This is a genomic window from Ruegeria sp. R8_1, from assembly GCF_017743815.1.
In the GTDB taxonomy this organism is placed as follows: Bacteria; Pseudomonadota; Alphaproteobacteria; order Rhodobacterales; family Rhodobacteraceae; genus Ruegeria; species Ruegeria lacuscaerulensis_A.
The window spans coordinates 110,076-166,257 of sequence record NZ_JAGHRL010000004.1 but is presented as its reverse complement, the minus strand read 5'-3'; the positions used below and the strand labels follow the sequence as shown (position 1 = coordinate 166,257).

Here is a 56,182-nt window from a genome sequence, read left to right as displayed (position 1 = left end):
AGGTATTTCGCTTTTCTGGACGATGACGAAACGGCCTCTCCTACTTGGTTGGCGCGCATGCTTGATGTGATTGAAACACCCGAGACGGTTGCTGTGCAGGGCGCAGTCCAGCCCAAATACCGGAAACAACCGCCAGATTGGGTGGACGCATTAGGGCTGTTTCAAATGGGGCCTTATGAACATCGGGCTCAGTTACCTTCTGCTGCAACGAACAACTCGATCGCGGATGCTGCGGTCATTCGGGCGCATGGCCTGCGGTTCGACATGCGCTTCAACACGACCGGAGGCGAGGATGAAGAGTTCTTTTCGCGGTTAAAGCAAACGGGCGGCACGATCCGAGCTGCAGCCGATGCACTGGTTTGGGATGATGTCCCGGAAAACAGGACCACCATGCGTTGGCTAAGCCGACGTTGGTTCCGCAAGGGCAATACATTGGGGCGCATCGCGTTGATCCGGCGTCAGGGGGTGGTTCTACGGATGGTCAAAGGCGTCGGGGCCATCGGGTGGGGGGCAGCCTTGTGCCTGTGTTTGGGTTTCGGCTCCAGAGCAAGGATGTACCGGGGTGTTCTTGAAGTCTGTCGTGGTGCGGGAATGCTGGCGGCGATGGCGCGATTAACCTTTTCCGAATATAGCGCGGCGGCCGTTCAGGTCGATCGCATAGGGGGGCGTTGACATGCAGCAGGCAAACCCGGTGTTTTCGGTGGTTATTCCCGCACGCAACATGGAACGTTTCATCGAAGAAACGTTTCAAAGCCTTGTTGGCCAGACCTTCGCAGATTTCGAGGTTCTTTGTATTGACGACGGCTCGTCCGACGGAACACGTGGCATCATCGAAGAGTTTGCCGGTCGCGACCCGCGTTTCATTCCCGTTGTCGGGCCGGCCAAGGGTGTCAGCGCCGCACGAAACTTGGGTCTAAGTCTGGCGCGTGGTGTCTACGTGTTATTCCTGGATGCGGATGATCTGCTGCACGCTGATGGGCTGCTGTTTTACAAGGACGCTCTCGAAGGTTCTGACGCAATCGGTGCGCTGGCGGGCGTCCAGCGTATTAATGTCGATGGTGAACATCTGCGCGGTGCCGATAACAGGACGCTGGTACCGGACGGAGAACAACTGCCTGCCTTGTTGAAAAAGAACTTCGTCGTAAACGGAGGCGCGCTTGCCCTGCGCACCGAGGTTGCACGGCTGTCCGGAGGATATGACGAAGACCTGACCGCCGGGGAAGATTGGGAATTCTGGTGCCGTGTCTTGCTGCATGGCCAATTCAGCGTGATCCGAGGCCCGGCTTTGTTGTATTACCGTCAGGTCGCAAACGGGGCGAATTTCAAAACGCGCAGTTCGCTGTTTGTGCAGCAGGTGCCGTGCGTCAAGAAGATTGCGGTTAATCCTGAGATGCAAAAAGAATTCGGTGCGCGTCTGCGGTTTCTTTTACGTGCGCGGCACATAGATGCGTTTTGGTCGGGTGTCCGAAATCAGTACCTGTATGGGCGCAAACCCGTCGCCTTGTTCGAAGGCTTGTGTGGCGTGATCATGTACCCGGACAGCTTGTTTCGCCCGAAATTGATCTGGCGCTTCGTTCGCAGTTTGGATCGAAGGGTGTAAGATAGGCGAATGATCAGAAGGGGGCAAATGATCAATGGCTTTGTCTCGGCGTATGTTTTTGTTGCAAAGCACCTGTTTGGCAGGGCTTTTGTCGATTGGTGTCGCGCCGGTTCATGCTCAGGCGCGACAGCATGTGACAGAAGATAGTGTTGGATTTATTGGCGCAAGTATTATCCAGCTCACTCTTGTTGATACCAAATTGGCAGCACCTGAATCTGTTGAAGTGGCCGCTACTGACCGAGTCGTATGGTCGCCGGACCCAACAAAGGATTTCGGTTCGGTCGGGAAGCTGAATGGTCGTTCAGGGAACTTCTCGGGGAATGAGAGTGCGACCATGCCTCAACTTTTCACAAGTTGGGCCAAAGTCGAGAAGGGCAGCCGCTTGGGCGGGTTTCGTCTGGGCAAAGAAGACCATCAAAAGCACGCTTTGGCTGATGAGGCTGATCAGTGGCAAGTGACCGTCGACGGTACAGCCGTGCAGGTGAAAGCGCTGTACCGCAAATCGACACCTGTTCAGACGATGGCAGTCGCAAACGGACGTTTCGAAAGCACGAAAAGGCATGTTGTAACCTTCGAACTGGATCAAGACATTCCCGACGGTGCGGTCGTTGCCATCAAGGGGCCGTCTGTAAAAAGGATCGAACAGCGCCGAGAAAAAAACCCATTCAGCGAAGCGATCCACGTTTGTCATGCCGGATATCCTCTGACCGGGCCAAAGAAGGCATATGTCGGTGCGTGGTGGGGGCAGGACCAGAACGGCCGGGCCGGAAACACGGATGGCGCAGTATCGGAGGACACGGTTTGGCGCCTTACGTCCACCCAAGACGGGGCCGAAGCGATGTCAGGTCGTTTGCGACTTGTGAAACCTGGGGCCGAGCCGCATCGGAAAGACCTTAATTTCAATGGCTGCGATATCTACGAAGCAGATTTTTCTGACCTGAATCTCGAGGGAGATTTTCATCTTCATGTCGACGGGTTGGGTCGGTCCTTTCCCTTCCCTGTATCACTCGCACCTTACGACAAAGCCCTGCGACTGGCTGCCCGCTGGTACTATTACCAGAGATCCGGTTGTGAAATTGCGGAACCATTCGGCGAGGGGATATCGCGGCCGCGCGACGGTCACCCCGACGATGGGCTCAGAATATGGCAAACGGACGTGAAACTGGGCGTTACAAGTGAGGGCTACGGAAAAGCGCGTGTTTTTGAATTGCTGTCCGAGTATGTGCAGGGGGCAGGAGGTACCGACGCCGCGCCCGAACTGTCGACGATGTCGACCAATCCAAATGCATGGGGTGGATGGCATGATGCGGGTGACTGGGATCGCCGCGTGCAGCACATGGATGTGGTTTTTCACATGGCCGAACTTGTCGAGGCTCATGATCACTGCCGGACTCTGGACCTGAACCTGCCTGAAAGCGGCAAACCTTTCGCGCATCCGGCCGTGAAGGCCAAAAAGAACGCGCAGGATATCGGAGATGGTCAAACCGTCCTGCCTGATCTGATCCACGAGGCACTTTGGGGCGCGTCTTTGTGGCGTCGCACACAGCACGAGGATGGTGCGATCATAGGCGGCGTCGAGTATTCCAGAAGCGGGATATTTGGATCGGTTTCATGGAACCCGGTACAGAAAATCTATGCCTATGGACCCGAGGTCTGGGCCGCTTATCGGTTCGTCTTCGGCGCAGCCAAGCTGGGGCATGTGATCAAGAACACCTGCGCAGACCTGGTGCTGGGCGATGCGATCATTGCCGAAGCTCTGTTGGCGTGGAATTGGGCGGAACAGCAACCTGTGCCGGACATGAACGAAGCTGATGAGACGGCCGTTTTGTCGAAAAGCAGGGTCGCCGAGGCCCGTGTCGCTGCCGCGGCGGCTTTGTATCGGGCGACCGGTAACAAACAGGCGCGCGCTGCGTTTGAAGCTCATAACCCGTTTGCCCCGCAGGCTGATACGCCTGCGGACGGCGTTCGATTGGGTGTCTATCCCTACAGCAATACCGAATATATGAAAGCCGCCAAAGAAGGCAGGCCCGTAAACAGCAAGGTGTATTCCGCGATCGGTCGCTGGTTAAAATCGCGCGCTTTAAAAGGCGAAAGAATGGGGCGGGATTTCGGGTTGCACACGACGGCCACGTACCCTTGGGGCCGGGGTTGGATGCGATTTGGTCCCGGCTCGAACTGGAGAGCCGGACAGTTCGCCATGTACGGTGCGTTGGTAGAGGACGTGCCGCAGGATTTGCTGGACAAGGCTGCGGAAGGCATGTGGTTCGGGCTGGGCTGCAATCCCGCCAATGTCAGTTTTGTGCAAGGTATGGGGCATCGCGATTTTTCGGACCCTTTGATGACCGACCGGCGTGGAACGGCCACGATTCCCGGCCAGATCAGCTTTGGAGTAGCCGGAGGCAAGATGCACAAATGGGAGCAGAGAAAGACACAAGGGTCGATTTACCCTTCTCTCCAGGATGACTGGCCGATTTACAATCAGATCTTCGAAAGTCGCAGTATCGCCGTGACAGCGGAACATGACATGAAGGCGAACGCGATGGAATGGTTGGTCGCCTGTGCATTCGCAACGCGTCGACCCTCTGATGAGGCGTCGGGAAATGGTGACACTACAACCGAATAGGCGCAGGACTGCCACGAAATTCACAAAGCCGTCTGCTACTCTTTTACCGGCTTGCGGTGTTCGCTATGTGTAGCGGATCGCCAGTCAAGTGTCGTCGGTCTTCGGTGTCCACTTTGAACAATCGGGAGCACGTAAATGCCGTTTCTCCGCTCGGCCCTTGTGGCTTTGATCTTCTGTAGCTTGCCGTTCGTGTCTGCCGCGCAGTCTCAGGACAGTGGACCGGGGAATTTGCAGATTGAATTGAATGCTTTGCAGGATGTCGAACAGGGCTGTCGCATGAACTTCCTGGTCGAAAACAAAACCGGTATCGACATAGAAGACGCCAGTTTCGAAACGGTTATCTTCGACACATCCGGCAGTCTGATCACCCTGACGCTGTACCCGTTTCGCGAACTGCCCGTGGACCGCCCCCGGTTACGGCGATTTGACCTGCGCGACGTAAGCTGCGCGTCCATCGGCCAAGTGCTGATCAACGGTGCAAAGAAATGCTCGGTCGACGGCGCAGACAGTCCGATCTGCATTGACGCACTGAAGCTGAGTACCCGCACAGATGTGGAGCTTCTGGGATGAGCCCGATTGACGCGCTGCGCGAAATCCTGAACCTTGGCGGACCGGTCGTTGCGATCCTGATTGCCATGTCCGTCGTGACCCTAGCGGTGACGCTCTACAAGGTCTGGCAGTTCACCGTGTCAGGTGTTGGACGGCACCGGGTGTTGTCGCAGGCGCTGGCGGCCTGGGATGATGGCGACAAGCAGAGGGCGCGCGCGCGGCTGGCCAAAAGCCACAGTTATCTGGCCCCGTTGGTCGAAGTGGCGATGGATGCGCCGGATGCACCGGGTCTGGACCAACGTTTGGATGCCGAAGCTGGGCTGGCGCTGGCCGGGCTTGAACGCGGCTTTCGCCTGTTGGACACGGTGGCCCAGTTGGCGCCGCTGCTGGGTTTGTTCGGGACTGTTCTGGGTATGATCGAGGCGTTTCAAAGCCTGCAATCCGCTGGATCGTCTGTTGATCCGTCACTTTTGGCGGGCGGAATTTGGGTGGCTCTGATCACGACTGCTGTTGGGTTGGCCGTGGCTATGCCGACCTCAATGGTCCTGTCTTGGTTCGAAAGCCGGACGGCACGTGAAAGAGTATTCGCCGACAAGGCGCTGCGCACGATCCTTGTGCCTGGGCAAGCGATCCCGCTCGCCGATACTGACCAAACCATTGAAACTGCACCGGGACATGCGTAACAGGGCGCCCTTTGTCAGACGGCCGCTGTCGATGACACCGCTCATCGACGTGATCTTTCTGCTGCTGCTGTTTTTCATGCTCACGTCAACTTTTTCGAAATACGCCGAAATCGAGCTGAGTAACGCGACCGGTGGCGGCACCCCCTCTGATACCCCGACCGAACGGTTTTTTGTTCAACTCGGGCCCGAGACGCTGACTTTGAACGGTGCTGACATCACGTTTGATGATCTGACGGCGCAGGTCGAAACCGGTCAGATTCTGATCAGTTTGGGCGAGGCGACCAACTCGCAGCGGTTGGTGGACCTTTTGGTCCGGCTCAGGGGGCGCGAAGGTCTCAGCGTTTTGGTGCTGGAATGATCCGCTCAATTCGTCCTCGCCGCAAACGCGACTCGACGATCGCTCTGATCAACGTCGTCTTTCTGATGTTGATCTTCTTTCTGATCGCCGGAACGGTTGCGGTGCCGCTGGATCCGGAACTGCAGCTTGTGGATACGTCCGAATTGGATGGGCGCGAACCGCCCGATGCTTTGGTCATGCACAGTGACGGCAGCCTGAGTTTTCGCGGAACAGAGATTGAGCCCGAAGCCTATATGCAAGGCCGAGAGCCCGGACCGGTGCGGATCGTCCCCGATCGCGAGGCGCTGGGCGCGCGTCTGGTCGAAGTTACGGGGACATTGCGTCGTCTTGGGGCAACATCTGTATTCGTGGTGACCCAAAAGGCGTTGGAATGATCCGGGGGTCCATTTTCATCGCGGTTGTCGCCGTACTGGTGTCATTGCTTCTGCATTTCATGGGGCTTGCGTTTACGACGCCAAATCTGGTTCAGGATGCTGGCACTTCGGATGCGCAAGATACGGTTGAACTGGGCAACAGTTTCGAAGACCTTGCCGAACCCGCATCAGAACCGGAAGAGCCCGAACCCGAGCCAGAGCCGCCAGCCGAAGAAGAAGTTGTCGAAGAACTGCCAGAGGAACCTGAAGTGCCGGTCAGCGAGGCGCTTGTCGCCTCGGAAAACCCTCAGCAGACCTTCTCACCGGATGTTGGTGAGGCCGAAGTTGTGCAGCCCGTGGAAACCGAGCCGGTCGAACCGGATGTGGCTGAGACCGAAGATACATCTGAAGGCGAAGAAGCTGCGAGCGATGACATTGAAGAAACTCCGCCCGTGGAAACAGCAGAGGTGGTCGAGATACCCGAAGGCGATCCGGACGTTTTGCCCGAGGAACTTGAGGCCCCCACCGAAACGCCGCCCGTGACACCTGAGGTCGAAGAACTGGCAGCGCTTCCTGAACCCGAAGCTGAACCTGTGCCCGAAATTTCCGCCGTGCCGGTGGTTCCGCTAGAAGATGAGGCGGTCGATCCCGTCCTGCCCGAAGCAACCGCCGAGCCGGAAGAGACCGAGGCGGATTCGGAACTGGCTGTTCGGTCCTCGATCCGGCCACAACGGCCCGAGCGCGAGCCGACACCCCAACGGCAAGGCGCAAGTAATGGCGCGCGGGATTTCAGTGATCTGAGATTCCCTTCGCAAGAGATCGAGTCGCCCTTATCCACCTATCGGCGCAGTGGGGTGGATAATTTCACCCGAGGCAACAGTGGCACCCGGTCTGGTGGGCGGGGGCCCGGGAATTCGGACACCACCAACTATGCGGGCGAGGTTCTGGTCCATCTGAACCGCGCCCCGGTCGTCTTTGTCTCGGCGCGCGGCTTTGCGCAGGTTTTCTTCCGGATCAACCCTGACGGATCACTGGCCTTTGTCGATGTGGTGGACAGTTCCGGCTCGCCCGAAGTCGACCGCGCTGCCCGCGCGCAAGTTCGCGCCGCCGAGCCGTTCCCTCTGCCGCCCGGAGGAACCAGCCGCAGTTTGTCGTTCTTTTATACCAGTAACTGACCACCATCGGACATGCAGATCGTTTTATCTGCACTCAAAAATTTGGGTTTTGAATTTACCTTTATTTTCAATGCGACAGTCCGGCGCTTGGCCGTTTCAAGGCCCATCTTCACTTTTTTCGATCACACCTTTGTAATGTTTCTAGTGAATCCCCGAATGGTTCTTAGATAAACGCTAACTCCGCTGCGGCGGGATCAGCGATCAGTGCAAAGATGCAACAGACTCCATTGAGCTGACAAAAAAACGCAAGATACATATTGCGTAATTTCTGTAAATCTAAGAATGGAAGCTCAAGTCGCAATTGCGCGGCTGTCCTCCTCTCGAAATTTATGGAATCACACCATGAAAAAACTCCTCATCGCATCGACCGCGCTGATCGCAACCGCAAGCGTTGCTGCCGCGGAAGTTAAATTCAGCGGCTACGGTCGTTTTGGTATTGGCTACGAAGAAGATCGTTCTGCACAAACCACAACCACGACCGCCGGCGGCGCCGTCAACGTGAACAATCCTTCGACCGACAATACCATTCTGGTGTCGCGTTTCCGCCTGAACATCGACGCCAATGTCGAAACCGACAGCGGTGTCGAATTCCAGGGCCGCGTTCGTTTGCAGGCCGACGACGACTCGTCCACCGGTGAACAGAACGAAGCTGGTCTGAACGGCGCCCGTTTCTCGGTCATCTACGGCGGCTTGCGTGTTGACGCGGGCAACGTCTCGGGTTCGTTCGACAACCTGGATGACTATTTCGGCAACGAACCCGGCCTGGAAGAATTCCTTGGCCAGTACGTTGGCGTTAACTACTCGTTCCTCGAGTACAGCTCGACCGGTTCCGGTGCAAACGCGGTATTCTTCCGTTACACCGTCGGCGATTTCGCGTTCTCGGCCTCGTATGATCAGGACACTCAATTCTTGGGCGCGGGTCAGACTGACGATCGCGATCGCTGGGACGTAAGCGGTTCGTACACATTCAACAACATCACCGCGTCGCTGGCCTATGGTGAGACCGACGAAGGCGCTGGCGTTGAAAAAGAAAGCCTGGCCGTTCTGACCATCGGCGCAGAACTGGGCGATTTCTACGGCACCCTGTTCCTGGCAGACGACGACGTTGCTGACGATGCCGAAAACGGCACTGCCTATGGTCTGTCGGCAGCCTACAACGTTGGCGCAGCAACCACCCTGCAGTTCGTTTACGGTGACGGCAATGCGGATGACGACACGCGCAACATCGGTGTTGGCGCCATCTACGACCTGGGCAACGGTGCGACCCTGCGTGGCGCTGTTGGCGAGATCAAAGACGGTGACGAAGACGGCCGCATCCGCGCTGACTTTGGTGCTCAGTTCAACTTCTAAGTTGATCTGAACCATACAGACCACTGGGCGGGTCCTTGGATCCGCCCTTTGTCATTTCTTTTCAAAGAACAGAATGACCTCGCCCAAGCGCACGCCGTAACGCGAAACATAAGCGCGGTTCAGCAACCGGTCATCCGACAACAGCCACATCCAGTCGTCGAAGTTCACGCGCATTATGCCTTCTTTGATGGGCAGGTCTATTTTGTATTTCCAGTTGAACGTATCCCCACGCTCGACACCCGAGGCGGTGCCAAGCACGCCCGGAGCGGTTCCTGTCCACGTATCCTCACCTGTTTTGGTCAGAGTCCAGATCCGCTGTTCCGTGGCACCATCGTCATAAACAAAATCTTCGACAAGCGTCAGCGTTTTGCCGTCCCATGTGCCGTCTATATCCACAGTAAACCGTCGCGGGACATTGCCCAGAACGTCTTGGAACTGCCCATAGGCTACGGTTTCGCCCTCAAAGAACTCTTCCAGATTCAACTGCCGGTCTGACAGGAACGTCTTTGGAACGCGCGGCTTGGCCGAGCAGGATGCCAAAGCCACAATCCCCGCGATCGCCAGAGCTGAGACAGTAAGCTGCCGGATCGTCATTGCATCGGCCTCACGTCGCTGTCTGCATCATAGCCGTTCGCCCCGTTCAGATGCGCGGTCTTGACCTCGGGCGCAGGGCGCATCGTGGCAACCAGTTCGGCAACCTTTATTCCGAACTTGCGCATCTCGGACCGGTTCATGATCACACCGTTTTCGGTCAGATACATCCAATCGGTCACGTCCAGAGTATGCCCGCCTGAATCTTGCGGCAAAATGATCCGGTACTTCAACTTGACAGTAGACCCCGAGATCGTGCCTTGACCCTCGCCCACGATGTCATCTGCAGTGGCGGTAAATGTGTTGCCAGTGCCAAGTGTCAGATACCATTTGCGGGTCATCTGCTTGCCGTTGGAATAGGTGAAATACTCGGCCAGTGTACCGGTGTTTCCGTCCCATTCGCCAACCATGCGGGCAACAAAGCTGTTGGTCATCTTGCCGTTGGGTCCATAGATCAACCCCTCGGACAGGATTTCCCCGTTCAGGTTCTGTTTCATGTTAAAGGCAGGGCCTGTGCTTACGTAGTCCGCAGGCGCCTGTGAGCGAAAGCTCAGGAACCTCCGTTTTGCGATGATCACCAAAAGGATGGCGGCAAGAAGGATGGCAACAAGTGTCATTTGGAAGTGACCTCCGTTGGCAACGTCAGAACCATTCCGAACGCGCCGAGTTTCAGGATGCAGGGCAGCACTGCGTAGGCGAGGTTGAGCGTATTCAGAGCCTCGGCCGAGTTTGCTTGTCCCGGAGTGAATCCGCTGCGTTCGAGCAGCGGCAGAGTGAAAAAGGCGGCCAATGCAAGGCCCAGTTTGCCCGCAAATGACCAGATGCCAAATGCCGCGGATGCGTTCAGGCCAGCGCGCGTCAGTACGACCGAGAACATCGCTGGCAACACGACCATATCAGCGCCTAATGCGGCACCAGATGCGATACAGATCACCGCGAACCCAGTCAGGTTCCCCGCCGACAGAGTCGCGGCACCGATGAAGCCTGCGATCGAAAGGGGCATGGCAATGATCAGAGTCTGTTTCGGGCCAATTCGGTTGCTTAGGCGTGCCCAAAGCGGCACGCTTGCCCCGGCGCTGAGGAAAAACAGGATCAATAACGGCCCGGCCTTTCCAGGCAATTGCAGGCGATCTTCAACGAAGAACAAAAACAAGGTTGACGTGATGGCCACAGGCAAACTGTTCACCAGCGCCAAAGCCAACAGACGCAGCGCACCTGCCTGACCCAGCCCTGCAAAAGACAAACCGTCGCCGGTAATCGGGGTACGCAGCCATATAGGGTACGTCACCGCGCATGTCAGCACCGCTAACAGACCCAGGAATATGCCGAAAGCTGGATATCCCTGAGCGGCCGCTCCGAACGCCAGAAACAGAGCAGGGGCACTGGCTGCGACGACCACTCCTAACAATTGGCCACCCTCGCGCCATGCAGCCAGTGTCATCAGTTCTTTCGGATCTGTCTGTTTCGCAAGGGTGGCGCTGCGGCCATACAAAAGGATCGTGCCGAGGCTGTAGGCCGAAAACAGTAACACCAGAACAGAGACTAACGCTGGGATACTTGCGCCTTCGGGCAAGTTAAAGAGGACCGGAAAGCCAATGGCCAACCCCAGCGCAGCCATTGCTGCGAACACCAGCTGGGCCTTGGGCCAACGGTCGATGGCCCAGCCGATCAAAGGATCCTGCACCAAGTCGACCAACCGGATCACCAGCAGGACAGTACCGATTACACCCAGTCCGATACCAAGATTGACGGCGGCGAAACGCGGCAGATGAATATAAAGCGGGATACCCGCTGCCGCGAGCATCAGCGCATAGAGGCTGACCCGCGGATACAGCATTATTGTCCTCGCAACTTCTGCGAGAAGGCGGCCGAGCGCGTGTTTTCACCCAAGAAAACAGACATGAAACTGCGCTTGATGCCCGGATAGGACATCGTGCAGGTCTTGGCTCCATTCAGCCAGAAAGATACGCGATCTGGTCCATCTGATACGGCCAGGTATCGGTCGCCTTTCTTCACGGCCTTGAAGCAGGTTTCAAGCTGATCGCGCACTGGGGCCGGGCTGCCGATGCGCTCCATCTCATCCAGTGTCGAATTGATCAGCGCCTTTTTCGTCACGTTGCGGCGGTATTGAAGTTCAAGGGCAAAGTCCTGCCCCCAATCAAACGACGCGCCGCGCTGTGTGAACAGCTGCGCATTATACAGAGGCAGTCCCAAGTAACGGTAGGTTGCCGTGCCATGCAGTTGAGGGTTGTCCAGCGTGTTCAGGCCCGGTGAGGCTGCAAGCCCGCTGGGCGCCAGCAGCAACACCGAAATCAACGCCGCGCGGAAGCCACCCTTAGGCAGGGATGGCCGGGCCTTTTGCAAGAGTGTCATTTTCAGCTCCGAGGGTTTGCGGGGTGCCGTTCAGCTGCGCAACGACATGCATCGCGCTGGCAATCCCGTCTTCGTGAAAGCCGTGCCTGTTATAGGCGCCGGCAAACCAGGTTCGGTTCTGTCCCTGCATCTCGCGGATTTGCCCTTGTGCTTTCAGGGCTGCTTTGTCGAATACCGGGTGGGCAAATTCGACCTGATCATAGATTTTATCCGCAGGAATTTCTGATGAAGCATTCAGCGATACGAACAGCGGATCGCTGTCTGGAATGTTCTGCAGACGGTTCATCCAATAGGTTACGCCAACATTTCCGGCTTGCGACCGATAGGTCCAACTGGACCAGCAAGCGCGTCGGCGGGGCATCTGACGTTCGTCGCAATGCAGAATCGCTGTATTGGGCTGATACCGGATTGCGCCAAGTGCCGCGCGCTCGGCTTCGGTCGCGGCATCGCCCAGAATGGCCAGCGATTGATCGGAATGCGTGGCGAGGATAATCTCGTCAAACTGATCCGCGTGCCCTTGGCTGTGGACCGTAACACCCACATCGTCGCGTTTTACGTGATCAACCGGCGCGGCCAATCGGATATCACATCCGCGCGCGCGCAGCGCGGCATCGATGCGACGCACATATTCGATACTACCGCCTTTGACAGTATACCATTGATGCTGCTTCGCGCGTCCACTGGCCAGCAGAGCGTGGTTTCGGAAGAATTGCACCAGCGAGCGGGCCGGGAACTGATCCACGAACTCAACAGGGGTCGACCAGATCGCGCCACACATGGGCATCAGATAGTTGTGGCGGAACCAATGGCCCAGGCGTAGCTGATCCACCAACTCTCCGATCGTGGTGTCATCGTCTTGGGCGGCCTCTGGGGCCTCTTTTCCGAACCGCAGGATGTCGGCGATCATTTTGTAATAGGCGGGGCGGGCCAAGTTGCGTTTCTGCGCCGTCAGGGTGCGCAGGTTGTTCAGCCCGTATTCGATGCGGCCATTGTCAATGGTGGCGCCAAAGCTCATTTCCGACTTGATGACCGGAACGTTTAATTCGTCAAACAGCGCGGTCAGGTACGGATAAGTCACATAGTTGAAGACGATGAACCCGGTATCCACCGGTTGATCGCCGTTTTTTCCGGCCATAACCGTGCGCGCGTGACCGCCCAGCCGGGGTTCGGCCTCAAAGACGGTTACGTCGTTGTTTTCTGACAGGTAGTAAGCTGCGGAGAGACCCGAGATGCCTGCGCCAATAACTGCGATTTTTTTCCGGCCGCCCCGGGATTCGTCGAACATTCAAGCCTCGTTATGTAACGTATTACAATAAGATACGCAGAATAGGCGGGGGTGGATCAATCGGCTTAGGTGTTTTTCTTGAATGCACTATGTTGTGACCTCGGGTAACAAAAGACCTGGCGGATCTGCTTTTGATCCAGCGCCCCGTCGCGGTCGTAAAAGAAACACAACATATGAAACGGTCGCGGAATGAGCAGCTTTGACGGAAAAACCTATTGGATCATTGGTGCCAGCGAAGGTCTGGGGCGGGCTTTGGCCCAAGCGCTCAGCCGTCAGGGCGCTCATCTGATCTTGTCCGCGCGCAATGCCGACCGTCTGGCCGAGATGTGTGAGACTTTGCCCAACGCGCGCGCAATCCCTATGGATGTGACCGATCTGGATTCGGTTCGCGCCGCGGTGGCCGGGGCGGGCGCGGTGGATGGTCTGGTTTATAACGCCGGGGCCTATGATCCCATGCGCAGTGGCGATTGGGATACGGAAACCGCGCTGAGGATGGTCGATGTGAATTGTCTGGGGGCCATGCGCGTGTTGGGGGAAACCGTTCCCGGTTTCGTCAAGGCCGGACAGGGGGAGATCACGCTTATCGGGTCTCTGGCCGGATACCATGGATTGCCTGCTGCAATTGGCTATGGGGCCAGCAAAGCCGCGCTGGTGTCCCTGGCAGAGACGATGCGGCATGATTTGGCTGGAACTGGTGTGACTGTGCGGATCGTCAATCCGGGCTTCATCAAGACCCGCCTGACCGAGAAGAACAGCTTCAAGATGCCTATGCTGATGACGCCCGAGGATGCAGCAAATCGCGTGGCCAAAGCGATGGGGCGTCGCCGGTTCCGCACTGATTTTCCCGCGCCGTTTTCCTGGGTGATCCGACTGATTGATTACCTGCCGGATTGGCTGGTGTATCGCGGAAAATAGGCCCTAATTAGAGGTTTATCCAAATTGTCCGTGACAAAACCAGCCCGCTGACATGGTGCCGCCGTGGCCGTAAAACAGCCACAGCCGTTCGCCCTGTTCGGTCACAACCACCCAATAATCACGCACACCGCTGCGCCAGTTGGGGTCATCCAGCCACCATTCGGGTGCGATCCGTTCCGGCCCCGTCGCCTGCGCCAACTGCCAGTCGCGCCCGCGCCAACGAAAGGTCGTTGGAACATCCGGGGTTTCCGGTGCCATCACCGGCTCGGGCTGCCACATCTGCAAGGGGCGCGGGCGCGGTGGTGCAGGCCAATCGGACGCGGGCTCCGACCATGCAGCGGCCAGCACCTGTGCGGTTTTCTCGGGGATGTGCGAGGCCGCCGGGTGCCGCCTTGTGATCGCCTCCAACCCGACCCTTGCGCCCAGTTTGCCGATCAGATCTTCGACGGCGGTGTTGCCGTCCAACCGGTTGCGGGCGACGCGGCGGGCCTCGGCATGGCCGGCCATGGTCCGGACGTGGAGGGGTTCTGTTTGCACCGCCTCAAGCCGCAGCATGTCGATGCCATAGCCCGCGTCGATCTGGTCAATTTTCATCTCTAACAAAGGGCGTATGCGGTGTTTGTCATGGGTTGGGCGGGCCAGTCCGACCTCGATAACCTCGGCGGCCTGATCGGCGCGGTGGGCTTCCAACCGCAGAGTCCGCACCCCGCGCGCTTTCTCTTCTAGCTTGGTGCAGAGTGTCGGCAGAACGCGGTCGATGGCGGCCATCACATCCTCGGTCAGGCCGATCGGGTTGGGCAGGGTCATCCGCACCGCAAAGTGATGCGGCGGACGTGCGGGCGAGACCGACTCGGGCGCGCTGCCCATCGCCTGATCCAGTCGCAGCACCAGCCCCCGCCCAAATCGCCGCGCCAGCGACGCCCGCGGTTGCCCCAGCAGATCGCCGATCCGGCGCAGGCCCAGACGGTTCAACTGTGCGACCACCTGATCCTCAAGCCGCAGCGCCGCGATGGGCAGCGGGCTGAGCGCGCCATAGGATTGCCCCGGCGCCGCAATCCGCGCGCCGCCGCCCAAGGCGACCACCTGCGGCGCGACCCCGCCCTTGGTCCAGTGCCGCCGTTTGGTGGCGCGGGCGCGGGTGGCGCGGGCCTCTTGGCTGATGGCGTCGCCATTGCGGTCGGACGTGGCCTCTTGCCCCGCGTAGCGCGCCAGCGCCCAGGCCGCGCCCAGCGTGTCGGCGATGCCCATCTGTACGCTCAGCCCCATATCTGCGCAGTCGGTTTCGATCACGTTCAACAACGCTTCTTCCCCGCCGAACAGATGCGCGCACCCCGACAGATCCACGATCAATCCGTCTGGCGCTTCTTCGGCAACCCATGGGCTGAACTTGCCTACCCACCGACGCAGGGCGGTCAGAAACGCAGCCTCGGCCGGGGCGTTGCGGGGGCGTGTCACCAGATTGGCGCACATGGCATGGGCATCGCGCACTGGTTGGCCCACGCGCAACCCGGCGGTCTGCGCCGTGGCGTTCAGCGATGTGATCACCTGCATGTTCGACTGCTCGGTCACCACAGCCAAAGGCCCATCCTGCAGCCCCCGCGCAGCGCGGATCAGCCGTTCAGCCCCCAGACGGGGAAACCAGAGCGAGAGTATTCGGCGTTTTGGCATCGGCAGACATCAAAATGTTCCCATTTTGTTCTTATCGTAGAATCGTCCGCCGAGTCCATGCCTAGCCGCAGGTCAGGCGCCGAATGATCCCGGCCTCATCTACAAACACATTCAGCCGGTCGATGCGGTAATCCTGTGTGGCAATGCCGTCGGGCCCCAGAACGCGGGACCGTTCAGGCAATTGGGCCTGAATGGTCGAGACAGGTTGACCAATGGAATTGGCAAAGGGCTCGCCCAGACAAAACGCCAGATCAACCGGCGCAGGTTCGGGCGACAGGGGCGCGTCCTCGGGCGCGGGTGTCTGGGTGCAGGCGGCCAGCAGGGCCAGCGTGGGGATAAAACGGTACATTGGCGTTCCTCTTTCCGGCAATGTCGTTTCTGCAATATCAGATATTTAACAAACCTGTCACCAAAGCGCAGTTGAAAACCTCCTGCGATTGCCGCAGGGTCGGGGCAAAGAAGACAGGGAGACAAAGATATGCGTACCCGTGCCGCCGTCGCCGTTCAGGCGGGCAAACCTTTGGAAGTGATGGATGTGAACCTCGAAGGCCCCAAAGCGGGTGAGGTTCTGGTGGAAATCAAGGCCACCGGCATTTGCCACACCGATGAATTCACCCTGTCGGGTGCCGACCCCGAGGGGCTGTTCCCCGCGATTCTGGGCCATGAAGGCGCAGGCGTCGTGGTCGAGGTCGGCCCGGGCGTGACCAGCCTGAAGCCGGGCGATCACGTGATCCCGCTTTACACCCCCGAATGCCGCGAGTGTGAATATTGTCTGCATCCCAAGACCAACCTGTGTCAGGCGATCCGTGAAACGCAGGGACAGGGCCTGATGCCCGACGGCACCTCGCGCTTTTCGACTTTGGATGGTGATCCGATCCTGCACTACATGGGCTGCTCGACCTTCGCCAACCACACCGTTCTGCCCGAGATCGCGCTGGCCAAAGTGCGCCCGGACGCGCCCTTCGACAAGATTTGCTATATCGGCTGCGGCGTGACCACCGGCATCGGTGCGGTGATCAACACCGCCAAGGTGGAAATCGGCAGCCGCGCGATTGTGTTCGGTCTGGGTGGTATTGGCCTGAACGTGATCCAGGGCCTGCGTCTGGCCGGGGCCGATCAGATTGTCGGCGTTGACCTGAACCCGGCCAAGGTCGAGATGGCGACCAAGTTTGGCATGACCGATTTCGTGAATCCGAACGAGGTAGAAGGCGATCTGGTCCCCTATCTGGTCAACCTGACCAAGGGCGGCGGCGATTACACCTTTGACGCCACTGGCAATGTGGGCGTGATGCGCGCCGCGCTGGAATCGGCGCATAAGGGCTGGGGTGAGTCGATCATCATCGGCGTGGCACCTGCGGGGGCCGAAATCTCGACCCGTCCGTTCCAGCTGGTCACGGGCCGCTCGTGGCGCGGTACGGCCTTTGGCGGTGCGCGGGGCCGGACCGATGTGCCGAAAATTGTCGACTGGTACATGGAAGGCAAGATCGAGATCGACCCGATGATCACCCACACCATGGGTCTGGACGACATCAACCACGGTTTCGACCTGATGCATAAGGGCGAAAGCATCCGCTCGGTTGTTGTGTACTGATTACAATCGAAAAAAGTGTTGCGGGCGGGCTTTTGCCCGCCCATTTCATTATTAAATTCCCTCTAGTGAATAAGATCAGATATTGAGGGATTGATTTGAGCGCTAAGACTATGGATCGGTTAGCGATCCTGATTGATGCTGACAATGTACCAGCAAAACATGTGGCCGAGATATTTGAAGAGGTTGCAACGCTGGGTGAAGCAAGCCTGCGACGTATCTATGGGGATTTTTCGGGGGGCGCACCACAGGGGTGGGATGCGGCCTCATTGGCGGAATATGCCATTGTTCCGCATCAGCAATTTGCAAACACCAGCCGTAAGAACTCCAGCGATATTGCATTGGTTATTGACGCTATGGATATTCTCCATTCCGGAAGGTTCAGCGGATTTGTTCTCGTCTCTTCGGACAGCGATTTCACTCGTCTCGCCAGCCGGATTCGAGAGCAGGGTCTGGACGTGTTCGGCATAGGAGAGCGCAAAGCGCCCAAGGCGTTCGTGGCAGCTTGTAACAGGTTCATTTATATTGAGAACATTGAAAAGCCGGAGATAGGGGTTTCTCAACCCAAGAAAACTGAGAACACAAAGCCGAAGCATGAGTTGAACCACGCCTATCAGTTGATCCGAAACGTCGTGCTGAACACGAATGAGCCCGATGGCTGGGCCAGCCTCGCTTTTGTCGGGAGTCAATTGGGCAAGATTTATCCAGATTTCGACTCTCGTACCTACGGTCATAAAAGGCTGAGCGATCTTGTGCGGTCCATTGATCGCTTTGAAAAGAACGGCACAAATGGCGATCTCAAGATCAGGTGCAAAGAGCCTTGAAGGTAGAGTTTACTTCCCCGGCCGCGACGCTCCGGTATCTGACCTTGGCGAGCGGACTCGTAGAACCGGCGTGTTGACCGACGATGTATTCGCCCGGCTTTCGCGCCAGACCACATAGACTCCTGAGGCGATGATGATGCTGGCCCCGACTGCGACCCAGCCGTCTGGGCGTTCCCCAAAGAAGACCATGCCGAACAGGGTGGCCCAAATGATTTGGCTGTATTGGCTTGGGGCCACGACGCCTGCGGGTGCGGCGCGATAGGCTAGGATGATCAGGTGCTGTGCGATGACCGAAAATACCCCCACTAGCGCCATCATCGCCAGATGCAGCAGCGAGGGCGGCAAATATACGGCGGGTTGTGCCAGGCTCATGACGCCAATCGCCAGCAGCATCGGGTAAAGGATCAATACGGCGGAACGTTCCTCACTGCCGATCTTGCGCACCAGCACGGATGCAAAGGCGCTGCAGAATGCGGCCGTTAGCGCCGCCAGATGACCGAGCGTTATGTCTGTTGCGCCGGGGCGTAGCACGATCAGCACGCCGATCAGCCCCACACCGACAGCGGCCCACCGCTGCGCACGCACGACCTCGCCCAATATCGGGATCGACAGGACTGTGACGATCAGCGGAAAGGAAAACAGCAGCGAGTAGACCTCGGCCAATGGCAGGACCGAGAAGGCGTAGAAGGCGCAGGACATGCCCGTGACCATCAGGGCGGATCGCAGCAGTACCAACCATGGATGGCGCGGCAGAAAATTCCCGGTCGCCCGATCGGTCAGGATAGTGACGGCCATCGGAACAAAGGAAAACAGCGTTGCGAAAAAGATGATCTGCAGCACTGAATAGGTGCTGCCCAGCACTTTGATCAGGGCATCGTGGCTGGCAAAGACCGCAAAGCCTGCAAACGCATAGCCAAGGCCCTTGAGGGTTGTGTTTTGCGTGCTCATCACGAAGGTCTCGGCAATATGTCAGGTGGGTTGCCTGTTGCTTATCCCCATTTGACCGAGTCTGGTAGTCTCAATTTTACCGCTAACATCCGTTTTGCGTATTCTATCGCAGCATCGGTGGTGCATCTTTGGGTTGGCGCGCGGATTGCACACCGGCCTTCATCCCCACTCCGATCCGCCGGGCCAGTTCGACCCAAGGAGTCGCGGTTTCAGACGGCAGGGTCTGGGTAGCGACTTCTTCGAAGAGGTCCAGCCAATGGGCGAACATGTCGGGCTGCACGTCGGGCCGTTCAATATGGACCCGCTGCGGGTTGCCGTCATAGCTGCGCTCAAACAGGATGGCGTTGCGCCAGAAGGCGGCGATCTTGTCCTCATGCGCGGGCCAGTCGTGGACATGTGCGTTGAAGACCGGCCCCAGCACCGCATCCTGCCGGACGCGGGCGTAAAAGGCGGCGACCTGAGCGTTGATCTGATCCGGTGTCGCCGGAAAGCGTGGGGGCAGGGGTGGTCTGGTCATTTCGATCCTGCAATAGTCTCTATTTCTGGCCATAACTGATCCCGCTGCTACGCAACAGGCGTGGTTTTGTCGCGCGGCTCGGGCGTCAGCAGGTGCCGGATCAACGCCACCGGATGCGCCTTGAGGCTGAGACGGGTGGCCACGTAATCCTCGACCACCTGCTCGCCCAGCGTCATCTGCGGCAGATAGGCTTCGGGCTCGTCCAGCGCCTCGCCCTCCAGATCCTGCGAGAACAGCGGCAAGGGCTTCGCAGTAGCAATCGCCTTGGCCTGCCACAACGCCTCGCGCCTTGTCAGATCGCAGGCGGCAAAGGCATCGGCCTCAGCCAGCCGTTCGATTACCGAGGGGCCAAGCCCGGCACGACGCCATACGTCATCCACCTGATGGTAGCCATTGCCGCGCGCGGCGGTCAGCCAGCTGGCGTCTTCCTCGCTCAGGCCCTTGATCTGGCGGAACCCCAGCCGCAGAGCCAACCCGCCGTGACCGTCGGGTTCCATCACGTTGTCCCAGAAACTGGCATTGATACAGACGGGGCGCACCTGAACCCCGTGTTCACGCGCGTCGCGCACGATTTGCGCTGGGGCATAAAACCCCATGGGCTGCGAATTCAGCAGCGCGCAGGCGAAAATCCCCGGATGGTGGCATTTGATCCAGGCCGAGGCATAGACCAGCAGCGCAAAACTGGCGGCGTGGCTTTCGGGGAAGCCATAGGATCCGAACCCTTCGATCTGCGAAAAACAGCGCTCGGCAAAATCCTGTTCATAGCCGTTCCGCTCCATCCCGCGCAGGAATAAGGACCGGAATTCGCTGACATTACCATGTTTCTTGAACGTCGCCAGCGACCGCCGCAGCCGGTCCGCCTGTTCGGGGGTGAAGCCCGCGCCGACGATGGCGATCTGCATCGCCTGTTCCTGAAACAGCGGCACGCCCAGCGTTTTGCCCAGCACCTCACCCAGCGCGTCCGAGGGGAAGCTGACCTCCTCTTCGCCATTGCGGCGGCGGATGTAGGGGTGGACCATGTCGCCCTGAATGGGGCCGGGGCGGATGATGGCGACCTCGATCACCAGATCATAGAAATTGCGCGGCCGCATTCGGGGCAGAAAGTTCATTTGCGCGCGCGATTCCACCTGAAACACCCCGACCGAGTCTGCCTTGCAGAGCATGTCGTACACCGCCGGATCCTCGGGCGGCAGGGTGGCAAGGGTATAGCCGGTTTGGTGGTGCTGCGTGATCAGGTCGAACGCCTTGCGGATGCACGTCAGCATGCCAAGGCTGAGGACATCGACCTTGAGGATGCCCAGACTGTCGATATCGTCCTTGTCCCAGCAGATGACCGTACGGTCCTCCATCGTGGCGTTTTCGATGGGGACGAGTTCATCCAGCCGGCCCTCGGTGATGATGAACCCGCCGACGTGCTGCGAGAGGTGGCGAGGGAAGCCGTCTATTTCATACATCAACATTAGAGTCTGTTTTAAGCGGCGATCCTCGGGGTCAAGGCCGATTTCGCGCATCCGTTCGGCCTCCAACCCTTTGGCCGAGAAGAACCCCCAGAGCTGCGAGGACAGGGCCGAGATCGTGTCCTCGGTCAGGCCCATCGCCCGCCCGACCTCGCGGATCGCACGCTTACCGCGATAGTGGATCACGGTGGCGCAGAGCCCCGCGCGGTGGCGGCCATAGCGGTCATAGATGTGCTGGATCACCTCTTCGCGGCGTTCATGTTCGAAATCGACGTCTATGTCTGGGGGCTCGTCCCGCGCCTCGGAGACAAAGCGTTCGAACACCATCGTGCCCAGCTCGGGGCTGACCTCGGTGATGCCGAGGCAGTAGCAGACGACGGAGTTGGCCGCCGAGCCGCGCCCCTGACACAGAATATCGCGGGATCGGGCGAAGGTGACGATGTCGCGGACGGTCAGGAAATAGGGCTCGTATTTGAGCTTGCCGATCAGGGTCAGTTCATGGGCGAGCATTTTCTTGGCCTTCTCGGACGCGCCCGCCGGATAGCGCCATTTCAACCCCTCATGCGCCAGACGGTGCAGGCGCTGGGTCGGGGTTTCCTGATCGCTGCCTTCGTTGGGGTATTCATAGCGCAGCTCATCCAGCGAGAATTGCAACTGTTCGCTGAGCATATGGGCGCGGGTGACAGCGCCTTCATGACCTTTGAAAATGCGCCGCATTTCGGCCTCGGACCGCAGGCGTTGTTCACCATTGGCCAGCGCATCCCGGCCCAGATCATCTACCTTGCGGCGCAGGCGGATGGCGGTCAGGACATCACCCAGCTTGCGGCGGGTGCCGTGGTGCATCATCGGCGCAGCACTGGCGAGGCTTGGGATGCCGAGTTGCCGTGAATCAGTCTCTAATTCGTCCAAATATATACTATCGGCGCCATCGTACCGAGGGTGCATCAACAGATGCATCCGTCCCGCAAAGCGGCGCGTCAGCTGTTGCGCCTGTGTCCGCCAAGCACTCGCGCCGCCCTGCGACCGGGCCGCTTGTGGCCAGAGGAGCAGGTGGAGACCGTCGGAAAACGCCAGAAGGTCCGACAGATGCAGGATGCAGTCGCCTTTCTCGGCTCGCAGGCGGCCTGCGGACAGGATGCGGCACAGGTTGCCCCAGCCCTGCCGGTTCAGGGGCAGGGCGGTGACGGTGGGCGCGTCGGTAAAGATCAGCCGCGCTGCCGGTATCAGGCGTGGCACGGCGTGGATTGGGTAGGAGGGCGGTTTGGGGATGTGACCGGGGCAGGGCGGGCCGATGGGTGTGTTGTGCCCCTCCCATTCCACACGTTCGCGCACCTTTCGGGCAATCTCGCGCGCCTGAGTGTGGGCACGCACGATCCCGGCGACCGAGTTGTCATCGGCAATCGCGATGGCGGGCAGGCCAAGGGTGACGGCACGCTGCATATACTCCTCGGGGTGCGAGGCCCCGGTGAGAAAGGTGAAATTCGACGTGATCGACAGCTCGGCATACATGGCGATTCCATATTATATTCACCTTTTGTTCTTTTTCGAGTCCTTTGCGCAGGAAACGGGTCGATTGCAGTTTCCCCTCTGGGCAGGGTGGCAGAAAAAGGAGATCCGGGATGTTCAAGATCACTGCCCTTCCCACCCCTCAAGTCCGCGCGCTTCAGGCCGGAGGGCCGGACGCATATGGCGCCTCGCCCGAGCGCGCCATTTCCAAAGGTGCGGGCAATCCCTGCCGCCATTGCCTGCAGAACATTCCGGAAGGAAAAGAGATGCTGATATTGGCGCATCGCCCTTTTTCAGAGACACAACCCTACGCGGAAACGGGTCCGATCTTTCTGTGTGCCGCCCCGTGTGAACAGTATGCAGGGGATGAGATGCCCGAGATTCTGACCACCTCTCCGGACTATCTGATCAAAGGGTACGGGTTGGATGATCGGATCGTCTATGGCACCGGAGAGATTACGCCCACAGATCGGATCGGCGCAAAGGTCAGTGATATCTTTGCTCGTCCCGATGTGGCCTATATCCACATCCGGTCCGCGCGGAACAACTGTTACCAGGCGCGGGTAGATCGAGTCTAACGGTCAAATTTTTATCCGCGTGCAGATGTCAGGGCGAGGAATACATCCTCGAGGTCTGCCTCTTCCGTGCGGACGTCGCGGATACGGATGCCTGCGGTGCGCACCGACTCCAGAACTTGTTCGGCGCTGGTCGCAGCGCTGCGATATTGCAGCACCAGGCTGCCATCGTCACGCAGAGTGGCCTCGACCCCTTGCGCTGCTGGCAGTTCGGTCACCGGGCTGTCCGGAGCAATGACCATTGTCCGGCTGTCCATGCGACTCAGCAGGTTGGCGGTGCTGTCCTGCGCGATCTTTTCGCCGTGGTTGATGATCGCGATCTCGTCACACATTTCCTGTGCTTCTTCCAGGTAATGCGTGGTCAGAATGATCGTCATGCCCTGTTCGTTCAGTTTGCGCACATTGGTCCAGAGCATCTGACGCAGCTCGATGTCCACGCCCGCCGTGGGTTCATCCAGAACAAGAATGCGGGGATGATGCACAAGAGCCTTCGCCAACAGCAGCCGCCTACGCATACCCCCAGACAGAGTGCGCGCATAGGCTTCGGCCTTGTCGCCAAGGCCGACCAGTTCCAGAATCTCGTCGCTGCGGCGCTGGGCCTTGGGGACGCCATAAAGACCGGCCTGAACCTCTAAGGCGCCACGCGGGGTGAAGAACGGATCGAGGTTCAGCTCTTGCGGCATTACGCCAATTGCTGCGCGGGACTGACGCGGGTTTTTATCCTGATCAAACCCGCCGATAGAGACCGTTCCGGCCGATTTAACCACCAGCCCGGCAAGAATGTTGATCAATGTCGATTTACCGGCCCCGTTTGGCCCCAGCAATCCAAACACCGACCCGCGCGGGACCGTCAGGTCTACGCCTTTTAGCGCGTGTTTCTCGGGCTGTGCCTTGCTGCCGCGATAGGTCTTGTGCAGACCTTCGATCCTGATTGCCGCATCGCTCATGTGGCTCTTGCCCCCGGTTTGCTCATCGCTCATAAACGCACCTAATACATGCCCGCGAGGCCGACAACCGAAGAAGGATCGCCAGCCGTGACCATCGAAGCGCCGGAAACCAAGATCGTGGAAACCACCCGTGTCGCCTGTGACGGTGGCGAAGGGGCACTGGGCCATCCACGTGTCTGGCTGCAAATCCCTGAAGACACTGGTTGGGTCGAATGCCCCTATTGCGATTGCAAATACATTCTCAAAGGGTCTGCAGCCGAAGGGTCGCAATCGATCTGACATAAAACTGTTACAAGGGCTGACGCCGGGCAGGATATGCTGTAGCGTGCTGCGTCAGAATTCTTGTGTCATTTCCACGCGGATCCGGAATGATCTTTCCAGTGCAACTGGTTCACCTGTCCGACAAAGATCTTGTCGCCACAGGTGGCCACAGAAACGTCTACGCTTACCCCGACCAATCCGATCTTCTGATCAAGGTGACGCGCCCGCGCACGCGGCCCAACCGATCCTTTGCCAAGCGCGTTGTGCGGCATCTGCTGCCGGATTCGGTCTATCGCAATGCATTGAAAGAGCTGGAGTGCGAGATGAAGGCGGCGTTAAAAAGCGGCCCGGATATCGCGAAGATGCCATTGGCCCGGTCTTTTGGTGTTGTGCAAACGGATGCCGGGCCGGGCATTGTGGTCGAGCGTATGGAATCTGAGGACGGCTCTCTGGCGCAGGATTTGATGTCGTTGTGTCAGCAGCGCCAGCTGCCCCTCGAGGTTCTGAACAAGTTGAATGATTTTGTTCATAAGCTGTACGATTTTCAAATCGTAGGTCGCGATATCCATGCGCAAAATATCGTTTACGGCACGCGCGATTCAGTGCCGATGTTCGTGCTGATCGACGGGTACGGGGAACGCAATCTGGTCCCGTTGCGCAGCCTGAGCCGTCGGCTGAATGACAGGTCGTTGAACAAGCAGATGCACGGAATCGGTGAAAAAACCGGATTGCGGTGGGATGCGGCGACCAGAGCGTTCAGCGCCCCATAGCTTTGATATGCTGCTTGCCTGATGGCGAATTGTTGAACCGAAGAGATATGGTCATTCAGGCACAGTTGCGGTGCGTTTTCCGCAAGCGATAGTGCCCGCCCAAATATTGCCGTGGTTTTTATGCTATGGCCGATTTGCAGATATTGGGATGAGTTCGATGACGGATGTTGCATCTACTGACACAGCCAGTCCGGTTTTCGGCTGGATTGGGTTTGGTATTGGTGCCCTTGCGCTGTTCGCCGCGTTGTTCGTGTTTTGGGCAGGGCCGTTTGCGCCGCAGCAATCGACGGGCGTTTCACTGGGCGAATTGGCCGCCGAGATCGGCAAGTCCACCTTGCGTTCGGCCGCTGGATTGGAACAGCCCGAGCCCGTCGCGCGCAGCCGTGATCTGGATGACTTTCTACAGATCGGCGTGGCCATGCTTGGGGCCTTGGCAATCGTTGTATCTGTGATTGGGCTTCTGCGTCACGAAAGACGGCGCCCTGCAGTTGCCGGTACCGTGATTGGCGTAGGTGCGATTCTGTTTCAGTTTTTTGCCATGGCCTTCTTCGCCCTTTTGGGCGTGCTGATCATCATGGCGTTACTCAACAGTTTTTCTGACGTGTTCAGCGGCTTGTTCGGTGGCTGACGCGCGTTCTTGACTGGCCACCTGAGCGGCCCTGTGGCACAACGTCCCCTGACCGACAGGGAGAGCGCGCATGAGCAATTTCGGAAAAGGATGTCACCTGCATCTGATCGACGGATCGGCCTTTATTTTCAGGGCCTATCATGCGCTGCCCCCGCTGACGCGCAAATCTGATGGCCTGCCGATCGGGGCTGTATCGGGCTTCTGCAACATGCTGCAGAAATATGTCGAAGGGAACGCCGGCCCCGATGCGCCGACCCATGTTGCGGTGATCTTCGACAAGGGGTCACACACGTTCCGCAACGACCTCTATGATCTGTACAAGGCCAACCGCGAGGCCATGCCCGAGGATCTGCGTCCGCAGATGCCACTGACCCGCGAGGCGACCCGCGCCTTCAACATCGCCTGCAAAGAGTTGGAGGGCTATGAGGCCGATGACATCATCGCTACGCTGGCCGTTCAGGCGCGCGATGCGGGCGGACGGGTGACGATTGTCAGTTCCGACAAGGATTTGATGCAGCTTGTAGGCGGCGGCGTGGAAATGCTGGATGCGATGAAGAACAAACGCATCGACAAGGATGGCGTGTTCGAGAAGTTCGGTGTCGGGCCTGAACGCGTGGTTGATGTGCAGGCGCTGGCAGGCGACAGCGTAGATAACGTGCCGGGTGCGCCGGGGATCGGGGTCAAGACAGCGGCCCTGCTGATCAACGAATATGGCGATCTGGAAACCCTGCTGGACCGCGCGGAGGAGATCAAACAGCCCAAGCGCCGCCAGACCCTGATCGAAAAGCGCGACCAGATCGAGTTGTCGAAAAAACTGGTGCAACTGGACGAAAACACGCCGCTGGATTTCACGCTGGATGATCTTGAGGTGCAGGACCCCGATCCTGAAACCTTGCTGGGGTTCCTTGCGGATATGGAGTTCCGCACCCTCACCAAACGCATTGCCGACAAGCTGGGGGCCGAGGCCCCGGTGATTGCTGATGCGCCTGCGCCCGAGGTGGTGACCGAGGCTGAGGATATCCCGTTTGACGCCTCGAAATACGAATGTGTGCGCGACGCTGCGGCGCTGCAGGCGTGGATCGACCGGGCTTATGAAACGGGCTGGGTGGCCGTCGACACCGAGACGACCGGATTGAACGAAATGATCGCCGATCTGGTGGGCATTTCCCTGTGTGTCACGGCGGGTGAGGCCTGCTACATCCCGCTGACCCACCGCGATGGGGCCGCCGATGATCTGTTCGGGTCTGATGCACTGGCCGAGGGGCAGATGCCGCTGGATGAGGCTCTAACCTTGCTGAAACCGATGCTTCAGGACGCCTCGATCCTGAAGATTGGCCAAAACATGAAATACGATGCCAAGATTTTCGCGCGCTATGGCGTGGAGGTGGCGCCGATCGACGACACGATGCTGATGTCTTATGCGATGCATGGCGGTGAGCACGGGCATGGGATGGATACGCTGTCCGAGCGCTACCTGAATCACACGCCGATTCCGATCAAACCGCTGCTGGGCTCCGGCAAATCGGCCATCACTTTCGACAAGGTGCCGATTGACGAGGCGACGGCTTACGCCGCTGAGGACGCGGATATCACCCTGCGCCTGTGGAAGCTGTTCAAACCGCAACTGCATCAGGTGCAGGTGACGACGGTTTATGAGACGCTCGAACGCCCGCTGGTGCCGGTTCTCAAAGAGATGGAGATGCATGGCATCAAGGTGGATCGCGATGTGCTGTCCCGCATGTCTAACGCCTTTGCGCAGAAAATGGCCGGGTTAGAGGCTGAAATTCACGAATTGGCTGGTGAGAACTTCAATGTCGGCTCACCCGCGCAGTTGGGTGAGATTCTGTTCGACAAGATGGGGCTTGAGGGCGGTAAGAAGGGCAAGACCGGGAAGTATTCGACCGGGGCGGACATTCTTGAAGACCTCGCCACCGAGCATGAACTGCCCCGCCGCGTGCTGGACTGGCGGCAGCTTTCCAAGCTGAAATCGACCTATACGGATGCGCTGCAGACCCATATCAACCCCGATACGGGCCGGGTGCATACATCTTATTCGATCACGGGGGCCAACACGGGGCGTCTGGCCTCGACCGATCCAAACTTGCAGAATATCCCGGTGCGCACCGAAGAAGGCCGCCGCATCCGTGAGGCGTTTATTGCCGAGCCGGGCAATGTGATGGTCAGCCTCGACTATAGCCAGATCGAACTGCGGATTCTGGCCCATATCGCCGATATTTCGACCCTGAAACAGGCATTCGCGGATGGGCTGGACATTCACGCCATGACCGCCTCCGAGATGTTTGACGTGCCGTTGGACGAGATGACGCCCGATATTCGCCGTCAGGCCAAGGCGATCAACTTTGGTGTGATTTACGGGATTTCAGGCTTTGGTCTGGCGCGCAACCTGCGTATTCCACGCGCCGAGGCTCAGGGTTTCATCGACCGGTATTTTGAGCGGTTCCCTGGTATCAGAGCCTATATGGACGACACGGTCGCCTTTGCCAAAGAGCATGGCTATGTGCAGACGCTGTTTGGCCGCAAAATCCACACGCCCGAGATCAATGCTAAGGGGCCGCATGCCGGGTTCTCGCGCCGGGCGGCGATCAACGCACCGATTCAGGGGACGGCGGCAGATGTGATCAGACGGGCGATGGTGCGGATGCCGGAGGCGATCAACGGGCTGCCTGCCAAGATGCTGCTACAGGTGCATGACGAATTGCTGTTCGAAGTGGCCGAGGATGCGGTGGATCAGGTGATCGGTGTGGCGCGCGACGTGATGGAGGGAGCATCGGATCCCGCTGTTAAACTGGATGTCAAGTTGAGCGTCGATGCCGGGCAGGGTGCCAACTGGGCCGAGGCGCATTAAGGGCGCGCTGCTCATCAGGCCCGGCGGGCCCTCTTTGCAGCGGGTCAATCCTGCGTCTTGACCCAACCTTCGACCATACGTTTGACGAAAGGTCCAAGGCTTAGAATAACAAGAAATGCGATGGGCCAACAAAAGGCCCAGGACCCGAACCAGTCACCCAGGGTGGTAGGGCCAAAACCAACTGCTTTGACGGTTGCGATACCTGTAACGATACAGGACATCAGTCCTGACATGATCAGACCGAAAAGGGCGTGGGCGAAACGGGCTGGTATCATTGAGGGCGCTTTCGAAGTCGAGACGTTCTTCATTTGCTGGATTTTTTGTCAAGAATCCAGAGTTATGGGGTCATCCAACCAAGACTGTCTGCGGAATTTTGCGTGGACGGGGTGTATTCGGCACTGACCCAACCTGTGTACCCATGTTGGTCCATGGCCGCGAACAGGGCCGCGAAGTCCGTTGGGCCTTTGCCCGGTTCAGCCCGGTTCGGTGCGGCACCGATCTGAGCATGTACAACATGTGGTCGATAGCGGTTCCAGATTTCCAGCGCGTCGCCATGAATCATATGCGCGTGAAAGCTGTCGTATTGCAGGCCGATATTGGGGCGGTCTACCTGGGTCAGAACCTCGGCGGCAAGCGCGTAGTCGTTCAGGAAGTAATCCGGTTGCGAGACAGGGTTCAGCGGCTCGATCGTGAACTTTTGGTTCGGCGCATAGTCGGCAGCCCATTGCAGATTGCGCACAAACGATTCAAGCGCATCAGGGCCCGAAGCATAGCCGGACATGATGTGGATCAGCCCCGGTTTCAGCACGTCCGCATAGCGCATCACCCGGCGAATATCGGACCGAAATCGCCCCTCGCCGCCAGGCACGGCCGCATAGCCCGGCTGCCCGCCGGTATAGTTGGGAGGTGGTGCGTTGATCAGCACAAGTTCAAGCCCGTTAGCCAGTAGGGCGCGGCGGGTTTCCTTGGCGGCCAGTTCATAGGGGAACAGGATTTCGACGGCTTTGAACCCGGCCTCAGCCGCTGCTTGGAACCGGTCGAGATAGGGCAGTTCGGCGAACAGCAATGAGATATTGGCGGCAAATTTCGGCATGATCGGGTCCGGGTTGATGGTGGCCGGACCTTAGCGGGCCGGGTTTGGCGGTGAAAGGGCCTGAAAACGACAGATTGTCGAAAATCGGCCAGAACACCCGGCGCAGATCAGGGACATTCGGGACAATGCGGCGAATCATTTCCGGTCGCCGATCCAACAGAAGGTCTGACACCATGGCGATGAGCCCTGACCCCGTGCGCGGGAACGCCCTCTCTGTGTCTGCCGGGCGCAGTTCTGCCTTATCGGGCAATGGCTTGGCGGTCGCCAGTATGTTGACGTGGGCGGCTGGGTTTCCGGCGGCTGAGGTGCTGCTGCAAAGCTGGCCTCCGGTCGCCTTGCTGGTGGCGCGGCTGGCGTTGGCGGTGCTGGTTATGGTGCCGATCTGGGTGCTGTTTGACGGCCCGACCCGTGTGCTGCGAGCGCGTTGGGGTCACGCGATGTTTGTCGGTGCTGCCTTGGGTGGGGGCATGTTCCTGATCATCCTAGCGCAGAAGCTGACCGATCCCGTGACCGTGGCGATCATCGCATCCTGCGCGCCCTTGTTCGCAACGGTGTTAGAAGTGGCGACGGGCGCACGGCGGCTGCGGTGGAATTTTGCGTTGGGCGTGATCGTGTCGATTGTCGGTGGTTTAATTGCCACCAGCGCGGTGGCCCCGGCGCAGCTGGGCTTGGGAGCGATTTGCGCCATTGCGTCCACGGGCCTGTTCTGCTGGGCCAGCATGGCAACGGCGCGTGATTTCCCCGATCTCAGCCAGACAGGGCGCAGCACCATCACCTTTGTCGGGGGGCTGGGAACCGCTGCAGTGTTGTTCGCCGGTGCCGCGCAGATGGGGATGGAGGTGATGCCTACCACTGCACTCGACATGCAGCAGGCGGGGATGCTGGTGATTTATGCGCTGATCTCCATGGGGTTGAGTCAGGTGTTTTTCATCGCATCCGTGGGCAAGATCGGCGTGGCGTTGGCCTCATTCCACATTAACATCGCGCCATTTTACGTGATGCTGATCATGCTGGTGCTGGGCGAGGAGTGGAACTGGACCCGCGCGCTGGGCGCGGGGATCGTGGCAGTGGCCGTGATCGTGGCACAAGAGCGTCGGGCGCAGGTGGTTTAATCCGGCAGATCATCCGAGCGGATCAGAGGGAAAAACTGCCCGCCGGACCAGACACCGAACCAATCGCCGCTGTGCTCGGCGATGTCGACCAGCCGGTAAAAACTTTTGCGGTCGATCCGCGCCTCAAGGTTTGCGCGTACCAATATATAGGGGGCAGGCTCCTCTGTTTCGGCATCAATGACAATCCGGAGCGGATGGTCCGCACCTGCGACTGCCGTGTCGCCCACATGCGTGGTGAATGTCAGCTTTTGCGACTCGCCGCTGCCCTCGACCTCGAAATCGACGGCTACGAAAGGTACGTCCTCGACAGTGATTCCCACCTTCTCGATTGGGGTGACGAGGTAATATTTCCCGTCTTCTTTCTTAAGAATTGACGAAAACAGCTTCACAAGCTCGAACCGGTTGATCGGCGACCCTAGATAAGACCAAGAGCCATCTTTGGCGACATGAATGTCCAGATCGCCACAAAACGGAGGATTCCAAAGGTGAACCGGCGGCAAACCCCGCGTTTTGGCGGCTTTGACTGATGCTTCAATGCCATCAGGCGACGGGGTCACAGGTTTTTGTCCGCTCATTGCTTTTGCCATTTCCTCTCAGCGCGATACACTCTGCTTATAATAGTCCACGGAAGGGAAAGTCATGACCGAACCTGCCGACCTCGTGTCCGAGATCGAAGCGCTGGAATCGAAACTGCAAGAGGCCAAGTCCTCGATCACCCGTCGCTTTATCGGACAGGAAAGGGTCGTGGACCTGACCCTGACCGCGCTGCTGTGCGGCGGGCATGCGTTGCTGATCGGTCTGCCCGGTCTGGGCAAGACACGTCTGGTCGAAACTTTGTCGACCGTGATGGGCCTGCACGGCAACCGCATCCAGTTCACACCGGACCTGATGCCTGCCGATATTCTGGGATCCGAGGTTCTGGATACCGCCGAAGATGGCAGCCGCCATTTCCGGTTCATTTCTGGTCCGATCTTTTGCCAGCTGCTGATGGCGGATGAGATCAACCGCGCCAGCCCCCGAACGCAATCGGCGCTGCTGCAAGCGATGCAGGAACGTACGGTGACAGTGGCGGGCGAGGATCGCTCGCTGGGGACGCCCTTTCACGTGTTGGCGACGCAGAACCCGATTGAGCAGGAAGGCACCTATCCGTTGCCCGAGGCACAGTTGGACCGTTTCCTTGTGCAGATCGACGTGGAATACCCTGATCGTCAGACCGAGCGTGATATTCTGCTGGCCACCACGGGCATCGAAGAAGATGACGCACATGAGATTTTCACCAAAGAGGAATTGTTGGCCGCGCAGGTGCTGCTGCGGCGCATGCCCGTCGGAGATTCGGTGGTTGAGCTGATCCTCGATCTAGTTCGTGCCTTCCGCCCGGATGAGGCGGGCGTGTCCGAACGTGTGGCTGAAACCGTCGCATGGGGGCCCGGTCCGCGTGCGGCGCAAGCCTTGATGATGACAGTGCGGGCGCGGGCGATGCTGCAAGGGCGGCTGGCCCCGAATGCCGAGGATGTCTTGGATATGGCCCGCCCTGTGCTCAGCCACCGGATGGCGCTGAACTTCGCGGCGCGGGCGCGTGGCGACAATCTGGCTGACCTGATCGAAAGCACTGCTGCCGGCTTGATCCGCACCGAGGCTGCGGCGTGAATGCCGCGCTGACCCTTCGTGAAAGATCCGAAGCCGAGGCGTCCCGGCTGCCGCCCCTGTTGGCGCGGGCCGAACATCTGGCCGGAACGGTTCTGCTGGGCGATCACGGGCGCAGGCGGTCGGGTCTGGGTGATGATTTCTGGCAGTACCGCCCGGCCCAGATCGGGGACAGTCGTCGGATGATCGACCATCGCCGCTCGGCGCGCGGAGATCAGCAGTTTGTACGCGAACGCGAATGGCAGATCGCGCAATCGGTGATGCTGTGGGTCGATCAGGGCGCCTCGATGCGGTTCGCGTCGGACAAGAACCATCCGACTAAAGCCGACCGGGCGCGCTTGCTGGGCCTGGCCACGGCCATTCTGCTGGTGCGAGGCGGAGAACGCGTGGGCCTGACCGGCACCACCCTGCCGCCCCGGCGCGGCAACGCGCAGATCGTGCGGCTGGCGCAAGCCTGGTCCGAGGATGCCGAGGCCGATTATGCCCCGCCCGAGCACCGCGCCATGATCCCGCATGCGCGGGCCGTGTTCATTTCCGATTTTCTGGGGCCCATGGACGAGGTCGAACTGGCCCTGACCAAGGCCGCTGACCGGGGCGTGCGCGGGGTTCTGTTGCAGGTTCTGGACCCGACCGAGGAAAGCTTTCCCTATCGCGGTCGGACCATATTCGAAAGCGTCGGCGGCACGACCCGCCACGAGACATTGAAAGCCGGAGAGCTGCGCGACCGTTATCTGGATCGGCTTGCCAAACGTAAGGACGCGCTGACGCAGTTGTGTCGCGCGACCGGTTGGCAGCTTGGGCTGCATCACACGGGTGACAGCGCGCAGGCGGCTCTGTTGTGGCTCTATCGTGCGTTGGATCGGGGGTCTGTATGACGATTTTGGCAGGCATCGGTTTTACCGCGCCATGGGTGTTGCTGGGTCTGCTGACCCTGCCGATCCTTTGGCTGATCCTGCGCGCCGTGCCGCCCGCGCCGATCCGGCGGTTGTTCCCGGCGGTGACGTTGTTGCTGGGGTTGAAGGATGAAGAGAGCGTCTCGGACCGCACGCCTTGGTGGCTGCTTTTACTGCGAATGTTGGCAGCGGCGGCGATCATCATCGGGCTTGCAGGTCCGGTTCTGAACCCCTCGCGTGATCAAGCCGGGTCAGGACCGTTGATGTTGGTGCTGGATGCCAGTTGGGCCGGGGCCACGCAGTGGTCGTCGACGCTGGACCAGATCGATGCGCAACTGGCTGAGGCTGGGCGCGCTGGGCGGACCGTTGCAATCCTGAGCCTGACCCAACCCGAGATGCCGGTGTTCCAGTCTGCCGAAGACTGGCGCGGCAGGTTGCCCGGTCTGACGCCCGCTCCGTGGCAGCCAACCGAGATCCAGATAGAACAAACCGCTGCTGCGTTGAACCAGCTGGATGGCGGGTTCGATACGCATTGGTTCAGCGACCGATTGGACTATGACGGGTTTGACGCGATCCTTGCAGAGTTGCAGCGGCGGGGCGAAGTGACGGTGTATCAGTCTGCCTCGCCTGTGTTTGCGATCCTGCCGGCCTCCTATCAGGACGGGCTTATACAACTGACCGCCCAACGGTCTGAGGCCGGACCGGCTGAGGAAATCACTGTTCTGGCACAGGGCCGCGATCCAGCCGGTGCGATGCGTGTTCTGCAGTCGGTGGATATGACGTTCGACAGCGGTGAAACACAGGCCCAGGTCGATCTTTCCTTACCGTCCGAGTTGCGCGCCCGCATCACGCGGTTCGAAATCCAGGGCCAACGCTCGGCCGGCGCTTTGACACTGACCGATGACAGCCTGCGGCGACGCGAAGTTGCCCTGATCGCCGGCACCTTGAACCGCGAAGGGCTCGAGCTGCTGTCACCGCTGCACTACCTGACGCAGGTGCTGATCCCAACTGCAGATTTCGTCGAGGGTGGTTTGCTGGACGTTTTGCCCGCCAACCCGGACGTGATCGTGCTTGCCGATGTGGCGAAACTGTCTGCGGGTGAGCAAGAGGCCGTGGTAGAATGGGTTGAACAGGGCGGGTTACTGTTGCGCTTTGCCGGGCCACGTATGGCCGCCAGCGATCTGGGTCGCGACGCCGAGGATGCTTTGCTGCCGGTGCGCCTGCGCAGCGGGGGCCGCTCGGTCGGAGGTGCGATGAGCTGGGGCGAGGCCAAGGGGCTGGCTCCGTTCCCGGAAGAATCGCCCTTTTACGGGCTCGAGGTGCCGTCGGACGTTTCGGTGACCACGCAAGTAATGGCCCAACCCGACCCTAATCTGGCGGATCGGGTGATTGCCTCGCTTTCAGATGGCACACCGCTGGTGACACGCAAGGCTTTGGGTCTGGGTCAGGTGGTGCTGTTTCATGTGACTGCAGATGCGGAATGGTCCAGTCTGCCGCTGTCGGGTCTGTTCGTCGAAATGCTGGACCGTCTGGCGGTCGCGTCGGCGGCCAAGTCACGGCAAGAGTCACAGTTGCAGGGCACCACGTGGGAGCCGATTCAGGTAATGGACGGCTTTGGTGCCCTTACGGATGCGGGCAACCTGTCTGGCGTGGACGGTGTCGATCTTGTCTCGGGCCAGATCGGCCCGGACCTGCGTCCGGGGCTGTATGAAAGTGGTAAACAAAAGCTGGCGCTGAACGTTCTGACCGAGGATACGGCTCTGACCCCTATTTCCTGGCCAGCAGATGTGCCGATCAAGGGGCAAGAGATCAGTACCGAGACCCCGATCGGCGGTATCCTCCTGAGCCTCGCGCTTTTGCTGCTGACGTTGGATGTTATAGCGTCACTTGCGCTGTCAGGACGTCTGGGATTGGCGCGCGCTGCGGCCGTGGCGCTGGGCGCTGTGCTGATTGCCCCCAACGCGCAGGCGCAGACGCCCGAAGATACCGAGTTTGCCTTGAATGCCACGACCGAGCTGGTGCTGGCGCATGTGTTGACGGGCAACGCAGAGGTTGACGATATCGCAGGCGCGGGCATGCGCGGGCTGGCGCAGACGCTGTTCTACCGCACATCGGTCGAACCGGCCGACCCAATCGGAGTGGATCTGGAACGTGATGAGCTAGCCTTTTTCCCGTTGCTCTACTGGCCGATCACTCCGGATCAACCGCAACCCTCGGCCGAGGCGTATTCCAAGCTGAACGCCTATTTGCGGTCGGGCGGGATGATCCTGTTTGACACGCGCGATTCAGATGTGGCGCGGTTCGGCGCCGCCAGTCCCAATGGCCGCAAATTGCAGCAACTGGCAGGACCGCTGAATATCCCATCGCTCGAACCTATTCCCCGTGACCATGTGCTGACGCGGACCTTCTATCTGCTGCAGGATTTTCCCGGTCGGTATGCAGGCACGGATGTTTGGGTCGAGTCTGCACCGCTGGATGCTGAGCAGATCGACGGTATGCCGTTCAGGAACCTCAACGACAATGTGACGCCTGTGGTGATCGGCGGCAATGACTGGGCCGGAGCATGGGCCGTGGATCGAAATGGTCAGGCGCTTTTGCCCGTTGGACGCGGCTATGCCGGGGAACGTCAGCGTGAGCTGGCCAACCGCTTCGGGGTCAATCTGGTGATGCATGTGCTGACCGGAAACTACAAATCGGATCAGGTACATGTACCTGCGCTGCTGGACAGGTTGGGACAATGACCGGAACCGTACTTTTTGACCCGTTGATCCCGTGGACGGTTCTGGCTGTTGTGGCTGCCATTGCCGCAGCGGGTGTGGCGTTGGCCCTGTGGCGTGGCCTGTCGGGCTGGGCGTTGCGTGGTTTGGCGGCGCTGGTGGTGGTCGCGGCATTGACTGGGCCCGTTTATCAGGTCGAAGATCGCGCTCCGCTGACCGACATCGTATTGATGATCGAAGACGAAAGCGCCAGCCAGACTTTGTCGGACCGGGCTGAACAAACGGTCCAAACCGCCGATGATCTGGCCGCCGAGATCGAGTCCCGCGACAATACCGAACTGCGTCGTATCAAAGTTGGCGACGGCGAGGGCGACGAGGGCACCCAGGTCATGGCTGCGTTGAACGAAGCGCTGGCCGAAGAACCCCGCGCCAGAATTGCGGGCATTCTGGTCGTTTCGGATGGTATCATCCACGATGCAGAGCAAGCGCCGGACCTTCCTGCGCCAATGCACCTTTTGCAGACGGGGCGCGCCGATGATTGGGATCGTCGTCTGATCGTTCGTAACGCTCCGGCCTTTGCCATTATCGGCGAGCCCGTCACCCTGACATTGCGGGTCGAAGACAGCGGTGCCGCTCCGGCGGGTGCGGCAACCGCCCCGCTAGAAATCTCGGTCGATGGCGCCGAGGCAGAGCAGTTTACCATTCCCATCGGTGTCGATGTCGAGTTGCCCATCACGCTGCCTCATGGCGGGCGCAACGTGCTGCAATTCACGGTGCCGCAGGCCGAAGGTGAGCTGACCGATCGCAACAACACCGCCCTTATCCAAATGAACGGCGTGCGCGATCGCCTGCGTGTGCTGCTCGTCTCGGGCGAGCCGCATCCCGGCGGGCGGACATGGCGGAACCTGCTGAAATCCGACAGCTCGGTCGATCTGGTGCATTTCACCATCCTGCGCCCACCCGAGAAACAGGACGGCGTGCCGGTGGATGAGCTTTCGCTGATCGCCTTCCCCACGCGTGAGTTGTTTCTGGAGAAGATCAACGATTTCGACCTGATCATCTTTGATCGCTATAAACGACGCGGCATCCTGCCCGCCATCTATCTGGACAATGTCAGCAACTACATTAACGACGGTGGTGCTGTTCTGATCGCGGCGGGGCCGGATTTTGCCAGTGCCGACAGTATTTTCCGGTCGCCTTTGGCCTCAATCCTTCCGGCGCAGCCAACCGCGCGGGTGATCGAAGAACGCTTTGTCCCCATGGTGACGGATCTGGGTCAGCGCCATCCGGTAACGACCGATCTGGGTGATCCTGAAAACTGGGGCGCATGGCTGCGGCAGATTGACGTGAACCAGCGCCGGGGTGAGATGCTGATGACGGGCGTGGACGACCGCCCTTTGCTGGTGCTGGACCGGGTGGGCGAGGGTCGCGTCGCGATGTTGGCCTCGGATCACGCCTGGCTGTGGAGTCGCGGTTTCGAAGGCGGCGGGCCTCAGTTGGAACTGCTGCGCCGTCTGGCCCATTGGATGATGAAAGAGCCCGAGCTTGAAGAAGAGGCGCTGTGGGCCGAAGCCAACGGTCAGATTATGCGCATTATTCGCCAAACCCTTGAGGATGAGGTCGGCCCAGTGACCGTCACGCTCCCCAATGGCGAAACGCTTGAGGTGACATTGGACGAGGTCTCGCCCGGTCGATTCGAAGCGCAGTATTACGGGCCCGAGATTGGTCTTTACCGTTTGCAGGAGGGTGAGTACTCGGCGGTGATCGGCCTTGGTCCCGCCGCGCCAAAAGAGTTCGAGCGCACGATTGCGACCTCGGAGGTGCTGGACCCTATTCTGGCGGGACTGCGCGGTGGCACCATCCGGATCGAGGATGGGATGCCGTCAATCCGCAATGTGAGGGTCGGTCGACCCGCCTCGGGTCGTGGTTGGATTGGCCTGACGCCGCGCAACGCTTATGAAACGCGGGATGTGACGCAGGCCGGATTGTTGCCGCCATGGTTGGTTTTGCTGCTGGCGGGCGGTTTCCTGATTGGTGGATGGATGCGCGAAGGGCGGCGTTGATCCCTAAGTCTCTGACGACAAGGCCCCGTTTAGTCAGAGCGCCGAGCGTCGTTCCGCCCGCTGGCAACAGAGTGGTCAGAGTATTTGGCATGCATCTTAGGCAAACCGATCTGGCCGTCTGTTACGCATTCTGACAGCGTCGAGTGACAGGGCCGACGGTTCTGTGCGCGGCATGAAGCGCCTTAGGTTTCATCCAATCTGTGATCCGCCACCAGTTGCTCAGGTGACGGCTTAAACACTTCTTCACGCTCTGCCGCGATGCTGGTTTGGAAATGCTTTGGGATCGTCACGGATGAGTCTTGCAACAAAACTTGCACAGGAAAGACGCGCGCGGCTGGCTGCCGAACGGTTGCTTGAGATGAAACAGGCCGAGCTGTCTGCGGCCAATCGCAAACTTGGTTTGCACGCGATGGCCCTGACCAAACGTATCGGCGAAACGCAGGCCGAGGTTGAGACCGTTCGCGATGAGAACGAAAAGGTCAAATCTGATCTGACGCTGGCCAATGCCAAGATCGAAGTGGCCGAGCGTCGGCTGTGGCATTCGATACAGACATTCCATGACGGGTTTGCGTTTTTCGATGGCGACAATCGCCTGATCGGGGCGAACACGGCCTACCTGAGTGTGTTCGAAGGTATTGACGAGGTTGCGCCCGGTATCGCCTATCCCCGTATCCTGGAAATTCTCACGACCGAGGGTTTGATTGATCTTGGCGATGAAGCAGCGTGTGATTGGATCCAGCGAATGCAGGCCAGGTGGGCGAAAACGAACCCCGAGCCTGAAATTATTCGCCTTTGGAACGGCCACTACTTCAAACTGATTGACCAGCGCGGCAACGGGGGGGACGTGGTCAGCCTGGCGCTGAACATTTCTGCGTCGGTCCGACACGAGGCCGAGCTGAAAGCCGCGCGTGAAAGGGCTGAAGCCGCAAACCGCGCAAAGTCTGCGTTTTTGGCAAATATGAGCCACGAAATCAGAACCCCGATGAATGGTATCGTGGGCATGACCGAACTGATGTCGGAAACGCCACTGGATGAAGAACAAAGGCTCTATCTCAATACTATCCGCAATTCGGGCGAGGCATTGTTGGTCATCATCAATGATGTTTTGGACTATTCGAAGATCGAAGCTGACAAGCTGATCCTGCATCCCGAACAATTCGATTTTGAGCGATGCATACTGGAAGTATCTATGCTGCTGCAGCCCAGTGTTCGGGACAAGGGGCTGACATTGCTGGTCGACTACGACCTGTTCCTGCCAACTCTTTTCATGGGGGATCCGGGTCGTGTGCGTCAGGTTTTGACCAATCTGGTTGGCAACGCAGTCAAGTTCACGTCACAAGGTCATGTCCTCATCCGGGTAACAGGAGTACCCAATACGGATCTGCGCACCTGCGATATCCATGTGGCAATCGAGGACACCGGGATAGGCATCGATGCCGAAAAAATTGACCATATTTTTGGTGAATTCAACCAGGTCGAGGATGAACGCAACCGGCAGTTTGAAGGAACAGGGTTGGGTCTGGCCATCACTAAGCGGTTGATCGCTTTGATGGGTGGCACGATCTGGGTTGAAAGTGAACCACACAAGGGTTCGTGCTTCGGTTTCCGAATTTCTCTGCCGACAATTGAAGGCCCCCAGCCCGAACCGCCTGACCTGGCGGAGGGGCTGAGGCACGTCATCGTCGTCGAAGATATGGCTGTAAACCGTGCCATCCTGGCCAAACAGTTCAGCCGTCTGGGGGCACGGGTAACGGTTTGTAGCTCTGGCAGCGAAGCGTTGTCGAAGATTGACGACAGCGTGGGACTAATTCTGTGCGATCACGATCTGCCTGACATGGATGGATTAGAGCTTGCCACCACACTCAAGGACCGGGGATGGGACGACCTGCCCATTGTCCTGATGTCGGCCAACCCAGCTATGATCCACGCCAATCCGGCCTGCCATCTTATTGAAGGTGTTCTGCAGAAACCCATACCCAGAGCCGAACTCTATTCGCGACTGACCGCTTTGGGCCGCGCAGCGCAAACGGATGACGTGCCGCCTGTTACAACCAGAGCGGCTTCCTTGTCCAACGGATCGCAAAAACGGCTCATGCGGGTTCTGACCGCCGAGGATAACAGGACCAACCAGTTGATCCTGCAAAAAATGGTTAAAGATCTGAACATCGATCTGCGCTTTGCAGCAAACGGAACTGAGGCTGTTGAGGCTTATCAGAGCTTCGACCCCGATCTTGTTTTCATGGACATATCTATGCCAGGCATGGACGGCAAACAGGCGACGGCAGAAATCCGACGACAAGAGATTGAGACAGGCCGCCACGTTCCCATCATCGCCCTGACGGCGCATGCAATGGCAGGAGATGATCAGGGTATCCTGTCGGCGGGGTTGGACCATTATCTGACCAAGCCGCTGCAAAAGCGGAAAATTCATCAGATGATCCAAAACCATCAACCTGATGGGACGCACCCGTTGATTGCCGAGGCGCATGTGTCGGGCTAGGCTTTCACAATGACTGAACTCCGCGGCTTTCACCCTCGCGCCTTGGGCGAGATCGCCATCCGCTGCGCTGATATGGCTGCGATGGTCGCGTTTTACGAAGACGTCATCGGCCTGCAGCGCCTGAGCGGCGACCACAATAGCGCCATCACCTTTTTCCGCAGGGGGCCACATGCAGGTGCTGGCCCTGTTCCACCATGCTGCCGCCCCGCGCCCCGGATTGCATCCAACGGCAGGTGGCGCCCTGACAACCGGAGCCGCATCATCCCTGCATCACATCGCGCTGTCGCTGCCATTCAAGGAACAAGAGGCGGTGATGCGCTGGTATGAACAATTGGGCCAGCCTTACCGCGTCGAACAGTTCGGCTGGATCGGTTGGCGCGGTATTTTCACCGAAGACCCCGAGGGCAACACGGTGGAATTGGTCGCCTTTGACCCGTCACTGCGCGATCACGCGGAGTAGGGGCGCACGAAAACCGGTTTGTCCTCTGATGACAGATCGGGCCGATATTCATAGCCGCCAGTGTCGAAATCCAGCAAACCCTTGGGGTCTGTCAGGCGGCGTTGAATGATATAGCGAGCCATGGCCCCGCGCGCTTTCTTGGCGAAAAAGCTGACGATCTTGGGGGTGCCGGCCTTGTCCTCCATGAAAACGGGGGTGATCACCCGCAGGTTCAGCGCCTTGAGGTCAACCGCGCCGAAATATTCCTGACTAGCGCAGTTCACCAGCACGTCCGACCCGATCTGTGCGCCCTGTGTGTTCAAAGCCTTGCTCAGCTGATCGCGCCAGTATTCATACAGGTTCTTGCCGCGCCGGGTTTTCAGCTTGCTGCCCATCTCCAGCCGATAGGGTTGAATCGCGTCCAGCGGGCGCAGCACGCCGTAAAGCCCCGACAGAATCCGCAGGTGATCCTGCGCCCAGGCCATTTCATCTGCATCCAAAGATGCGGCTTCCAACCCTTGATAGGTATCCCCGGCAAAGGCTAGCGCGGCGGGGCGGGTCAGATCGGCCTCGGGCGCATCAGAAAAGGCACGATACCGGTCGCGGTTCAGGCGGGCCAGATCATCGCTCAGGTCCATCAGCTTTTTCAGATCGCCCAGCGTCAGGTTGCGGGCGGTTTTCGACAGCCGGATCGCGTCGTCCTGAAAATCGGGTTGGGTGACCGTCACATCGCGCTCGGCCCAGTCCAGCCGCTTGGCCGGGGAAATCACTACCAGCATATCCGCCCTTACTCCTTGCCTGTTGGGGCGTATTTAGCCCGCCTGTTCCAGCACGTCCAGAAAGGCGGCGCCAAACCTTTCGTGACGACGGTCGCCCAGCACCTGTTCCAGCCCGCGCTGATCGCCGGGCCGCAGTTGGGCCACCTTGGCCAGTTGCGAGGCCGAGCAGGTCAGCGGTTTGTCGATCCCGTCAGGTCCGCGGGTCAGGTCATTCTGTGCGGCCAGAAGCTGGTCGTAGATCTCGCCCTGATCGCGCCCGGCCAGTTTGCGGCGGGCAGGGTGCAGCGCGGCGGCCTCACCCGCGATCACCTCAAGGAAGGTGTCGCCATAGCGTTCCAGTTTCTTCGCGCCGATGCCGCCGATCCGGGCCATATCGTCCAGCGTCATGGGGCGGGTTTCGGCCATTTCGATCAGGGTGCGGTCAGGGAAGATGACATAGGCCGGAACCCGCTGCGATTCCGCCAGCGCGCGGCGTTTGGCCTTGAGCGCCGAAAGCAGCGGCGCGTCTTCTTCGGCCACCATCGCTTTGACGGCGGGCCGGCGGGTGGCTTTGCGGATCGTGTCCTTGCGCAGGTTGATCTGCGCCTCGCCTTTCAGGATCGGCTTGGCGGCCTTGGTCATGCGCAGCGCGCCGTGGCGGTCGGGGTCGGGGCGGACCAGATCATGCCCCATCATCTGCCGGAAAATCGCCTGCCATTGCGGGCGGGACCAGTCCTTGCCGATGCCCCATGTGGACAGCGCATCATGCCGCCGCGCCCGGACCTTGTCGGTTTCATTGGCTAGCAGGATGTCGATCAGATGGCCTGATCCAAACCATTCCTCGGTGCGCAGGATCGCGGACAGGGCCATGCGGACGGGGGTGGTGCCGTCGAACACTTCGGGCGGGGTATCGCACAGATCGCATTTGCCGCAGGGCTCGGCCTCTTCGCCGAAATAGCCCAGCAAGGTTTGACGGCGACAGACCAGCGCCTCGGCCAACCCAAGCAGAGCATTCAGACGGGCATGGTCGGCCATACGCCGTTCAGCCGGGGCCAGCCCTTCGTCGATTTGCGAGCGGCGCAGGCGGATGTCATCGGGGCCGAACAGGGTCAGCGTCTCGGCAGGACCGCCATCGCGGCCCGCGCGGCCGATCTCTTGATAGTATGCCTCGATGGATTTGGGCAGGTCCGCATGGGCGACCCAGCGGATGTCGGGTTTGTCGATGCCCATACCAAAGGCAACGGTCGCGACCACGATCAGTCCATCTTCGCGCGCAAAGCGGGTTTCGACAATGCGGCGATCTTCGGGGTCCATACCGCCGTGATAGTGACAGGCTGAGTGCCCCTCGGCGCGCAGGGCCTGCGCCAGCACCTCGGTCTTGTTACGGGTACCGCAATAAACGATGCCGGATTGCCCTTTGCGCGCGGCGGCGAACTCCAGCACCTGTTTTCGCGGCCCGTCCTTGGCGGCAAAGGCCAGATGGATGTTGGGCCGGTCAAAGCCGCGCAGAAATTTGCGGGGCGCAGAGCCATCAAACAGTTTCTCGACAATCTCATCCTGCGTTTCCGCATCCGCTGTGGCGGTGAAGGCGGCCAAGGGGACGTTCAGCGCGCGCCGCAGCTCTCCGATCCGCAGGTAATCGGGGCGGAAATCATGGCCCCATTGGCTGACGCAATGCGCCTCGTCCACCGCAATAAGGCTGACATTGATCCGGCGCAGCATCCCCAAAGCCGACCCGGCGGCCAGACGTTCGGGCGCCATGTAGAGGAGTTTCAGGCGTCCGGCCTCCAGCGCCTCCCACACCGCGTCGGTTTCCTCAGGCGTGTTGCCGGATGTCAGGGCGCCGGCCTCAACACCGGCCTCCTGCAGGCCGCGCACCTGATCGCGCATCAGGGCGATCAGGGGGGAAATCACCACCGTCACGCCGTCGCGCAGCAGGGCAGGCAGTTGGAAACACAGGGATTTACCGCCACCCGTGGGCATGATGGCCAGAACGTTCTCGCCTGCCGTCACGGCGTCGACGATCTCTTCCTGACCGGGTCGGAAATCGTCGAATCCAAAGACATCTCGCAGCAAAGGCGCGGAGTCGAACATCTGCGGGGTTGCCCTGTTTTAAGGTTTATCTGCTCTTAAGACAGGACAATCACATACTAAGATTCGGTGAACAAGAGGTCAGACGAAATAGACCATATTGTTGATCAGAATGATCCGCGCCGCATAGACGCCGACCAGCACGACCAGAGGCGTCAGGTCCAGCCCCCCCATATTGGGCAGGATACGGCGGATCGGGCCGTATATCGGCTCGAGTATGCGGTTCAGGCCGTACCAGATTTGCGCCACCAGCTGCTGATGCAGGTTGAGCACCTGAAAATTGATCAGCCAGCTCATGATCACATGGGCCAGAATGATGAACCAGACAATGTCCAGGATCAGCAGAAGGATTTGGATCAGCGACAGCATGGGGCCTCCGGGGTATTGCTTTGTCGAGACGTAAGCGCCCCGGCGTCAAAGAGCAAGCCCGCGCCAACACAACCCTTGCGAATTGGGGTAAAGCCCCGTCTTATAAAGACAACGATAACAGGGGCAGTCATGGCAGAGATTTCCAAGCGCAAGCGCATCTGGGGCTGGTGGTTTTTTGACTGGGCCAGTCAGCCCTATCATACGTTGTTGGTCACCTTTGTCTTTGGCCCCTATTTTGCGGGCGTTGCGGCAGGGTACTTCAGCGGCACCGGGCTGGATGCACAGGCCGCCGCTGCGCGGGCGCAAACGGTTTGGGCCAATTGCCTGACGATCACAGGGCTGATCATCGCTTTTGGTGCCCCCTTGCTGGGCGCTATGGCGGATGTATCGGGGCGGCGCATCCCCTGGATATTTGCGTTCTCGGTGATGTATGCGGTGGGCTCGGCTGCGCTTTGGTATACGTTGCCTGATGGGTCGAACATGTGGCTGATGCTGTCAGCCTTTGGTCTGGGCTTTGTGGGGGCGGAATACGCGCTGATCTTCATCAATTCGCAATTGCCTGATCTGGGCGATGACAGCGAAGTGGGTGAGATTTCGGGATCGGGCTTTGCCTTTGGCTATTTCGGCGGGCTGATCTCGCTGGCGATTATGTTGCTGCTGTTTGTGGAACAGCCCAATGGCAAAACACTGATCGGCCTGGACCCGGCCTTTGGACTAGACGCCGCCGCGCAGGAGGGGACGCGCTTTGTCGGCCCCTTCACCGCGCTGTGGTTCGTGCTGTTTATGGTGCCTTATTTCTTGTGGGTTCGCGACGATCCGCAGACCGAGAAAACGGGTAGCCTGGCTGAGGCGCTGCGACTGCTGGGCAAATCCATCTCGGATCTACGGCACCGGGTGAGCCTTGCGACCTATCTGGGGTCATCCATGTTCTACCGCGATGCGCTGAACGGGCTTTACAGCTTTGGTGGCGTTTACGCGCGGTTGGTGCTGGAATGGGATCTGATCAAGATTGGCGTTTTTGGGATTGTCAGCGTTCTGGCCTCGGCCATCTTTGCGTGGATCGGGGGCAAGGCGGACAAGAAATATGGCCCTAAACCAGTGATTTTGATCGCGATCTGGGTGCTGATCTTTGTTTGTATCACCGTGGTGTCGATGGACCGGACACAGATTTACGGCATTGCTTTGCCCGCGGGGTCGGGCCTGCCGGATATGGTGTTCTTTGGTTGTGGCGTTCTGATCGGCGGTATGGGGGGCATCCTGCAATCGGCCAGCCGGTCGTTAATGGTGCGCCACACGGACCCAAAAGCCCCGGTCGAGAGCTTTGGCCTGTATGGCCTGTCGGGCCGGGCCACCGCATTTGCCGCGCCTTTGTTGGTGGGGATTGTCACGGCGGCCACGGGAAGTGCGCGTCTGGGGGTGTCACCGATCATCGCTTTGTTTATTCTGGGCTTGTTCCTAATGCGCTGGGTTAAACCGGAAGGGGATCAGAGCAGATGATTTTATTACGTTTTTTGACCGTATTGGCGGCCATTGCATGGGCAGGCGCAGTGGGCGCACAGCCGCTGGCCAAACAGCTTTTCGGGGCGCAAAAGCAAAGCTCGCAGCAAAAACCCGCCGCGTTCGGCAGTTATTCGCGCGGATGTGCCGCCGGTTCGGTGCAGCTGCCCGAAACTGGACCCACGTGGCAGGCCATGCGCCTGTCGCGCAACCGCAACTGGGGGCACCCGGTGGCGATCGACTATGTGCAGGATCTCAGCCGGTTTGCTGCGAAACAGCCAGGCTGGAATGGGCTTTATATCGGGGATATCAGCCAGCCGAGGGGCGGGCCGATGACATCCGGTCACCGCTCGCACCAGTTGGGCCTCGATATCGACATCTGGATGCTGCCCGGCGACAACATGCGACTGGGGCGCAAAGCGCGCGAAAATATCTCGTCGATTTCCCTGCGCCGGTCCGCAGGGGCCTTTGTGAATGACAACTGGACCCGACAACACCACGAGATCCTGAAAGCCGCCGCCAAGGACAAGCGCGTGGCGCGGATTTTTGTCTTTCCTGGCGCCAAGGTACAAATGTGCAAGGATGAAAAGGGCAACCGCGCCTATTTGCGAAAAATCCGGCCGTGGTGGGGCCATCACTATCATTTCCATGTCCGGCTGGCCTGTCCGCGTGGCTCGAAAGGATGCGTCAATCAGGACCCGCCACCCAAGGGTGATGGCTGCGATCAAGCGCAGCAATGGGTGAACAACATCCTTAACCCGCCGCCGCCTGACCCCAATGCGCCTGCACCGAAGCCCCGGCGTGAATATCGTTTGGCCGATCTGCCTCAGCAATGCGCCGCCGTTCTGCAATCCAACTGATCTGCGCGCTGCCCTTTGCGGGGGCGGCAACAGCGGTCGAGGTCAAGTCCGCGACCCATCTGCAAAGCCATGCGTGGCGTCACACCGCAGATTGGTTCGGCGGGTTTTCGGCCCTGCAGATGTCAGAGGGTGGCCACAAGATGGTCGCGCTTGGCGATCGGGCGACGTTGGTAAACGCGACCATTGCGCGGGATAAGAACGGTATCCGAGATATCCAAATCACAGGCCACTGGCCGGTTCTGTCCAGCAAGGGGCGACCTTTGACAGGAAGGGTTGGCGATTCCGAGGGTATCGCCTTTGCGCCCGATGGCAGCTTTTACATCTCATTCGAGGCCCTGCACCGCGTGGCGCATTATCGCGCCCCAAGTGCCAAAGCCAGTGTGCTACCCCGGCCGCAGGCATTCCAAACCCTTGACCTGAACGGGTCTTTCGAAGCTTTGGCAATTGATGCTGCAGGTCAGCTTTACACCATGCCCGAAAAAAGCCGGACTCCGCATGGCGACATCCCCGTCTATCGCTGGGATGGGCAAGCGTGGTCGACACCGTTTGTGCTGCCGCAGAGCGGAAAATTCCTGCCTGTATCGGCCGATTTCGGCCCCGACGGCCAGCTTTACGTGTTGGAGCGTGCCTTGGGGTGGACGGGGTTTAAATCCCGGTTGCGGCGTTGGCAAATTGACGGGGACGGGCCTCAGACCGAAGAAACCCTGTTCCAGACCAGCACCGGCGCGCATGACAACCTGGAAGGTCTGTCCATCTGGCGCGACGATCAGGGGCGGCTGCGGGCAACGATGATCTCGGATGACAATTTCCTGGCCTTACAACGCACCGAGCTGGTGGAATATCTGCTGCCCGATTGACTTAGATCCCCCAAGCGTCTAAACGCACGGCTTGCCTTGGGATACCCCCTGGCCAAGTCGCCGCTACCTTGACAAAACGGGCATCAAAATATGCAACGCGCTTACATTCCCGGCATTCTTGCCATGGCCGCCATCGTGGTGGCCTCGAACATTCTGGTTCAGTTCCTGATCTTTGACGGTCTGCTGACCTGGGGTGCCTTCACCTATCCGCTGGCCTTTCTGGTCACAGACATCATGAACCGCGTCTACGGCGTGGCCACGGCCCGCAAGGTTGTGTTCGCAGGTTTCATCACCGGTATCATCTGCTCGCTGATCGGCAGTCAGATCATGCTGCAGGGCGACGGGTTCACCTATGCCGCCGTGCCGCTGCGCATCGCCGTGGCCTCGGGCACCGCGTTCCTGATCGCGCAGCTGACCGACGTCACCGTGTTCAACGCCATGCGCGGAGGCCGTTGGTGGCGTGCGCCGCTGGTCTCGACCCTGGTCGGATCGGCGCTGGATACGGCGTTGTTCTTTACTATCGCCTTCTCGGCCTCGGTCACTGTGTTTGGCGCCAATGCCGACGCCGCGATCAACTGGGCGTGGGAGCCAGTGCCCTTCATGCTGACGGGTCCAATGGCCCCTCTGTGGGTGACGTTGGCTTTCGCGGATTGGCTGGTGAAATTGTCGCTGGCCATGATCGCGCTGATCCCGTTCAAAGTGATCGTCTCGCGCCTGACCGCACAGCCTGCGTAAAAAAACGTTTGGAGATTGGCGCATCTTGTGTCACCATCCTTATCAACCGCAACAGTTAGATAAGGAGGTGATCCAGTGTCGAGAAAGAGATTGGAGAGAGGTGTCGGAACAACCGGGGGGATCGCCTGTTAGGGCAGCCCTTGGCGGAGCGCTCGCTCCGGCTGGTCGATTGATCTAACCGACCCAACCTCCTGAACTTTCGAAGGGCTGTCCCGCTGGGGCGGCCCTTTTTGTTTTGTGCTCGGGCAGTTAAGGTCACGCCTATGTTGCGCATCACCGACGATATCATTCTGCAAGACTGGGAAATGACCGAAAGCTTTGTGCGGTCTTCCGGCCCCGGCGGGCAGAACGTGAACAAGGTCTCGACCGCGGTCGAGCTGCGGTTCGAGGCGGCGCGCTCGCCCTCCTTGCCAGATCCGGTCAAGACCCGGCTGAAACGGTTGGCCGGGCGGCGCTGGACCAAAGAGGGCGCGATCATCATCCAGTGCGAGGAAACCCGCAGTCAGGCTCGCAACCGCGAGTTGGCCCGCGCCCGTCTGGCCGAACTGATCGCCCGCGCACTGGTCAAGCCCAAACGACGGGTTGCGACCAAGCCCACCTATGGCTCGGTCAAACGGCGGCTGGCGGCAAAAAAAGCGCGCGGAGACGTCAAGGCATTGCGCGGGCGGGTCAGCGAAGATTGAACTGGCAGTTTCACCACGCCTTGCTAGTCTGACCTCCAAACGGGAGGGCAAGATCATGAGGCTAAAGGGCAAAACCGCAATCGTAACCGGCGGCGCGTCGGGTTTTGGTGCCGGTATCGTCGAGCGGTTCCTGGCAGAAGGCGCACGGGTCATGATCGCCGATATCAATGGCGATGCGGCACAAGCATTGGCGAAACAGCACGAAAACGCCACCGCCCAAACGGTCGATGTGGCCAACGCGGCCTCGGTTCAGACCATGGCCGATGCGGCCAGCGATGCGTTCGGCCCCGTCGATATTCTTGTCAATAATGCGGGCGTCACCCATCTGCCAACCCCACTCGAGGACGTGTCAGAAGATGATTTCGACCGTGTCTTCAATGTGAATATGAAATCCGTCTACCTGACAGCGCGCGCTTTTGTTCCGCAGATGAAGGCGCGCGGCGCGGGTGCAATCCTGAACGTGGCCTCGACGGCGGGCCTGTCACCGCGCCCGAACCTGAACTGGTACAACGCTTCGAAAGGGTGGATGATCACCGCCACCAAAACCATGGCCGTCGAGCTTGCTTCAGCAGGCGTCCGCGTCAACGCCATCTGCCCCGTGGCGGGCGAAACTCCGCTGCTGAAATCTTTCATGGGTGAAGACACCCCCGAAATCCGTGCCAAATTCCTGTCCACCATCCCGCTGGGCCGCTTTTCAACCCCGCAGGACATGGCCAACGCCGCCTTGTTCCTGTGCTCGGACGAGGCCAGCATGATCACCGGCACAGCTTTGGAGGTCGACGGTGGCCGCTGTATCTGATCCGCTCTTCATCTGGCCAAAAATACCTCCGCAGGAGGCAGCGCGCCTGCGCGCTTCCCCTCCCCACAGGATCACCTAGAAATGACGCCCGGACCGAAAAACCTGATCACCGATATCCCCGGCCTGCGCGTCGGCAACGCGCAGGACACTACGCTGAAATCCGGCACCACGGTTCTGACAGCGGATACGCCCTTTACCGCCTCGGTACATGTGATGGGCGGCGCGCCCGGAACGCGGGAAACCGACCTGCTCGCCCCGGACAAATCGGTGCAGCGGGTGGATGCGATCACCCTCTCTGGCGGTTCGGCCTTTGGGTTGGACGCCTGTTCGGGCGTGTCGGACGCCTTGCGCGCGGAAGGCAGGGGCTTTGCCGTCGGCCCCGCCATCGTCCCCATCGTTCCCGGAGCCATCTTGTTCGATCTGCTGAACGGGGGTGAAAAGACATGGACCGAGAATCCTTATCGCGCATTGGGCCGCACCGCGTTCGAGAACGCAGCCTCTGATTTCGCGCTGGGCACAGCGGGCGCAGGCGCAGGAGCTTTGGCTGCCCGACATAAAGGCGGGCTGGGTTCTGCCTCGGTGGTGCTGGAAAACGGTGTCACTGTCGGCGCATTGGTTGCCGCCAACCCGCTGGGCAGTGTCACTACGGCCGGCGACCGTCATTTCTGGGCCGCCCCGTTCGAACAGGGCGGCGAATTCGGCGGTTTAGGGCCTGATCCGACCTCGGGACTTGGACAGCCTGCTCCCAGCCTCAAGGCGCAGGTCATGCATCCGGCAGCATCTGAAAGGGGCAACACCACCATCGCCATTGTCGCCACGGATGCGGACCTATCGAAACCGCAATGTCAGCGGTTGGCGGTGGCTGCCCACGACGGCATCGCCCGTGCGATCCTGCCCGCCCACACGCCCGGAGATGGCGATCTGGTCTTTGGCGTCAGCACCGGTGCGCGACCCCTGACGTCGGATGCGGATCTGGCGCTGATCGGCCACACGGCCTCGATCTGCCTTGCACGGGCCATTGCCCGCGCCGTCTATCTGGCCACACCCGAGTTGGGCGACCTGCTGCCATGTTGGTCGCAGTCACATGACTTCGGTTAAGGACGACTAAAGTCGGGTTGTGACACTGTGTCGTTGCGCGGCAATCTGCGCGTTGACTCTTTTCTGTGCCGGCGTTCCATTCGGTGCAGCCAATATGTATCGGAGCAAAAGCCATGAATCGCATTCTCGCGACTGCAATTGTCGGCCTTCTGGCCCTTCCTGCCTATGCTGAAGGTGACGCAGAAGCTGGCAAGAAAGCCTTCAACAAGTGCAAATCCTGCCACATGATCGCTGATCCGGAAGGCGAAGTGATCGTCAAAGGTGGCAAGACCGGCCCGAACCTTTACGGTATCGCAGGCCGCACTGCTGGCACGGTTGAAGACTTCAAATACGGTGACAGCATCGTGGCCGCAGGTGAAAACGGTCTGGTCTGGGATGAGACAACCTTTGTCGAGTACGCTCAGGACCCCAAAGCCTTTTTGAAATCCTATCTGGACGACACGGCGGCTAAATCCAAGATGACGTTCAAGCTGAAAAAAGGCGGCGAAGACGTCTATGCCTATATCGTAAGCGTATCGGGCCAGTAACGCCGCCTGACTCAGTCAGAAAGATCAAGCCAAAGGCCGCAGCCCCCTGCGGCCTTTCGTGCGATTGATATACGGAATGAACAGGGCCAACTTGGGTGGATGCAGCCGAGGTGACTCAGCCAGCACGGCGAACCGGCAGCAGGAGTTGAAAGATGGGAATCATGATCCCGGCCTGGGTCGATGGCGAATTGACCCCCGTGGACAAGCTCGAAGCGCATGAAAAGGGTTTGCGGCATAAGGCAGTGTCGGTCTTTGTCGTGCGCGGCACCGAGATTTTGCTTCAACGTCGGGCGATGGGCAAATACCACACGCCGGGCTTGTGGGCGAATACCTGCTGCACCCATCCTGATTGGGGTGAGACGCCTTCTGAATGCGCGGTGCGCCGCCTGCGCGAGGAATTGGGGATCACCGGGCTGTATCCCGAATATCGTCACCGGCTGGAATACCACGCCGATGTGGGCAATTCGATGATCGAGCATGAGGTGGTGGACGTTTTCCTCGCCCATGTGCGTGGGCCATTGCAGATCGAACCGAACCCAGACGAGGTGATGGATATCCGCTGGATCGACTATCACGATCTGCTGGCCGAGGTGCAGCGCCACCCGGCGCGGTTTACACCGTGGCTCAAGATTTATCTACACAACCACGCTGATACGATTTTCGGCCCCGACCTGATCATCTCGGCCAAGACCTGAGGGCTTGCAAGGCCGCCCCAAGCCGCCTAAATCAACGCGTCATGGCCAAGCAAAAGCAGAAGACCGACCCGAATTACAAAGTCATCGCCGAAAACCGGCGAGCCCGCTTCGATTATGCGATCGAAGAGGATATCGAGTGCGGCATTATGCTGGAAGGCTCCGAGGTCAAATCCCTGCGCGCGGGTGGCTCGAACATTGCCGAAAGCTATGCCTCGGTCGATGACGGAGAGCTGTGGCTGATCAACAGCTATATCGCCCCGTATGAGCAGGCGAAGGTCTTCAAGCACGAAGAACGTCGCCGCCGCAAGCTGCTGGTGTCGCGCAAGGAATTGTCGAACCTGTGGAACGCGACCCAGCGCAAGGGTATGACGCTGGTGCCTCTGGTTTTGTATTTCAACCACAAGGGTCGGGCCAAGCTGAAGATCGGCATCGCCAAGGGTAAAAAGCTGCACGATAAGCGTGAAACACAGGCCAAGCGCGATTGGTCACGTCAGAAGCAGCGGTTGATGAAGGATCATAGCTGATCCCTCACCCGGTTTAGAACGCCATCGCCGCCGACACAGCCCGTTTCCAACGGTCATAGGCCGCATCGCGGTCCTGTTGTGACATTTCGGGTTTAAACCGGCGATCCAGCGCCCAGGTCTCCGAGAACCCTTGTTGATCGGGATAGACCCCCGCGCGCATTCCGGCCAGCCACGCCGCGCCCAGAGCAGTTGTTTCCTGCATGACCGGACGGTCAACTTCAGCTCCCAGATAATCCGACAACCCCTGCATCGCCCAATCCGAGGCGCTGGCTCCGCCGTCCACGCGCAGAGTCACATCGGTATCCGCGCCCCAGTCGCCCTGCATGGCATGCCACAGATCGCGGGTCTGGTAAGCGATGCTTTCCAGTGTGGCTTTGGCGAACTCGGCCCGGCCTGAGTTGCGGGTCAGACCAAACACTGCGCCGCGGCAATCGGGTTTCCAATAAGGCGCACCCAGCCCGGTAAAAGCGGGCACCAGCACGACGTGCTGATTAGGGTCTGCTTGTTGCGCCAGATCACCGCTTTCGGGGGCGGATTCGATAATCTGCAACGCATCGCGCAGCCATTGCACAGCAGCCCCGGCTACAAAGATCGAGCCCTCCAACGCATAGGTCCGCTTGCCGTCCAGCTGGTAGGCGATAGTAGTCAGCAGGCGGTTTTTCGACTCAACCGGCTTGTCGCCCGTGTTCAGCAGCGCGAAACAGCCCGTGCCATAGGTGGATTTCAACATGCCGGGCTGAAAACACGCCTGGCCGATGGTGGCGGCCTGCTGGTCGCCGGCGACGCCCAAAATGGGGATATTTCCCCCAAACAGAGTCGTTTCCCCGAAGTCCGAGGCACAATCATGGACCTGCGGCAGCATATTCATCGGCACGTCCAGCAGATCACAGATCTCCGTGCTCCATTCACCATTGTGAATGTCGAACAACAGGGTGCGGGCGGCGTTTGTGGCGTCGGTGGCGTGGCTGCGGCCTTCGGTCAGACGCCAGATCAGGAAGCTGTCGATGGTGCCGAACAGCAGCTCTCCGGCTTCGGCCTTTTCTCGCGCGCCAGGGACGGTATCCAGCAGCCATTTCACCTTTGTGCCCGAGAAATATGGGTCCAGCAGCAGGCCGGTCTGGGCCGTTACATCGTCCTCGCAACCGGCTTGTTTGTAGCGGGCGCAAATATCGGCGGTGCGGCGGTCCTGCCAGACTATGGCGTTGTGGATCGGTTTGCCGGTGGTCCGGTCCCAGACCACCGTGGTTTCGCGTTGATTGGTGATGCCGATGCCCGCGATCTGATCGGGGGTAACAGTGCTGGCTTCCATCACCTCACGGCAGACCCGCAAAACGCTGTCCCAGATTTCCTCGGGGTCGTGTTCGACCCAGCCTTCCTGCGGGAAATGCTGGGTGAATTCGTGCTGCGCGGTGCCCGCCCGCTGCATGTCCGCGTCAAACAGAATGGCCCGTGATGATGTGGTGCCCTGATCAATAGCGAGAATATAGGTCATGCCCCGCGCCCCCCTCTGGTATTGGTTTTGCAGGACTTTAGCGCAAACAATAGCGCGGGTGCCAGAGCGTTCAGACCGGAATATTGTCGATCAGTCGCACGCCGTCCGCCCATGCGGCCACAAACAGCCGGGCGGGGCGGTCGGCATGGGTCAGTGGTTCCAGCGTCTCGGCGCAGCGCAGTTGGGTATATTCGACTTGCGTAAAGCCCGCAGCTAGCAGATCGGTCTGCGCCTGCGCAGCCAGAGCGTCAAACGCTGCGCCATCTTTCAGCGAGACGGCCAGTTCGGTCATGATCCGGTGTTTGTGGGCAGCAACCTCCAACCCCTCGAACGACAGACGCAGGTTGCGCGAGGACATCGCCAGCCCCGAGGGTTCGCGGACGGTGGGGCAGCCAATAACCTCGATCGGAATGTCCAGATCGCGGGCCATACGGCGCACGACCATCAATTGCTGATAGTCTTTTTCCCCGAAATAGGCTCTGTCCGCCTGAGTTTGCAGGAACAGTTTCGCAACCACGGTGGCGACGCCATCGAAATGGCCGGGGCGGAATTCGCCCTCCATCACATTGGTCAGGCCGGTGACGGACACGGTGGTGGCAAAGCCCTGTGGGTAGATCTCATCAGGATCGGGCACATAGATCGCATCCACGCCAAAGGGGGCCAGCTTCTGCGCGTCCTCATGTTCGGTGCGCGGGTAGTTGGCGAGGTCTTGCGCGTTATTGAACTGCTTGGGGTTCACAAAGATCGTGACAATGACGCGATCCGCCCCGGCCTTGGCGGCCTCAACCAGCGACAGATGCCCCTGATGCAGCGCGCCCATGGTGGGGACCACGCCGATGACTTCGCCGTTGCGATGCCATTGGGTTGTCAGCGCGCGCAGATCGGCAAGGCGGCGCAGGATGGGGGCTGTCATGTCTTTGGCCCTTTGGACGGGGCCTGATCGGCAAAGACATGTTCGTCGGCCGGAAAGCTGCGGGCGCGCACTTCGGCGGCGTATTCGGCAATGGCGGCCTCGGCCATCGGGCCAAGTTCTGCATAGCGTTTGACGAATTTCGGTTTGAAAGCGGTGAAAAAGCCCACCATGTCATCGACCACAAGAATCTGCCCGTCACAGCCCGCCGACGCGCCGATGCCGATGGTAGGGATCGCAACCTCGGCCGTGATGCGGTCGGCCAGACCCTGCGGAACCTTCTCTAACACGACCGAAAACGCGCCTGCGCCCGCGACGGCGTGGGCGTCGGCCAGAACCGCCTCGGCCTGTTCATCGCGGCCCTGTACCTTGTAGCCACCCAGCGTGTTGATCGATTGTGGGGTCAGGCCGATATGAGCCATCACCGGAATGCCGCGCTTGACCAGAAAGCGGATGGTCTCGGCCATTTCGACCCCGCCCTCAAGCTTGACCGCCCCCGCGCCGGTTTCAGCCATCAGCCGCGCCGCGTTGCGGAACGCGTCGGCGGGCGAGTGTTCGTAGCTGCCAAAGGGCATGTCGATGACCATCATCGCATTGTTCAGCCCGCGGGCGACGGCCTGCCCGTGCATCACCATCATCTCCATCGTCACGCCCAGCGTCGATTCCAGCCCGTGCAGGACCATACCGACGCTGTCGCCGACAAGAACGAAGTCGCAATGGTCGTCCATCAATCGGGCCATCGGCGTCGTGTAGGCGGTCAGCGAGACCAGAGGCTCGCCCCCTTTGCGCGCCCGAATATCTTCGGCGTTGGGGGCTTTTTTGCGGGCGGTGGCGCTCATGATCGCTCCTCCGGGGTTTATGTTGCAGCGCGGCATAGCAGATTGCGGCACCGCATAGAAACCCCGGTTGCGCGAACATTTCCTTGATTGACTGTAGGTTTATGGGAAGATTGGTCTGACAATAGCCCGAAAAAACACGCGGCTGCATATTTCAGTGGGGAGTGATTTTCATGACAAAGCAGAGATTTCGGTCCTTTGCGTCCGCTTTGGCCGTCGGTGCCAGCTTGTTCGCAGGCGCGGCTTTGGCCAAATCCGATATTACCATCGCGATGCAGCTTGAGCCGCCGCATCTGGACCCGACAAGCGCCGCCGCGCAGGCCATCGATTCGGTGGTCTATACCAATATCTTCGAAGGGCTGACCCGTTTCGTGGGGGACGGCTCGGTCGTGCCCGGTCTTGCGGAAAGTTGGGAGATCTCGGATGACGGGATGATCTATACGTTCAAGCTGCGCGAAGGTGTGACCTTTCACGATGGATCGACCATGGATGCCGAGGACGTCAAGTTCAGCCTTGATCGTGCCCGCGCCGAAGACAGCGCGAATGCGCAGAAAGCTCTGTTCGCCGGGATCGACAGCGT

The 56,182-nt window shown here is 59.5% G+C and carries 55 protein-coding genes and 1 pseudogene (2 of these 56 only partly in view); 36 read left to right on the top strand and 20 right to left on the bottom strand.

Annotated features, from left to right (window positions below; all coding sequences use genetic code 11):
• The 9 genes from J7380_RS11110 to J7380_RS11070 all read left to right on the top strand — a co-directional run.
• Positions 1-672: the 3' portion of a glycosyltransferase family 2 protein gene (locus J7380_RS11110; protein ID WP_209195807.1), read on the top strand. The gene continues 294 nt to the left of window position 1, outside the view; only the last 672 of its 966 coding nucleotides appear in the window; its start codon lies beyond the left edge, outside the window; its stop codon occupies positions 670-672.
• Between the two features lies 1 nt (position 673).
• Positions 674-1,600, top strand: a complete 927-nt coding sequence (locus J7380_RS11105) for a glycosyltransferase family A protein (protein ID WP_209195806.1) — start codon at positions 674-676, stop codon at positions 1,598-1,600.
• A gap of 334 nt (positions 1,601-1,934) precedes the next feature.
• Positions 1,935-4,223, top strand: a complete 2,289-nt coding sequence (locus J7380_RS11100) for a glycoside hydrolase family 9 protein (protein ID WP_209195805.1) — start codon at positions 1,935-1,937, stop codon at positions 4,221-4,223.
• Between the two features lie 135 nt (positions 4,224-4,358).
• Entirely contained in the window at positions 4,359-4,793 is a 435-nt protein-coding gene (locus J7380_RS11095) for a hypothetical protein (RefSeq protein WP_209195804.1), read from the top strand.
• Positions 4,790-5,455, top strand: a complete 666-nt coding sequence (locus J7380_RS11090) for a MotA/TolQ/ExbB proton channel family protein (RefSeq protein ID WP_209195803.1) — start codon at positions 4,790-4,792, stop codon at positions 5,453-5,455. Before J7380_RS11095 ends, J7380_RS11090 begins: the two co-directional genes overlap by 4 nt.
• 31 nt (positions 5,456-5,486) lie before the next feature.
• The gene (locus J7380_RS11085; RefSeq protein WP_209195802.1) at positions 5,487-5,813 is read left to right on the top strand and encodes a biopolymer transporter ExbD; all 327 of its coding nucleotides are present in this window, start codon (positions 5,487-5,489) and stop codon (positions 5,811-5,813) included.
• Positions 5,810-6,187: a biopolymer transporter ExbD gene (locus J7380_RS11080; protein WP_209195801.1), complete on the top strand. Its 378-nt coding sequence runs from the start codon at positions 5,810-5,812 to the stop codon at positions 6,185-6,187. The genes J7380_RS11085 and J7380_RS11080 overlap by 4 nt, the downstream gene beginning before the upstream one ends.
• On the top strand, positions 6,184-7,341 hold the full coding sequence (locus J7380_RS11075) for a TonB family protein (protein ID WP_209195800.1): 1,158 nt from the start codon (positions 6,184-6,186) through the stop codon (positions 7,339-7,341). The genes J7380_RS11080 and J7380_RS11075 overlap by 4 nt, the downstream gene beginning before the upstream one ends.
• A 342-nt stretch (positions 7,342-7,683) precedes the next feature.
• The gene (locus J7380_RS11070) at positions 7,684-8,691 is read left to right on the top strand and encodes a porin (RefSeq protein ID WP_209195799.1); all 1,008 of its coding nucleotides are present in this window, start codon (positions 7,684-7,686) and stop codon (positions 8,689-8,691) included.
• A gap of 51 nt (positions 8,692-8,742) precedes the next feature.
• On the opposite strand, the gene J7380_RS11065 is transcribed toward J7380_RS11070, so the two are convergent.
• Genes J7380_RS11065 through J7380_RS11045 form a run of 5 tightly spaced genes read right to left on the bottom strand, consistent with a single transcriptional unit; the run spans position 8,743 to position 12,940 of the window.
• Complete coding sequence (locus J7380_RS11065; protein WP_209195798.1) at positions 8,743-9,285, bottom strand: DUF3833 domain-containing protein; 543 nt, start codon at positions 9,283-9,285, stop codon at positions 8,743-8,745.
• The gene (locus tag J7380_RS11060) at positions 9,282-9,899 is read right to left on the bottom strand and encodes a DUF3833 domain-containing protein (protein WP_209195797.1); all 618 of its coding nucleotides are present in this window, start codon (positions 9,897-9,899) and stop codon (positions 9,282-9,284) included. Before J7380_RS11060 ends, J7380_RS11065 begins: the two co-directional genes overlap by 4 nt.
• The gene (locus tag J7380_RS11055) at positions 9,896-11,119 is read right to left on the bottom strand and encodes an MFS transporter (protein WP_209195796.1); all 1,224 of its coding nucleotides are present in this window, start codon (positions 11,117-11,119) and stop codon (positions 9,896-9,898) included. The genes J7380_RS11060 and J7380_RS11055 overlap by 4 nt, the downstream gene beginning before the upstream one ends.
• On the bottom strand, positions 11,119-11,655 hold the full coding sequence (locus J7380_RS11050) for a hypothetical protein (RefSeq protein WP_209195795.1): 537 nt from the start codon (positions 11,653-11,655) through the stop codon (positions 11,119-11,121). Before J7380_RS11050 ends, J7380_RS11055 begins: the two co-directional genes overlap by 1 nt.
• Positions 11,618-12,940 (bottom strand): FAD-dependent oxidoreductase, encoded by a 1,323-nt coding sequence (locus J7380_RS11045; RefSeq protein WP_170755156.1) that lies wholly within the window; start codon positions 12,938-12,940, stop codon positions 11,618-11,620. Before J7380_RS11045 ends, J7380_RS11050 begins: the two co-directional genes overlap by 38 nt.
• Before the next feature lie 189 nt (positions 12,941-13,129).
• Between J7380_RS11045 and J7380_RS11040 the strand changes: the two genes are divergently transcribed.
• Complete coding sequence (locus J7380_RS11040; protein WP_209195794.1) at positions 13,130-13,855, top strand: SDR family NAD(P)-dependent oxidoreductase; 726 nt, start codon at positions 13,130-13,132, stop codon at positions 13,853-13,855.
• Positions 13,856-13,870: 15 nt separating this feature from the next.
• On the opposite strand, the gene J7380_RS11035 is transcribed toward J7380_RS11040, so the two are convergent.
• The gene (locus tag J7380_RS11035; RefSeq protein ID WP_209195793.1) at positions 13,871-15,523 is read right to left on the bottom strand and encodes a DUF6504 family protein; all 1,653 of its coding nucleotides are present in this window, start codon (positions 15,521-15,523) and stop codon (positions 13,871-13,873) included.
• A gap of 61 nt (positions 15,524-15,584) precedes the next feature.
• Positions 15,585-15,872, bottom strand: a complete 288-nt coding sequence (locus J7380_RS11030) for an I78 family peptidase inhibitor (protein WP_209195792.1) — start codon at positions 15,870-15,872, stop codon at positions 15,585-15,587.
• A 129-nt stretch (positions 15,873-16,001) separates the two neighbouring features.
• On the opposite strand from J7380_RS11030, the gene J7380_RS11025 reads away from it, so the two are divergent.
• Both J7380_RS11025 and J7380_RS11020 read left to right on the top strand, forming a co-directional pair.
• Positions 16,002-17,114 carry an S-(hydroxymethyl)glutathione dehydrogenase/class III alcohol dehydrogenase gene (locus J7380_RS11025; protein ID WP_209195791.1) on the top strand — a complete coding sequence of 371 codons (1,113 nt, stop codon included), beginning with the start codon at positions 16,002-16,004 and terminating at the stop codon, positions 17,112-17,114.
• A 110-nt stretch (positions 17,115-17,224) separates the two neighbouring features.
• Positions 17,225-17,935, top strand: coding sequence for an NYN domain-containing protein (locus tag J7380_RS11020; RefSeq protein ID WP_209195790.1), 711 nt, complete (start codon positions 17,225-17,227; stop codon positions 17,933-17,935).
• A 9-nt stretch (positions 17,936-17,944) separates the two neighbouring features.
• Here the strand turns inward: J7380_RS11020 and J7380_RS11015 are convergent, their stop codons facing one another.
• The 3 genes from J7380_RS11015 to J7380_RS11005 all read right to left on the bottom strand — a co-directional run bounded on the left by J7380_RS11015 (position 17,945) and on the right by J7380_RS11005 (position 22,366).
• Positions 17,945-18,883: a DMT family transporter gene (locus tag J7380_RS11015; protein WP_209195789.1), complete on the bottom strand. Its 939-nt coding sequence runs from the start codon at positions 18,881-18,883 to the stop codon at positions 17,945-17,947.
• A 103-nt stretch (positions 18,884-18,986) separates the two neighbouring features.
• A complete protein-coding gene (locus J7380_RS11010) occupies positions 18,987-19,400 on the bottom strand; it encodes a group III truncated hemoglobin (protein ID WP_209195788.1) in 414 nt (137 codons plus the stop codon).
• 47 nt (positions 19,401-19,447) lie between these two features.
• Entirely contained in the window at positions 19,448-22,366 is a 2,919-nt protein-coding gene (locus J7380_RS11005; RefSeq protein WP_209195787.1) for an error-prone DNA polymerase, read from the bottom strand.
• Between the two features lie 110 nt (positions 22,367-22,476).
• Here J7380_RS11005 and J7380_RS11000 point away from each other — a divergent pair, with 110 nt between their 5' ends.
• Complete coding sequence (locus J7380_RS11000) at positions 22,477-22,941, top strand: DUF1203 domain-containing protein (RefSeq protein WP_209195786.1); 465 nt, start codon at positions 22,477-22,479, stop codon at positions 22,939-22,941.
• Positions 22,942-22,952: 11 nt separating this feature from the next.
• On the opposite strand, the gene J7380_RS10995 is transcribed toward J7380_RS11000, so the two are convergent.
• Positions 22,953-23,885: an ABC transporter ATP-binding protein gene (locus tag J7380_RS10995; protein ID WP_209196083.1), complete on the bottom strand. Its 933-nt coding sequence runs from the start codon at positions 23,883-23,885 to the stop codon at positions 22,953-22,955.
• Positions 23,886-23,972: 87 nt separating this feature from the next.
• On the opposite strand from J7380_RS10995, the gene J7380_RS10990 reads away from it, so the two are divergent.
• From J7380_RS10990 to polA, 4 genes are all read left to right on the top strand, one after another.
• Positions 23,973-24,164, top strand: coding sequence for a zinc-finger domain-containing protein (locus J7380_RS10990; RefSeq protein WP_209195785.1), 192 nt, complete (start codon positions 23,973-23,975; stop codon positions 24,162-24,164).
• Positions 24,165-24,253: 89 nt separating this feature from the next.
• Positions 24,254-24,916, top strand: a complete 663-nt coding sequence (locus tag J7380_RS10985; protein ID WP_209195784.1) for a YrbL family protein — start codon at positions 24,254-24,256, stop codon at positions 24,914-24,916.
• A gap of 157 nt (positions 24,917-25,073) precedes the next feature.
• On the top strand, positions 25,074-25,544 hold the full coding sequence (locus tag J7380_RS10980; RefSeq protein WP_209195783.1) for a hypothetical protein: 471 nt from the start codon (positions 25,074-25,076) through the stop codon (positions 25,542-25,544).
• Between the two features lie 70 nt (positions 25,545-25,614).
• On the top strand, positions 25,615-28,410 hold the full coding sequence (polA, locus tag J7380_RS10975) for a DNA polymerase I (RefSeq protein WP_209195782.1): 2,796 nt from the start codon (positions 25,615-25,617) through the stop codon (positions 28,408-28,410).
• A 44-nt stretch (positions 28,411-28,454) separates the two neighbouring features.
• On the opposite strand, the gene J7380_RS10970 is transcribed toward polA, so the two are convergent.
• Positions 28,455-28,685 (bottom strand): DUF2798 domain-containing protein, encoded by a 231-nt coding sequence (locus J7380_RS10970; RefSeq protein ID WP_170356052.1) that lies wholly within the window; start codon positions 28,683-28,685, stop codon positions 28,455-28,457.
• Positions 28,686-28,747: 62 nt separating this feature from the next.
• Complete coding sequence (locus tag J7380_RS10965; RefSeq protein WP_209195781.1) at positions 28,748-29,503, bottom strand: TIM barrel protein; 756 nt, start codon at positions 29,501-29,503, stop codon at positions 28,748-28,750.
• A 173-nt stretch (positions 29,504-29,676) separates the two neighbouring features.
• Here J7380_RS10965 and J7380_RS10960 point away from each other — a divergent pair, with 173 nt between their 5' ends.
• Positions 29,677-30,615: a DMT family transporter gene (locus J7380_RS10960; RefSeq protein WP_247742510.1), complete on the top strand. Its 939-nt coding sequence runs from the start codon at positions 29,677-29,679 to the stop codon at positions 30,613-30,615.
• On the opposite strand, the gene J7380_RS10955 is transcribed toward J7380_RS10960, so the two are convergent.
• Positions 30,612-31,190, bottom strand: a complete 579-nt coding sequence (locus J7380_RS10955) for a DUF1285 domain-containing protein (protein ID WP_209195779.1) — start codon at positions 31,188-31,190, stop codon at positions 30,612-30,614. The genes J7380_RS10960 and J7380_RS10955 overlap by 4 nt on opposite strands.
• A 64-nt stretch (positions 31,191-31,254) precedes the next feature.
• Here J7380_RS10955 and J7380_RS10950 point away from each other — a divergent pair, with 64 nt between their 5' ends.
• The 7 genes and pseudogenes from J7380_RS10950 to J7380_RS20355 all read left to right on the top strand — a co-directional run bounded on the left by J7380_RS10950 (position 31,255) and on the right by J7380_RS20355 (position 40,892).
• A complete protein-coding gene (locus tag J7380_RS10950; protein WP_209195778.1) occupies positions 31,255-32,262 on the top strand; it encodes a MoxR family ATPase in 1,008 nt (335 codons plus the stop codon).
• Positions 32,259-33,134: a DUF58 domain-containing protein gene (locus tag J7380_RS10945; protein WP_209195777.1), complete on the top strand. Its 876-nt coding sequence runs from the start codon at positions 32,259-32,261 to the stop codon at positions 33,132-33,134. Before J7380_RS10950 ends, J7380_RS10945 begins: the two co-directional genes overlap by 4 nt.
• On the top strand, positions 33,131-35,893 hold the full coding sequence (locus J7380_RS10940; RefSeq protein ID WP_209195776.1) for a DUF4159 domain-containing protein: 2,763 nt from the start codon (positions 33,131-33,133) through the stop codon (positions 35,891-35,893). Before J7380_RS10945 ends, J7380_RS10940 begins: the two co-directional genes overlap by 4 nt.
• Positions 35,890-37,932, top strand: a complete 2,043-nt coding sequence (locus J7380_RS10935) for a hypothetical protein (protein ID WP_209195775.1) — start codon at positions 35,890-35,892, stop codon at positions 37,930-37,932. The genes J7380_RS10940 and J7380_RS10935 overlap by 4 nt, the downstream gene beginning before the upstream one ends.
• A 292-nt stretch (positions 37,933-38,224) precedes the next feature.
• Positions 38,225-40,432, top strand: a complete 2,208-nt coding sequence (locus J7380_RS10930) for a response regulator (protein ID WP_209195774.1) — start codon at positions 38,225-38,227, stop codon at positions 40,430-40,432.
• A 9-nt stretch (positions 40,433-40,441) separates the two neighbouring features.
• Positions 40,442-40,524, top strand: a pseudogene (locus J7380_RS20580) (VOC family protein); the annotation flags it as partial.
• Positions 40,525-40,601: 77 nt separating this feature from the next.
• Positions 40,602-40,892 carry a VOC family protein gene (locus J7380_RS20355; RefSeq protein WP_247742540.1) on the top strand — a complete coding sequence of 97 codons (291 nt, stop codon included), beginning with the start codon at positions 40,602-40,604 and terminating at the stop codon, positions 40,890-40,892.
• Here J7380_RS20355 and yaaA read toward each other — a convergent pair.
• The 3 genes from yaaA to J7380_RS10910 form a co-directional block, all read right to left on the bottom strand.
• Positions 40,880-41,650 carry a peroxide stress protein YaaA gene (yaaA, locus tag J7380_RS10920; protein WP_209195773.1) on the bottom strand — a complete coding sequence of 257 codons (771 nt, stop codon included), beginning with the start codon at positions 41,648-41,650 and terminating at the stop codon, positions 40,880-40,882. The two genes, J7380_RS20355 and yaaA, sit on opposite strands and share 13 nt — an antisense overlap.
• A 33-nt stretch (positions 41,651-41,683) precedes the next feature.
• Positions 41,684-43,723: a DNA helicase RecQ gene (gene recQ / locus J7380_RS10915; RefSeq protein ID WP_209195772.1), complete on the bottom strand. Its 2,040-nt coding sequence runs from the start codon at positions 43,721-43,723 to the stop codon at positions 41,684-41,686.
• 78 nt (positions 43,724-43,801) lie between these two features.
• Positions 43,802-44,089, bottom strand: a complete 288-nt coding sequence (locus J7380_RS10910) for a YggT family protein (protein ID WP_170355859.1) — start codon at positions 44,087-44,089, stop codon at positions 43,802-43,804.
• A gap of 129 nt (positions 44,090-44,218) precedes the next feature.
• Between J7380_RS10910 and J7380_RS10905 the strand changes: the two genes are divergently transcribed.
• From J7380_RS10905 to smpB, 10 genes are all read left to right on the top strand, one after another.
• Positions 44,219-45,586 carry an MFS transporter gene (locus J7380_RS10905; RefSeq protein ID WP_209195771.1) on the top strand — a complete coding sequence of 456 codons (1,368 nt, stop codon included), beginning with the start codon at positions 44,219-44,221 and terminating at the stop codon, positions 45,584-45,586.
• Complete coding sequence (mepA, locus tag J7380_RS10900) at positions 45,583-46,446, top strand: penicillin-insensitive murein endopeptidase (protein WP_170355862.1); 864 nt, start codon at positions 45,583-45,585, stop codon at positions 46,444-46,446. The genes J7380_RS10905 and mepA overlap by 4 nt, the downstream gene beginning before the upstream one ends.
• A complete protein-coding gene (locus tag J7380_RS10895; protein ID WP_209195770.1) occupies positions 46,419-47,303 on the top strand; it encodes an esterase-like activity of phytase family protein in 885 nt (294 codons plus the stop codon). Before mepA ends, J7380_RS10895 begins: the two co-directional genes overlap by 28 nt.
• A gap of 90 nt (positions 47,304-47,393) precedes the next feature.
• Positions 47,394-48,038, top strand: coding sequence for a queuosine precursor transporter (locus tag J7380_RS10890; protein ID WP_170355865.1), 645 nt, complete (start codon positions 47,394-47,396; stop codon positions 48,036-48,038).
• Between the two features lie 263 nt (positions 48,039-48,301).
• Positions 48,302-48,721 carry an alternative ribosome rescue aminoacyl-tRNA hydrolase ArfB gene (gene arfB, locus J7380_RS10885; RefSeq protein WP_209195769.1) on the top strand — a complete coding sequence of 140 codons (420 nt, stop codon included), beginning with the start codon at positions 48,302-48,304 and terminating at the stop codon, positions 48,719-48,721.
• Positions 48,722-48,776: 55 nt separating this feature from the next.
• Entirely contained in the window at positions 48,777-49,520 is a 744-nt protein-coding gene (locus J7380_RS10880; RefSeq protein WP_209195768.1) for an SDR family oxidoreductase, read from the top strand.
• Between the two features lie 81 nt (positions 49,521-49,601).
• The gene (locus J7380_RS10875; RefSeq protein ID WP_209195767.1) at positions 49,602-50,618 is read left to right on the top strand and encodes a P1 family peptidase; all 1,017 of its coding nucleotides are present in this window, start codon (positions 49,602-49,604) and stop codon (positions 50,616-50,618) included.
• Positions 50,619-50,731: 113 nt separating this feature from the next.
• A complete protein-coding gene (locus J7380_RS10870) occupies positions 50,732-51,145 on the top strand; it encodes a c-type cytochrome (protein WP_209195766.1) in 414 nt (137 codons plus the stop codon).
• A 152-nt stretch (positions 51,146-51,297) separates the two neighbouring features.
• Complete coding sequence (gene idi, locus J7380_RS10865; protein WP_170355873.1) at positions 51,298-51,840, top strand: isopentenyl-diphosphate Delta-isomerase; 543 nt, start codon at positions 51,298-51,300, stop codon at positions 51,838-51,840.
• 41 nt (positions 51,841-51,881) lie between these two features.
• On the top strand, positions 51,882-52,364 hold the full coding sequence (smpB, locus tag J7380_RS10860; RefSeq protein ID WP_209195765.1) for an SsrA-binding protein SmpB: 483 nt from the start codon (positions 51,882-51,884) through the stop codon (positions 52,362-52,364).
• 13 nt (positions 52,365-52,377) lie between these two features.
• Here the strand turns inward: smpB and glpK are convergent, their stop codons facing one another.
• The 3 genes from glpK to panB form a co-directional block, all read right to left on the bottom strand.
• Entirely contained in the window at positions 52,378-53,856 is a 1,479-nt protein-coding gene (glpK, locus tag J7380_RS10855; protein WP_209195764.1) for a glycerol kinase GlpK, read from the bottom strand.
• A gap of 70 nt (positions 53,857-53,926) precedes the next feature.
• A complete protein-coding gene (panC, locus tag J7380_RS10850) occupies positions 53,927-54,769 on the bottom strand; it encodes a pantoate--beta-alanine ligase (protein ID WP_209195763.1) in 843 nt (280 codons plus the stop codon).
• Positions 54,766-55,605, bottom strand: a complete 840-nt coding sequence (panB, locus tag J7380_RS10845) for a 3-methyl-2-oxobutanoate hydroxymethyltransferase (protein ID WP_209195762.1) — start codon at positions 55,603-55,605, stop codon at positions 54,766-54,768. The genes panC and panB overlap by 4 nt, the downstream gene beginning before the upstream one ends.
• A 170-nt stretch (positions 55,606-55,775) precedes the next feature.
• Between panB and J7380_RS10840 the strand changes: the two genes are divergently transcribed.
• Positions 55,776-56,182, top strand: partial view of an ABC transporter substrate-binding protein gene (locus tag J7380_RS10840; RefSeq protein ID WP_209195761.1) — the 5' portion only. It continues 1,081 nt past the right edge of the window; 407 of the gene's 1,488 nt are visible here — the first part of the coding sequence; its start codon is at positions 55,776-55,778; the stop codon falls past the right edge of the window.

What these genes read in the sequence shown, in the direction of transcription:
- J7380_RS11085 (WP_209195802.1), top strand. Translation starts at nt 5,487, where the DNA reads ATGACACCGCTCATCGACGTGATCTTTCTGCTGCTGCTGTTTTTCATG.
- J7380_RS11040 (WP_209195794.1), top strand. Translation starts at nt 13,130, where the DNA reads ATGAGCAGCTTTGACGGAAAAACCTATTGGATCATTGGTGCCAGCGAA.
- J7380_RS11090 (WP_209195803.1), top strand. Translation starts at nt 4,790, where the DNA reads ATGAGCCCGATTGACGCGCTGCGCGAAATCCTGAACCTTGGCGGACCG.
- J7380_RS10995 (WP_209196083.1), bottom strand. Translation starts at nt 23,885, where the DNA reads ATGAGCGATGCGGCAATCAGGATCGAAGGTCTGCACAAGACCTATCGC.
- J7380_RS11080 (WP_209195801.1), top strand. Translation starts at nt 5,810, where the DNA reads ATGATCCGCTCAATTCGTCCTCGCCGCAAACGCGACTCGACGATCGCT.
- J7380_RS10960 (WP_247742510.1), top strand. Translation starts at nt 29,677, where the DNA reads ATGGCGATGAGCCCTGACCCCGTGCGCGGGAACGCCCTCTCTGTGTCT.
- smpB (WP_209195765.1), top strand. Translation starts at nt 51,882, where the DNA reads ATGGCCAAGCAAAAGCAGAAGACCGACCCGAATTACAAAGTCATCGCC.
- J7380_RS11070 (WP_209195799.1), top strand. Translation starts at nt 7,684, where the DNA reads ATGAAAAAACTCCTCATCGCATCGACCGCGCTGATCGCAACCGCAAGC.
- J7380_RS11000 (WP_209195786.1), top strand. Translation starts at nt 22,477, where the DNA reads ATGTTCAAGATCACTGCCCTTCCCACCCCTCAAGTCCGCGCGCTTCAG.
- J7380_RS10935 (WP_209195775.1), top strand. Translation starts at nt 35,890, where the DNA reads ATGACCGGAACCGTACTTTTTGACCCGTTGATCCCGTGGACGGTTCTG.
- J7380_RS11100 (WP_209195805.1), top strand. Translation starts at nt 1,935, where the DNA reads ATGCCTCAACTTTTCACAAGTTGGGCCAAAGTCGAGAAGGGCAGCCGC.
- J7380_RS11020 (WP_209195790.1), top strand. Translation starts at nt 17,225, where the DNA reads ATGGATCGGTTAGCGATCCTGATTGATGCTGACAATGTACCAGCAAAA.
- panC (WP_209195763.1), bottom strand. Translation starts at nt 54,769, where the DNA reads ATGACAGCCCCCATCCTGCGCCGCCTTGCCGATCTGCGCGCGCTGACA.
- J7380_RS10980 (WP_209195783.1), top strand. Translation starts at nt 25,074, where the DNA reads ATGACGGATGTTGCATCTACTGACACAGCCAGTCCGGTTTTCGGCTGG.
- yaaA (WP_209195773.1), bottom strand. Translation starts at nt 41,650, where the DNA reads ATGCTGGTAGTGATTTCCCCGGCCAAGCGGCTGGACTGGGCCGAGCGC.
- polA (WP_209195782.1), top strand. Translation starts at nt 25,615, where the DNA reads ATGAGCAATTTCGGAAAAGGATGTCACCTGCATCTGATCGACGGATCG.
- recQ (WP_209195772.1), bottom strand. Translation starts at nt 43,723, where the DNA reads ATGTTCGACTCCGCGCCTTTGCTGCGAGATGTCTTTGGATTCGACGAT.
- J7380_RS10870 (WP_209195766.1), top strand. Translation starts at nt 50,732, where the DNA reads ATGAATCGCATTCTCGCGACTGCAATTGTCGGCCTTCTGGCCCTTCCT.
- J7380_RS11045 (WP_170755156.1), bottom strand. Translation starts at nt 12,940, where the DNA reads ATGTTCGACGAATCCCGGGGCGGCCGGAAAAAAATCGCAGTTATTGGC.
- J7380_RS11095 (WP_209195804.1), top strand. Translation starts at nt 4,359, where the DNA reads ATGCCGTTTCTCCGCTCGGCCCTTGTGGCTTTGATCTTCTGTAGCTTG.
- idi (WP_170355873.1), top strand. Translation starts at nt 51,298, where the DNA reads ATGGGAATCATGATCCCGGCCTGGGTCGATGGCGAATTGACCCCCGTG.
- J7380_RS10905 (WP_209195771.1), top strand. Translation starts at nt 44,219, where the DNA reads ATGGCAGAGATTTCCAAGCGCAAGCGCATCTGGGGCTGGTGGTTTTTT.
- J7380_RS11030 (WP_209195792.1), bottom strand. Translation starts at nt 15,872, where the DNA reads ATGTACCGTTTTATCCCCACGCTGGCCCTGCTGGCCGCCTGCACCCAG.
- J7380_RS11035 (WP_209195793.1), bottom strand. Translation starts at nt 15,523, where the DNA reads ATGCCAAAACGCCGAATACTCTCGCTCTGGTTTCCCCGTCTGGGGGCT.
- J7380_RS11065 (WP_209195798.1), bottom strand. Translation starts at nt 9,285, where the DNA reads ATGACGATCCGGCAGCTTACTGTCTCAGCTCTGGCGATCGCGGGGATT.
- J7380_RS10940 (WP_209195776.1), top strand. Translation starts at nt 33,131, where the DNA reads ATGACGATTTTGGCAGGCATCGGTTTTACCGCGCCATGGGTGTTGCTG.
- glpK (WP_209195764.1), bottom strand. Translation starts at nt 53,856, where the DNA reads ATGACCTATATTCTCGCTATTGATCAGGGCACCACATCATCACGGGCC.
- panB (WP_209195762.1), bottom strand. Translation starts at nt 55,605, where the DNA reads ATGAGCGCCACCGCCCGCAAAAAAGCCCCCAACGCCGAAGATATTCGG.
- J7380_RS11055 (WP_209195796.1), bottom strand. Translation starts at nt 11,119, where the DNA reads ATGCTGTATCCGCGGGTCAGCCTCTATGCGCTGATGCTCGCGGCAGCG.
- J7380_RS10875 (WP_209195767.1), top strand. Translation starts at nt 49,602, where the DNA reads ATGACGCCCGGACCGAAAAACCTGATCACCGATATCCCCGGCCTGCGC.
- J7380_RS10970 (WP_170356052.1), bottom strand. Translation starts at nt 28,685, where the DNA reads ATGATACCAGCCCGTTTCGCCCACGCCCTTTTCGGTCTGATCATGTCA.
- J7380_RS10880 (WP_209195768.1), top strand. Translation starts at nt 48,777, where the DNA reads ATGAGGCTAAAGGGCAAAACCGCAATCGTAACCGGCGGCGCGTCGGGT.
- J7380_RS10890 (WP_170355865.1), top strand. Translation starts at nt 47,394, where the DNA reads ATGCAACGCGCTTACATTCCCGGCATTCTTGCCATGGCCGCCATCGTG.
- mepA (WP_170355862.1), top strand. Translation starts at nt 45,583, where the DNA reads ATGATTTTATTACGTTTTTTGACCGTATTGGCGGCCATTGCATGGGCA.
- J7380_RS11075 (WP_209195800.1), top strand. Translation starts at nt 6,184, where the DNA reads ATGATCCGGGGGTCCATTTTCATCGCGGTTGTCGCCGTACTGGTGTCA.
- J7380_RS10910 (WP_170355859.1), bottom strand. Translation starts at nt 44,089, where the DNA reads ATGCTGTCGCTGATCCAAATCCTTCTGCTGATCCTGGACATTGTCTGG.
- J7380_RS11060 (WP_209195797.1), bottom strand. Translation starts at nt 9,899, where the DNA reads ATGACACTTGTTGCCATCCTTCTTGCCGCCATCCTTTTGGTGATCATC.
- J7380_RS11010 (WP_209195788.1), bottom strand. Translation starts at nt 19,400, where the DNA reads ATGACCAGACCACCCCTGCCCCCACGCTTTCCGGCGACACCGGATCAG.
- J7380_RS10955 (WP_209195779.1), bottom strand. Translation starts at nt 31,190, where the DNA reads ATGAGCGGACAAAAACCTGTGACCCCGTCGCCTGATGGCATTGAAGCA.
- J7380_RS10965 (WP_209195781.1), bottom strand. Translation starts at nt 29,503, where the DNA reads ATGCCGAAATTTGCCGCCAATATCTCATTGCTGTTCGCCGAACTGCCC.
- J7380_RS11005 (WP_209195787.1), bottom strand. Translation starts at nt 22,366, where the DNA reads ATGTATGCCGAGCTGTCGATCACGTCGAATTTCACCTTTCTCACCGGG.
- J7380_RS20355 (WP_247742540.1), top strand. Translation starts at nt 40,602, where the DNA reads ATGCAGGTGCTGGCCCTGTTCCACCATGCTGCCGCCCCGCGCCCCGGA.
- J7380_RS10895 (WP_209195770.1), top strand. Translation starts at nt 46,419, where the DNA reads ATGCGCCGCCGTTCTGCAATCCAACTGATCTGCGCGCTGCCCTTTGCG.
- J7380_RS11050 (WP_209195795.1), bottom strand. Translation starts at nt 11,655, where the DNA reads ATGACACTCTTGCAAAAGGCCCGGCCATCCCTGCCTAAGGGTGGCTTC.
- arfB (WP_209195769.1), top strand. Translation starts at nt 48,302, where the DNA reads ATGTTGCGCATCACCGACGATATCATTCTGCAAGACTGGGAAATGACC.
- J7380_RS11105 (WP_209195806.1), top strand. Translation starts at nt 674, where the DNA reads ATGCAGCAGGCAAACCCGGTGTTTTCGGTGGTTATTCCCGCACGCAAC.
- J7380_RS10985 (WP_209195784.1), top strand. Translation starts at nt 24,254, where the DNA reads ATGATCTTTCCAGTGCAACTGGTTCACCTGTCCGACAAAGATCTTGTC.
- J7380_RS10950 (WP_209195778.1), top strand. Translation starts at nt 31,255, where the DNA reads ATGACCGAACCTGCCGACCTCGTGTCCGAGATCGAAGCGCTGGAATCG.
- J7380_RS11015 (WP_209195789.1), bottom strand. Translation starts at nt 18,883, where the DNA reads ATGAGCACGCAAAACACAACCCTCAAGGGCCTTGGCTATGCGTTTGCA.
- J7380_RS10930 (WP_209195774.1), top strand. Translation starts at nt 38,225, where the DNA reads ATGAGTCTTGCAACAAAACTTGCACAGGAAAGACGCGCGCGGCTGGCT.
- J7380_RS11025 (WP_209195791.1), top strand. Translation starts at nt 16,002, where the DNA reads ATGCGTACCCGTGCCGCCGTCGCCGTTCAGGCGGGCAAACCTTTGGAA.